The sequence below is a fragment of the Brumimicrobium oceani genome, assembly GCF_003143775.1.
Classification (GTDB): domain Bacteria; phylum Bacteroidota; class Bacteroidia; order Flavobacteriales_D; family Crocinitomicaceae; genus Brumimicrobium; species Brumimicrobium oceani.
Genome location: NZ_QFRJ01000001.1, coordinates 346,029 through 403,699 on the forward strand (window position 1 = coordinate 346,029; position 57,671 = coordinate 403,699).

General features: G+C 34.9%; 49 protein-coding genes (2 of these 49 cut by a window edge). 19 read left to right on the top strand and 30 right to left on the bottom strand.

Annotated elements, in window-relative coordinates:
- The 6 genes from DIT68_RS01535 to DIT68_RS01560 all read right to left on the bottom strand — a co-directional run.
- On the bottom strand, positions 1 to 988 hold the 5' portion of the coding sequence (locus DIT68_RS01535) for a glycosyltransferase (RefSeq protein ID WP_109358046.1). 56 nt of this gene lie to the left of the window's left edge; the window shows 988 of its 1,044 coding nt (coding positions 1–988); its start codon is at positions 986 to 988; the stop codon falls past the left edge of the window.
- A gap of 57 nt (positions 989 to 1,045) precedes the next feature.
- Entirely contained in the window at positions 1,046 to 2,152 is a 1,107-nt protein-coding gene (locus tag DIT68_RS01540) for a glycosyltransferase (protein WP_109358047.1), read from the bottom strand.
- A gap of 37 nt (positions 2,153 to 2,189) precedes the next feature.
- The gene (locus DIT68_RS01545; protein ID WP_109358048.1) at positions 2,190 to 3,188 is read right to left on the bottom strand and encodes an EpsG family protein; all 999 of its coding nucleotides are present in this window, start codon (positions 3,186 to 3,188) and stop codon (positions 2,190 to 2,192) included.
- A gap of 107 nt (positions 3,189 to 3,295) precedes the next feature.
- On the bottom strand, positions 3,296 to 4,219 hold the full coding sequence (locus tag DIT68_RS01550) for a glycosyltransferase family 2 protein (RefSeq protein WP_109358049.1): 924 nt from the start codon (positions 4,217 to 4,219) through the stop codon (positions 3,296 to 3,298).
- A 2-nt stretch (positions 4,220 to 4,221) separates the two neighbouring features.
- Positions 4,222 to 5,337: a polysaccharide pyruvyl transferase family protein gene (locus tag DIT68_RS01555; protein ID WP_109358050.1), complete on the bottom strand. Its 1,116-nt coding sequence runs from the start codon at positions 5,335 to 5,337 to the stop codon at positions 4,222 to 4,224.
- 4 nt (positions 5,338 to 5,341) lie between these two features.
- Positions 5,342 to 6,772, bottom strand: coding sequence for a lipopolysaccharide biosynthesis protein (locus DIT68_RS01560; RefSeq protein ID WP_109358051.1), 1,431 nt, complete (start codon positions 6,770 to 6,772; stop codon positions 5,342 to 5,344).
- 469 nt (positions 6,773 to 7,241) lie between these two features.
- On the opposite strand from DIT68_RS01560, the gene DIT68_RS01565 reads away from it, so the two are divergent.
- The gene (locus DIT68_RS01565) at positions 7,242 to 8,252 is read left to right on the top strand and encodes a Wzz/FepE/Etk N-terminal domain-containing protein (protein WP_109358052.1); all 1,011 of its coding nucleotides are present in this window, start codon (positions 7,242 to 7,244) and stop codon (positions 8,250 to 8,252) included.
- A gap of 183 nt (positions 8,253 to 8,435) precedes the next feature.
- Here DIT68_RS01565 and rfbA read toward each other — a convergent pair whose 3' ends face one another.
- The 3 genes from rfbA to trmD all read right to left on the bottom strand — a co-directional run bounded on the left by rfbA (position 8,436) and on the right by trmD (position 11,681).
- Positions 8,436 to 9,308, bottom strand: coding sequence for a glucose-1-phosphate thymidylyltransferase RfbA (gene rfbA / locus DIT68_RS01570; protein WP_109358053.1), 873 nt, complete (start codon positions 9,306 to 9,308; stop codon positions 8,436 to 8,438).
- 335 nt (positions 9,309 to 9,643) lie between these two features.
- The gene (locus tag DIT68_RS01575; protein ID WP_109358054.1) at positions 9,644 to 10,807 is read right to left on the bottom strand and encodes an MraY family glycosyltransferase; all 1,164 of its coding nucleotides are present in this window, start codon (positions 10,805 to 10,807) and stop codon (positions 9,644 to 9,646) included.
- A gap of 196 nt (positions 10,808 to 11,003) precedes the next feature.
- Positions 11,004 to 11,681: a tRNA (guanosine(37)-N1)-methyltransferase TrmD gene (gene trmD / locus DIT68_RS01580; RefSeq protein ID WP_109358055.1), complete on the bottom strand. Its 678-nt coding sequence runs from the start codon at positions 11,679 to 11,681 to the stop codon at positions 11,004 to 11,006.
- A 588-nt stretch (positions 11,682 to 12,269) separates the two neighbouring features.
- On the opposite strand from trmD, the gene DIT68_RS01585 reads away from it, so the two are divergent.
- The gene (locus tag DIT68_RS01585; RefSeq protein WP_146194089.1) at positions 12,270 to 13,160 is read left to right on the top strand and encodes a transglutaminase family protein; all 891 of its coding nucleotides are present in this window, start codon (positions 12,270 to 12,272) and stop codon (positions 13,158 to 13,160) included.
- A 90-nt stretch (positions 13,161 to 13,250) separates the two neighbouring features.
- Here DIT68_RS01585 and DIT68_RS01590 read toward each other — a convergent pair whose 3' ends face one another.
- From DIT68_RS01590 to DIT68_RS01605, 4 genes are all read right to left on the bottom strand, one after another.
- Entirely contained in the window at positions 13,251 to 14,546 is a 1,296-nt protein-coding gene (locus DIT68_RS01590; protein ID WP_109358057.1) for a paraquat-inducible protein A, read from the bottom strand.
- Between the two features lie 144 nt (positions 14,547 to 14,690).
- A complete protein-coding gene (locus tag DIT68_RS01595; RefSeq protein WP_109358058.1) occupies positions 14,691 to 15,503 on the bottom strand; it encodes a porin family protein in 813 nt (270 codons plus the stop codon).
- Between the two features lie 53 nt (positions 15,504 to 15,556).
- Positions 15,557 to 16,633 (bottom strand): hypothetical protein, encoded by a 1,077-nt coding sequence (locus DIT68_RS01600; RefSeq protein ID WP_109358059.1) that lies wholly within the window; start codon positions 16,631 to 16,633, stop codon positions 15,557 to 15,559.
- Entirely contained in the window at positions 16,633 to 17,112 is a 480-nt protein-coding gene (locus DIT68_RS01605) for an RNA polymerase sigma factor (protein ID WP_158276087.1), read from the bottom strand. The genes DIT68_RS01600 and DIT68_RS01605 overlap by 1 nt, the downstream gene beginning before the upstream one ends.
- A gap of 529 nt (positions 17,113 to 17,641) precedes the next feature.
- Between DIT68_RS01605 and DIT68_RS01610 the strand changes: the two genes are divergently transcribed.
- The gene (locus DIT68_RS01610) at positions 17,642 to 18,076 is read left to right on the top strand and encodes a hypothetical protein (RefSeq protein WP_109358061.1); all 435 of its coding nucleotides are present in this window, start codon (positions 17,642 to 17,644) and stop codon (positions 18,074 to 18,076) included.
- A 489-nt stretch (positions 18,077 to 18,565) separates the two neighbouring features.
- Here DIT68_RS01610 and DIT68_RS01615 read toward each other — a convergent pair whose 3' ends face one another.
- Positions 18,566 to 20,227 (bottom strand): SulP family inorganic anion transporter, encoded by a 1,662-nt coding sequence (locus DIT68_RS01615; protein ID WP_109358062.1) that lies wholly within the window; start codon positions 20,225 to 20,227, stop codon positions 18,566 to 18,568.
- 151 nt (positions 20,228 to 20,378) lie between these two features.
- Between DIT68_RS01615 and DIT68_RS01620 the strand changes: the two genes are divergently transcribed.
- Together DIT68_RS01620 and murQ are read left to right on the top strand one after the other, a co-directional pair.
- Positions 20,379 to 20,717 carry a DUF6150 family protein gene (locus tag DIT68_RS01620; RefSeq protein WP_109358063.1) on the top strand — a complete coding sequence of 113 codons (339 nt, stop codon included), beginning with the start codon at positions 20,379 to 20,381 and terminating at the stop codon, positions 20,715 to 20,717.
- A 48-nt stretch (positions 20,718 to 20,765) separates the two neighbouring features.
- Positions 20,766 to 21,578 (top strand): N-acetylmuramic acid 6-phosphate etherase, encoded by an 813-nt coding sequence (gene murQ / locus DIT68_RS01625; RefSeq protein ID WP_109358323.1) that lies wholly within the window; start codon positions 20,766 to 20,768, stop codon positions 21,576 to 21,578.
- Between the two features lie 443 nt (positions 21,579 to 22,021).
- Here the strand turns inward: murQ and DIT68_RS01635 are convergent, their stop codons facing one another.
- The 7 genes from DIT68_RS01635 to DIT68_RS01665 all read right to left on the bottom strand — a co-directional run bounded on the left by DIT68_RS01635 (position 22,022) and on the right by DIT68_RS01665 (position 29,625).
- Positions 22,022 to 23,071 carry a hypothetical protein gene (locus DIT68_RS01635; protein ID WP_109358065.1) on the bottom strand — a complete coding sequence of 350 codons (1,050 nt, stop codon included), beginning with the start codon at positions 23,069 to 23,071 and terminating at the stop codon, positions 22,022 to 22,024.
- A complete protein-coding gene (locus DIT68_RS01640; RefSeq protein WP_109358066.1) occupies positions 23,068 to 23,727 on the bottom strand; it encodes a DUF4159 domain-containing protein in 660 nt (219 codons plus the stop codon). Before DIT68_RS01640 ends, DIT68_RS01635 begins: the two co-directional genes overlap by 4 nt.
- A gap of 9 nt (positions 23,728 to 23,736) precedes the next feature.
- Entirely contained in the window at positions 23,737 to 24,465 is a 729-nt protein-coding gene (locus DIT68_RS01645) for a 16S rRNA (uracil(1498)-N(3))-methyltransferase (protein WP_109358067.1), read from the bottom strand.
- A 17-nt stretch (positions 24,466 to 24,482) separates the two neighbouring features.
- A complete protein-coding gene (holA, locus tag DIT68_RS01650; RefSeq protein ID WP_109358068.1) occupies positions 24,483 to 25,475 on the bottom strand; it encodes a DNA polymerase III subunit delta in 993 nt (330 codons plus the stop codon).
- Between the two features lie 242 nt (positions 25,476 to 25,717).
- Positions 25,718 to 27,106: a leucyl aminopeptidase family protein gene (locus DIT68_RS01655; RefSeq protein ID WP_109358069.1), complete on the bottom strand. Its 1,389-nt coding sequence runs from the start codon at positions 27,104 to 27,106 to the stop codon at positions 25,718 to 25,720.
- A gap of 99 nt (positions 27,107 to 27,205) precedes the next feature.
- Positions 27,206 to 27,997, bottom strand: coding sequence for a KilA-N domain-containing protein (locus DIT68_RS01660; RefSeq protein WP_109358070.1), 792 nt, complete (start codon positions 27,995 to 27,997; stop codon positions 27,206 to 27,208).
- Between the two features lie 548 nt (positions 27,998 to 28,545).
- Positions 28,546 to 29,625 (bottom strand): M42 family metallopeptidase, encoded by a 1,080-nt coding sequence (locus tag DIT68_RS01665; protein ID WP_109358071.1) that lies wholly within the window; start codon positions 29,623 to 29,625, stop codon positions 28,546 to 28,548.
- Between the two features lie 168 nt (positions 29,626 to 29,793).
- Between DIT68_RS01665 and DIT68_RS01670 the strand changes: the two genes are divergently transcribed.
- The 8 genes from DIT68_RS01670 to DIT68_RS01705 all read left to right on the top strand — a co-directional run bounded on the left by DIT68_RS01670 (position 29,794) and on the right by DIT68_RS01705 (position 37,013).
- Complete coding sequence (locus DIT68_RS01670) at positions 29,794 to 30,108, top strand: rhodanese-like domain-containing protein (RefSeq protein ID WP_109358072.1); 315 nt, start codon at positions 29,794 to 29,796, stop codon at positions 30,106 to 30,108.
- Positions 30,108 to 31,049 carry a DUF368 domain-containing protein gene (locus tag DIT68_RS01675; protein WP_233244134.1) on the top strand — a complete coding sequence of 314 codons (942 nt, stop codon included), beginning with the start codon at positions 30,108 to 30,110 and terminating at the stop codon, positions 31,047 to 31,049. Before DIT68_RS01670 ends, DIT68_RS01675 begins: the two co-directional genes overlap by 1 nt.
- A gap of 2 nt (positions 31,050 to 31,051) precedes the next feature.
- On the top strand, positions 31,052 to 31,804 hold the full coding sequence (locus DIT68_RS01680) for a shikimate dehydrogenase family protein (protein ID WP_233244135.1): 753 nt from the start codon (positions 31,052 to 31,054) through the stop codon (positions 31,802 to 31,804).
- Positions 31,805 to 31,892: 88 nt separating this feature from the next.
- A complete protein-coding gene (locus DIT68_RS01685) occupies positions 31,893 to 32,525 on the top strand; it encodes an AlbA family DNA-binding domain-containing protein (RefSeq protein WP_158276088.1) in 633 nt (210 codons plus the stop codon).
- A 212-nt stretch (positions 32,526 to 32,737) separates the two neighbouring features.
- A complete protein-coding gene (locus DIT68_RS01690; protein ID WP_146194090.1) occupies positions 32,738 to 35,143 on the top strand; it encodes a PEP/pyruvate-binding domain-containing protein in 2,406 nt (801 codons plus the stop codon).
- Entirely contained in the window at positions 35,144 to 35,755 is a 612-nt protein-coding gene (locus tag DIT68_RS01695; RefSeq protein WP_109358075.1) for a gamma-glutamyl-gamma-aminobutyrate hydrolase family protein, read from the top strand.
- Positions 35,752 to 36,501, top strand: a complete 750-nt coding sequence (locus tag DIT68_RS01700; protein WP_109358076.1) for a phosphocholine cytidylyltransferase family protein — start codon at positions 35,752 to 35,754, stop codon at positions 36,499 to 36,501. Before DIT68_RS01695 ends, DIT68_RS01700 begins: the two co-directional genes overlap by 4 nt.
- 11 nt (positions 36,502 to 36,512) lie before the next feature.
- A complete protein-coding gene (locus DIT68_RS01705; RefSeq protein ID WP_109358077.1) occupies positions 36,513 to 37,013 on the top strand; it encodes an NADPH-dependent FMN reductase in 501 nt (166 codons plus the stop codon).
- Positions 37,014 to 37,074: 61 nt separating this feature from the next.
- On the opposite strand, the gene DIT68_RS01710 is transcribed toward DIT68_RS01705, so the two are convergent.
- From DIT68_RS01710 to DIT68_RS01740, 7 genes are all read right to left on the bottom strand, one after another.
- Positions 37,075 to 37,977 (bottom strand): LicD family protein, encoded by a 903-nt coding sequence (locus tag DIT68_RS01710; protein ID WP_109358078.1) that lies wholly within the window; start codon positions 37,975 to 37,977, stop codon positions 37,075 to 37,077.
- 9 nt (positions 37,978 to 37,986) lie between these two features.
- Positions 37,987 to 38,709, bottom strand: coding sequence for an SGNH/GDSL hydrolase family protein (locus DIT68_RS01715; protein WP_109358079.1), 723 nt, complete (start codon positions 38,707 to 38,709; stop codon positions 37,987 to 37,989).
- An 8-nt stretch (positions 38,710 to 38,717) separates the two neighbouring features.
- The gene (locus tag DIT68_RS01720) at positions 38,718 to 40,202 is read right to left on the bottom strand and encodes an MATE family efflux transporter (protein WP_109358080.1); all 1,485 of its coding nucleotides are present in this window, start codon (positions 40,200 to 40,202) and stop codon (positions 38,718 to 38,720) included.
- 74 nt (positions 40,203 to 40,276) lie between these two features.
- Entirely contained in the window at positions 40,277 to 40,786 is a 510-nt protein-coding gene (locus tag DIT68_RS01725) for a GNAT family N-acetyltransferase (RefSeq protein WP_109358081.1), read from the bottom strand.
- Between the two features lie 158 nt (positions 40,787 to 40,944).
- Positions 40,945 to 43,341, bottom strand: coding sequence for a penicillin-binding protein 1C (gene pbpC / locus DIT68_RS01730; protein WP_146194091.1), 2,397 nt, complete (start codon positions 43,339 to 43,341; stop codon positions 40,945 to 40,947).
- An 8-nt stretch (positions 43,342 to 43,349) separates the two neighbouring features.
- Positions 43,350 to 48,932 carry an alpha-2-macroglobulin family protein gene (locus tag DIT68_RS01735; RefSeq protein WP_109358083.1) on the bottom strand — a complete coding sequence of 1,861 codons (5,583 nt, stop codon included), beginning with the start codon at positions 48,930 to 48,932 and terminating at the stop codon, positions 43,350 to 43,352.
- Between the two features lie 243 nt (positions 48,933 to 49,175).
- Positions 49,176 to 49,574 (bottom strand): GxxExxY protein, encoded by a 399-nt coding sequence (locus DIT68_RS01740; protein WP_109358084.1) that lies wholly within the window; start codon positions 49,572 to 49,574, stop codon positions 49,176 to 49,178.
- Between the two features lie 351 nt (positions 49,575 to 49,925).
- Between DIT68_RS01740 and DIT68_RS01745 the strand changes: the two genes are divergently transcribed.
- The 3 genes from DIT68_RS01745 (at position 49,926) to DIT68_RS01755 (ending at position 51,752) form a co-directional block, all read left to right on the top strand.
- On the top strand, positions 49,926 to 50,258 hold the full coding sequence (locus DIT68_RS01745; RefSeq protein WP_109358085.1) for a tRNA-binding protein: 333 nt from the start codon (positions 49,926 to 49,928) through the stop codon (positions 50,256 to 50,258).
- Positions 50,259 to 50,481: 223 nt separating this feature from the next.
- Positions 50,482 to 51,036: a hypothetical protein gene (locus tag DIT68_RS01750; protein WP_109358086.1), complete on the top strand. Its 555-nt coding sequence runs from the start codon at positions 50,482 to 50,484 to the stop codon at positions 51,034 to 51,036.
- Positions 51,033 to 51,752 carry a formyltransferase family protein gene (locus DIT68_RS01755; protein ID WP_109358087.1) on the top strand — a complete coding sequence of 240 codons (720 nt, stop codon included), beginning with the start codon at positions 51,033 to 51,035 and terminating at the stop codon, positions 51,750 to 51,752. Before DIT68_RS01750 ends, DIT68_RS01755 begins: the two co-directional genes overlap by 4 nt.
- A 36-nt stretch (positions 51,753 to 51,788) precedes the next feature.
- Here DIT68_RS01755 and DIT68_RS01760 read toward each other — a convergent pair whose 3' ends face one another.
- Positions 51,789 to 53,378, bottom strand: coding sequence for a peptide chain release factor 3 (locus DIT68_RS01760; protein WP_109358088.1), 1,590 nt, complete (start codon positions 53,376 to 53,378; stop codon positions 51,789 to 51,791).
- 86 nt (positions 53,379 to 53,464) lie between these two features.
- On the opposite strand from DIT68_RS01760, the gene DIT68_RS01765 reads away from it, so the two are divergent.
- The 3 genes from DIT68_RS01765 (at position 53,465) to DIT68_RS01780 (ending at position 56,453) form a co-directional block, all read left to right on the top strand.
- Positions 53,465 to 54,262: a murein L,D-transpeptidase catalytic domain family protein gene (locus DIT68_RS01765; RefSeq protein ID WP_158276089.1), complete on the top strand. Its 798-nt coding sequence runs from the start codon at positions 53,465 to 53,467 to the stop codon at positions 54,260 to 54,262.
- Positions 54,263 to 54,860: 598 nt separating this feature from the next.
- Positions 54,861 to 55,052: a cold-shock protein gene (locus tag DIT68_RS01770; RefSeq protein WP_107038051.1), complete on the top strand. Its 192-nt coding sequence runs from the start codon at positions 54,861 to 54,863 to the stop codon at positions 55,050 to 55,052.
- Between the two features lie 726 nt (positions 55,053 to 55,778).
- The gene (locus DIT68_RS01780) at positions 55,779 to 56,453 is read left to right on the top strand and encodes a response regulator transcription factor (RefSeq protein WP_109358091.1); all 675 of its coding nucleotides are present in this window, start codon (positions 55,779 to 55,781) and stop codon (positions 56,451 to 56,453) included.
- Between the two features lie 214 nt (positions 56,454 to 56,667).
- Here the strand turns inward: DIT68_RS01780 and DIT68_RS01785 are convergent, their stop codons facing one another.
- A protein-coding gene (locus tag DIT68_RS01785) for a UDP-N-acetylmuramate--L-alanine ligase (protein ID WP_109358092.1) crosses the window boundary here: on the bottom strand, positions 56,668 to 57,671 show its 3' portion. Its footprint extends 334 nt past the window's final position; only the last 1,004 of its 1,338 coding nucleotides appear in the window; its start codon lies off the right edge, out of view; it ends in the stop codon at positions 56,668 to 56,670.

Below are 57,671 nucleotides of genomic sequence, written 5' to 3' on the forward strand. Positions count from 1 at the left end.
ATTTATGTACAAGATTTTGAGTTCCTTCTTTGAGTTTCAATAGCTCGTTTTTATCTTGAACTAATTTAATTGTTTCGTTGATAAATTCATTTGAATCATTGAAAGTTACGATTTTACCTGATTTATTGTTTTCAATAAATTCATTAGCATATTTCCATTTGGTAGCAATAACAGGAACCTTGGAAATGTATGCATCTAAAATAGTCCCTGGAAAGCCTTCTGTATAAAACTGCGTTGGAAAAAGAAGTAAATCGTAATTTTGAAGTGTGTTATAAATATCTTCAGCTTGAAGAACACCATGATACTTTACAATCTGTGACTCAGAAAGTAGTGCATTGAACTCTTCTTCAAAAGGTAAATAAATCGGACCATAAACGTCTATCGTAAGCTTTGCTATTCCTTGTTTTTGAATTTCGTTCTCCAGTTCAAAGAGTGTTTTCACTCCTTTCAAAGGATGAATTCGCGCCATGAAAACTAATTTTATTTCACCAGATTTTTTTATTTCTGAAGGTTGAAAATCAGTAATTCTAAAATTATGAAGCTGATAAACTCTTTTTAGGCCAAATTTAGTTTTTAGCGTAGTGGATAATTCATCAAGTTCTGGATAAACAGCATCAATTTTTGAAAGCATCCAACGGTGTAAAGGTTTTCCATTTAGAAACTCCGTAAGCCATCCGCCAATTACTATGTAGTGAAGTTTTACATTGAATATCTTACTCAATATAAAGATAAACGGGAAAATGAATCTTAAGTTATTCTGTGCAGGCAAGTAATAAACAATGTCAGACTGTATTACACTTTGGAAAACTTTAAATATCCTCCACTTACTTCTCTGGAAACTCTGCGTATCAAAATAGTTAACTTGTTTGAATTCAGTAGGTTCTTTCGTTTTAAGTAAGTCAAGAATATTTCTCGTTTTAACGGTTTGACCATCGAGGTGATTGTTTTCAAAACCGAAATATCCTAAAACCAGTGCTTTATTGATCATTTTAAAAAATTGTTTTGACTTCTTGTTTCACTATATAATTGTCTGAATTTAGGCTTTTTATGAACATTTGCTTTCGTATAGTTTTGTGTGTTCAACCGCACATTGCTCAATAGAAAACTTACTAATGAATTCAGTAAACGCGTTTTCTTCGATTTTTCTTTTTGAATCAACTGACAATTCTAATGCTTCAATTATTTTGAGTTTTAGATTTTCTTTATCAAAATCTGTGGTGATTAGTCCATTAAATCCATCTTTAATCATGCTTTTTACTCCGCCTGCAGGAGTTGAAATGGCCAAACAATGAGTTGCAAAAGCTTCAATTAATGAAATGGGCATGCCTTCCCAAAGCGAGCTTAAACAAAAGAAATCTGCGGCAAACATATAATCTGTGGGGTTGTTCACCATTCCCAAAAAGTGGATGTGCTCCAAGTTTGCCAATTTTGTCATACGGTCATAATCTTTACCACTCGCTGGATTTCCAAGAACAATTAATTTGACTTTCGTTCCATTTTCATTGATCTCATTGATTGCTTCGATGAGCATCTTTTGATTTTTAGCTTCTTTAAAACTGCCAATATTTATAATTACAGGGATATTGTCTTTTGTCTCTATTTTTTTAACTAATTCATTAACCTCTGGGAATAAATTGCTTCTTTTGGGCTCAACTCTTCCGTTATAAATTAAATGAACTTTACTTCCATAGAGCATTAGGCTTTCCTGATGCACTTCGTCTGAAATACTAATTGGATTAACGATGCCGGATTTAAAGATTAGTTTTTTGATGGATAAATCCACTTTATTGATCGCCTCATTTACAGGCATACTGTGTAAAGTATGGAAGTATTTAGTCTTTCTGGAAATAAAATAGGATAAAAAGCAATAGTTAAAAGCATTTAGATGTGTGTGAACAATATCTGGCTTTAGTTTTTTTAGAAATTTATGAACTCTAAATATCAATGAAAAATCAAATCCTGGCTTCTTTTGAATGGTAACTATTTTGACTCCTTCGTTTATTTCAGATTCCAATATATTCTGATCTGCATCATCAAAAAATCGAATGATCGTTACCTTGTGACCGTCTAAATACAGTCTATTGGAAAGATCAATGGCAAATCTCTCTGCACCTCCAGTGGCGAAGTTTCTAATAATTTGAACAATTTCCATTTTATATTATTACAAGTACATCAATTTGTGTTGGCGCTTAGTTGAACAAGTTATTTGCGTAGGGTAAAATATCACCAGCACCAAAGGTTTTAAAGAAAATGGTGAAAGCATAGATAACTACTGCGGAAATTAGCAAAGCGTTATCGCCTTTTCGAGTTGTATATAGAAATAATGGGAGGTAGAGCACTTGAATAACTGCAAAATACATCATTAATCTACTTCCCATCGGAATTCTGACCAGCATATTAGAAAAAACAATGTAGAGAAAGAAGATTTTAAAGAAGGTTTCTCTTTTATCCGAAAAATAAAGAATAAACAGAAAAAAACCATTGAGCAATAGGAGGTACAAGGCATTCCCAGAAACATTCCCCAACTCTAATCTAGATAGATAACGAGAGTAGGAGGTAAGTTCGATTAAATTATAAAGTAAATCTGTCCCAAATAATCCGATTAAAGCCGAAACTACAATAGCGGAAACATACAAGACTATCTTATCAGGAATTAGATTGACAAAGACTAAGGGCAAAACAATCAATGCGGATGCGTGAAAAGAAGAGGCGAGTAATACAAAAGCTATAAAGGCTAACTTTATATTGTTTTTTAGAAAGTGAAAGCCCAATAAAACAAAGCTAATGGCCAAAATTTGTCGGGAAATATTGAACGAATAAAAGTAAAAGTACAGCGTGATGTAGAAAAATAGTGATAGCGCTGGATTGACAGAAGACTTTTTACATACATAATATACGGGAAGCATGGTGAGCAGAGTGACCAGTAATAAAAGCGTTTCAAAGCTACCATTAAACAGAATGACTAAATTGTTGATTGCTAACCAACCAGCCTCAACTGGCAAATATTCTCCACTTTGAATTACATCAAAATACATTTTATAATTAATGGTGTCGGTTCCAACTTCTATTGCTCGAAATCCGACAATAAAAACCAGAATAGCCACCAAGAAATGCAAAATTATTTCTCCATTCTTTTTTATCGCAGAGGACAACAAGACAAAGAGAGCAAAGATAAAGTAGAAAGTCATTAAATTTTTTTAAACAAGTTCTATCAATTTTTCAGGAAACCACAAGGCGATAGTTGATCACTTTTGCAGGTTTTATATAGAACTTTTGTAATGTTATAATTAGTGTTTTATACGGACCAAGCAACAAAGAAAAGCTTTTTGATTACTTTCTTCACTAAAATGGGAAGATTAATTGTGTTTTTAAATAAAAAAGTCTCCAAACGATTGAAGTTTCTATTAAAATCAGCAGACCATTTATTATTAACGCACCAAAAATTCAGAATATCTTTCTTGTTAATTTTATTCAGAACTTGGTAAAATGCTTTTTGTCTTTCTGAATTTAAAGATTTGAGTTGCTTTTCTAGTCTATCTTCCATGTTTATATTCTTACGAATATCATTAAAACTATTGTCGGAATTTGTAGTTAAAGATTGTCCTGTGGAATCGATAACATACTCCGATAAAATTTTGGAACTATAGAATGGAGATGGGAATTTGAAAGCTAATTTATACCAAAGTTCTCTATCTTCAGAGGTATTGTATCCCACCCTAAAAGTCATGTCTTCACCCGAGAAGCAGCTTTTGTGAACGGTAACAGCACTTGTTTGAATTTTCAGATTATTTTTCAAATCGAATAGCACATCCTTTAAAATATCTTGTTGCTCATAGGAGTTTGGCGTTCTATTTTCTTGATTTCTTACGGTATCAAAAGCATGAATAAGCCATTTTACCTGAGGATGTTTTTTTATTGCTTCATTTAATACCATTAACTTTTCTGGCAGCCAAATATCATCGCCGTCTAGGAAAGCAATCCAATCATTTTTGGCTTGGGCAATTCCCTTATTTCTAGCTGCAGAAACTCCTTGGTTTTCTTGGTTTATTAATCGAATCCGAGGATCTTTAATTCCTTCTACAACTTCAACGCTTTTGTCTGTAGATCCATCATTAACAATTACAATTTCAAAATCATCAAATGTTTGGTTTAATACGGATTGAATCGTAGCAGTTATGCTGGCTTCTTTGTTGTAAAGAGGAATGACTACTGAGAACATGATTATAAATTTATTTCAGTAAAGTTTAAAAGCGCTTGCTCTTTCATTTCGGAAATTCTACTGGGAACAACATAAGCCGCTTGATCATTGATTATTTCTAATATTTTGTTTGTTTTATCTTTCGTATCATATTCAGAATCATAAAGTCTGTAATCTTCATTATATCCAATGTTGAATAAAAAATCTGTACATTTTCTATGGTATTCATTGAGCATAAAAGGAGTGTTTGAAAAACAAGCAAACACAGCAGCATGGAGCCGTGTAGAAATCATGAAATCACAATTTGAAATAGATTTCCAGATGTTCTGGGTGTCTTTCGAATATTCAATAATTTCATAGCTTTTGGGATTAACTTTCTTAATTGTTTCTAAAGTAAGCTGATAATCTCCGATTTTGTGATGCCCGTTAATAATATAAAACTTGAAATGAACTGGCTGCGTTTCATCTATTGACTTTAACAATTCATTCGTTTTATTATTTCGTTTTATTTCATTTTTTATGTTCAAATCACCTTGTATTGATTCATGCGGGCAAACACTAACACCAATAGTTTTTACTTTGTTTTTTAGCTTAAATTCGGGAGAAAAGTTGTAAATGTTAGGTAATAATGCAGCTAAATCAAAGGCGTTAACTGGTTTGTATGGCAAACTTAAGCTTGAAACATAATCAAAGGAGGCTTTATCACGAACAGCTAAAAAGTCGATATTTTTTAAATAATCTTCGACATGCTTTTCATCTTCAATAGTTTTGAAAGGACCTATTGAAACACCAATTCCTCCAATTTTTAAGTTCTTTTTACTTAGTTTTCTTTGAATTGCTTTGTGTTTAACATTGCTTCTATCTAGTTTGTTGTGAATGGTAGAACCCCCTCCAGAAATTAAGTAATCACAATTTCTAACTAAAATACTGTCTTGTAAACGATATGTTTTAGGAATTGTTAGAGGGTATCCTTTTGAGGGAGTTAGGGTCGTTGGTAAATTGTCATCAACAGCCAAAAATCTATTGTTTTTTTTGTTCCACAACTTGTCTGCACCCCAAGAAGCAACCTCAACAAAGGCATCGTCTCCTGTGTTGCTGTTACCATAAAACCCTGTAAATAGTATATCTGTTTTAAACACTTTATTATCGAATTAAATTTTTGATAAGATAAATTATTTTTTTGTTGAACATAAACATAGCACCTAAATAAAGAGCAGAATATGCAAGTCCAATTAGTAAAATCATGAGGAAATTACTTTCAACTATATTTCCCAGGTAATGATGTAGAAAATAGCAAATTATACCCGCAAACACGCCGATAAGCAAAACACTTGAAGCATCATTGATCTGTTCTTTAATCGAATAGTTAATTAATCTACCACTAAAAAACATATTAATCGCAGTAAAGAAATAGGATATCACTGTTAAAGAAACAACAAGCGCCATAATTCCGAATGGTAAAGCAACGGCAATAACGATAATACCAATTATTTTTTTAACCACCTCAAGCCGCAAAAACAAATCACTTCTCCCTTTCACTTTTAATAAATTCAAGTTATAGGCTCCAATGGGTCTAACGATAGATGCAAAAGCCAAAATCTGGAAATAAGGAACTGCAGGTAACCATTTTTCACCAAATACAAATACAAAGAATTCTGTTCCAACAAGGATTAAAACGAGCATTATAGGAGTAACAACAAACAATGCCAATTGCATAGTAGAACGATATGCCGATTTCAATTGAATATCACTTGTGATATTGGAGAATAAGGGGTAAGTCACTTTCCCCATTACCGTGGAAATTTGTTCTACGGGGAAAAGCCGCATGGTTTCCGCTTGGTTAAAAAAACCAACCGATGCTGGAGAGAAGAATTTACCAATAACTATTCTATACGCATTATTATAAATGGTGTCCAACAATCCCGATAAAGTTAATTTGTACCCAAAATTTAAATGATATTTAAACCGACGTTTATTAAACACGAAGGAAGGTCGCCATTTAATAAAAATCCAATTTTGAATGGTGAAAATGATGGCTTGACTTAAGCTCAGCCAAACTAAACTCCAGACTCCAAATCCCGTGAAGGCCATGCTTACTCCAACAATTCCTCCAACAATCGTAGATGGCACTTGCAACTTCATTTGAGTTTTGAAGTTCATTTCCTTGGTCAATTTTGCTGTGTGCACGGCTACAAAAGATCGAATTACGAATGTAAGGGCATAGACACGAAGAATGTTTTTAAGAATTTCTTGATCATAAAAAGAAGCTATTGCCGGGGCAGCAAGAAAAATGATCGCATAAATTCCCACACTGACCATCAAGTTAGTGAGGAATACGGTAGAGTAATCTAATTGATCTGGGTTTTTAGTCCGAATCAATGAGCTGGTCATTCCTCCATCCATTAGTGTTTGACCGATAGATACGAAGACTGTAAGCATGGCAACGAGACCAAAAACCTCTGGCATTAAAAGACGAGCAAGTATTATTTGCACGCCAAAATTAATAATCTGCATGCTAAACTGTTGGGTAAAGGTCCAGATTACCCCGCTTACTGCTTGTTTTTTTAAACTCATTTACTAATTACTGCTATTGTACCCTTAAATTATAAATGTGTTCTGCATTTTTTTGTTGAAGAGACTTGTTATGATCAGCAAAAAAAGAAGTTTTAAACATTACTAATTTGGTCTTGCTTAAGCTGGTATTCATTCGGGTTAATACGGCTTCGCCCTTGTTAGTCCCATCAAATTAATGCGATTAACTTATCTTGAAGCCAAAGAAAATGAATACGTGCGAATATAAATAAATTAGTGACAGTATCCATTATATGTATTGGAGCAATTTGGCATTTTTAGAGGAGTTTTTAGCCCTTGAAATGGCTTCAAATAGGATAGAAATATATCCTGATAACCCAAGTTTAAAAATGTTTTTAGGATTTTTAAATCGCTAGAAATGTGCTCGTTCTTAATAGTGATTTAAAACTGAAAAGTAGAAAACCTTATAAATATTGATTATTATTGCACTACTAACGTCAATTTTGTTTAAATGAAAATCAATTCCAAAACATTCAACGCTAAAAACGAATTTGACTTATTCTACACTATAGTTAAAAACTGGAAACCAATTTTGATTTTTAGTTTAGCCTTTTCTTTAGTTGGGATTGGCTACGTTTTCATCATTCCAAAAACCTATACTTCCTCAACAGCATTTTCAATTTCTTTGGATAAAACAATTGAGACAGCCTATGGAAATTATCCTTTAAAAACTCAAAACCCTTCTCACTACTTATCCTTATTTGATTCAAGGGGTTTTAAAGATGATGTATCCAAAAGTTTTAAAAAATCAGAACTTGGAGAATTTCGCTTTAAAATTATTAAGGAAAGATTGGATTTACCTCCAAACAGAAAACACCTCATATTTCCTAGCAAGTTTAAACTGCGGGTAATTGGAACAAATAAAACACAATTAAATAGTATTAGCGATACGGCTATTTCTTCCTTTTTAGCGATTACCGACAAGAAGCTAGGAGAAGACATGTATCACTACTATTTTTCGACTTTACAGCAGGAGGTGGAGAAGCTCCAGTTTAATATTCAAACCAAAAATAGCTTTATTGAAAGTTTAAATATCGACACTTCTAATAGAGGAGAATTGAGTTCTGAAAGCTTAACTAGCTTAGATTCTTTGAAAACTAGATTACTGGATGGTGCTCAAATGAACAATAATACGTTATTGATTTCCTCAATGTTATTAAATGAAGGGAAAGGAGCAAAGAATTATTTGGATGCTGTGTTAACAGTGGAGCAGGTAGAATTAAAAAAACTACAAAATGAATTGAAGAATAAAAAACTTCTTCTCGATAAGCTAAATGATCAAGAAAAAAAACTGCATGGTGTCTTTGACAAACCTTTTAGTAACAGTTTTATTTCGCTTTCAGTTGCTGAATTACAGGAAGACAAATGGCTTTCTAATAGTATCAAACAGATTCTAATATTCTTTTTGGCTGGTTTCTTTATCGGAAGTGTGGTTGTTTCCTTTAGAATTTACTACAAGTAAGCTTAGACACGCTATTGTGTTTCTTCTTAAACATCACCGTTTTTTCGTGAGAAAGCTTTCTAGCTCATGGGAGTGAAAAGCTGTTAACAGTAATTATGGAAACCCTGTTAAAACAATTCTATCTCCAATAATTTCAGCGATTTAAACCAATGATTAAAGTTTTTAATCACACGAGAACATCCATTAATTCGCCAGTACTTCTTTGATGTAATCGTAATAATTTCCTTTCATTTCACCAATTTCCGTCAATATTGTTTCAGATTTTATCCATCCCATTCTAAATGCGATTTCCTCCAAGCAAGCGATCTTTAATCCTGTTCTTTTTTCAATCACCTTTACAAACTCTGTTGCTTCAGTTAGTGCTTCATGTGTTCCTGTATCTAGCCAAGCAAAACCTCTGCTTAATATTTGTAGTTTTAGCTGCTCTTTTTCTAAATAGTTTTGATTGACAGAAGTGATTTCTAATTCGCCACGGTTGGATGGCTTGGTTTGCTTAGCCACTTCTATAACTGAGTTAGGGTAGAAGTAGAGCCCTACCACCGCATAATTTGATTTTGGATTTTCTGGTTTTTCCTCGATGCTTACAACATTTCGCTTAGCGTCAAATTCTGCAACACCATACCTTTCCGGATCATTCACATAATTCCCGAATATGACCGCTTTATTCTCCGATGCAACAGTGTCAACAGCATCTTTTAAAATGTTTTGTAACCCTACACCATGAAATATATTGTCTCCTAAAATCAAACAGACATCATCATTCCCTATAAATTCTTCTCCAATAATAAAGGCTTGTGCAAGTCCATCTGGAGTGGGTTGTTCTTTGTAAGACAATTCTATTCCAAAACGACTTCCATCTCCAAGGAGTTTCTCAAAATTGGGTAAATCGTGTGGTGTTGAAATGATAAGAATTTCTTTGATTCCAGCGAGCATGAGCACCGACAAAGGATAATAAATCATTGGTTTGTCGTATATCGGCAACAATTGTTTGCTGACAGCATGTGTTAGTGGGTGAAGTCTCGTTCCAGATCCTCCTGCTAAAATAATTCCTTTCATAGGTATATAGTTTGTTTGGTTTTACTAGGTAAAATACCCAGAGATTCGATCAATTTATAAATATCTTTAGTTCTTTTCTTTAGAAACCGATTAGATGCGAATATACACAAAATAGGCGCATATGCAATGAAACATCTAAACCTTAATTCCGAATGCTGATTACCTAAGGAAAGGTCGAAATGTGTGTCAGATAAGCGAAGCACAGTGTTTAGCAGATGAGACCATGGCATCGGTTATGATGAGTATGAGAAAACGTGAATTCCCTTAGGTTGTGAGAGTATGAGCGGAGAATAGGAATTTGCATTTGAATTTAAAGTAAAACACAAAGCGAGCAGTTAGGCCCCTGACCTCCGTCTTTCTGCTGCTTTTTGCTTTTTCATATTCCGTACTTTAACTTTTAAGAACCAACTGGATTTGTTGATTATGAAAAAGAATAAAGATAACAAAATTAAAAGACATATAAATAGTGTGAGCAGCAACCAATTGCTTGTGGTTACAGCAAGAAATGAAATTAAGATAATGACCAAAAAGTTGGAAACACCTAAAACAAAACTGGCTCTTCTATGAGATATTTTAAATTTATCTATGATAATGTGATGAATGTGAGACCGGTCTGGTTTGAACGGGTTTTTCTTTTTTACAATACGAACAAGGAAAACACGAACGGTATCAAAGAAAGGGATAATTAAAATAGCCCCTGTAACGATCGGTAAATTTTCGCCTCTAATTGGCAGTCTTGCGATGTCTTTAGGATCAAGAGCTAGGAATGAAATCGCCATGACTCCCAGCATAAATCCAAGGATCATGGAGCCTGTATCCCCCATAAATATCTTTTGAGTAGACGAAAGGTTGAATCTGAGATAAGCCATTAAAGTACCTATCATTACAACGCTTACAGAAAATAAGAAAATATGGTTAATCACATAAAAAGCCATTCCGAAAGCAGCGAACATGATAATAGATACGGATGCTGCCAAACCATCAATTCCATCAATTAAGTTTAGAGCGTTGATCACTGCAACCAAAATAAATACCGCAATTGCACCAGCCAATATTGGGTTCAAATCTTCAATCCCCATAAAACCATACAGCGTGTTAATTGATTTACCGTAGTGGTAAACAAAAAGGACAGCGGCAAGCGTTTGCGCCATGAGTTTGGAAAGGGGAGCAATGACTAAAATATCATCTTTTAAACCCACAATAAAAAGAATGGTTAAACCAGGAAGGAGGGAGATAATTATATTGCTTGGGTCATAAACGTCCTTTACTACATCAACCCCAAAATATTCGGTGGATGCAATAAAATAAAAGGAAAGCATGAGCACAACAAAAAATGCAATTCCACCTAAGTTTGGAGTTGGTACTTCATGCGAGGAGCGATTATCTGGTTCCGCTGCCAAGTTTTTACTCAACATTAACGTACGAATTTTGGGCGTAAGGTAGTTACAAACGATAAAGGAAAATATAAAAAGAAGTGCTGTATAAATAAAAAAGTTCATTTTAGTCTCTTTAAAAACTGAATAGTTAGGTCATTACTTGGTTAGTTTCTATAGTATGTAATACTAAATCATCCTTCATCAGTACATTTACAATTTAAGTTCTTACAAAAGTACTATAAACTAATTTAATAATGTATTTAAATCTATGCTTTTATGATAATATTCAGTAACAAAACTTGTTTTGAACAATTCTAATTTAGGAATCTAGTAAATCTGGTCTGCGTTCTTTTGTTCTTCTGTAGGCTTCTTGCTCTCTGTATTCTTCAATTTTCTTGAAATTACCTGATAATAAAACCTCAGGAACTTTATGTCCTTTGTAGTCTGCTGGGCGAGTATAAATAGGAGGAGAAAGCAAATTGTCCTGAAAACTATCTGTTAATGCCGAGGTTTCGTCGTTTAAAACTCCGGGTAATAATCGAATAATGCTGTCTGCAACAACAGCGGCTGCAAGTTCACCTCCTGAAAGTACATAGGAACCAATTGATATTTCCTTTGTGATAAATAATTCACGAATTCGTTCATCCACTCCCTTATAGTGGCCACACAGTAAAATAATATTTTTAACCCTGCTCAATTGGTTGGCTGCTGATTGCTCAAAAAGCTCACCATCAGGTGTCATGTAAATTATTTCATCGTATTCTCGCTGCGATTGTAGTTCTTCTATGCACGCCGCAATGGGCTGAATGGACATTACCATTCCTGCACCACCGCCATATTGATAATCATCTACGTTTCTGTGTTTATCTGTAGAGTAATCACGAATATTATGGATATGAACCTCGGCTAAGCCTTTGTCTTTAGCGCGTTGAAGAATGGAATGACTAAAAGGGCCTTCTAATAATTCGGGAACAACAGTTAAAATATCAATTCTCATGGTGCGAAATTACGAATTTTAACCAATTACGAATTATCAATTGTGTACAATTAATTCCTTATAGCATTTGCCCTAGATGAAGTTAATTAAGAATTTCTAAGGTTAACATGTACCTAAAAACTTACAAGAGGTAAATTGACTTTAAGGGAGGATTATTAAATAGTTTGGATAAATAAACTTGGTCTCCTTATCAATTCTTAAAATGCCTATCCGATACTCTACCAGTAAATATATCTAACCCAACAATAATGTGATTCAGCGGTGAACTGACAGGATCCTTCGCAAATTTCTATTTCCAACCGGTTGAAAAAAGAAATTGGCTTCGGGATGACGTGAAGCTAGGTTCCCCTCTCACTTGCTTACCAGCGCCCACAACTGTCATCCTGACCAGAGATGAAAATCTTAATTTTCCTCTCTGGAAGGATCTGGCCTAGTTAAAGAGAGTGCTTTTTATTGTAGCATATTAAATAGCTGGTAAAGTTCCCGATAAGCATTATTCGTAATTATTTATTGTGTATTAACATTTGGCTTTTTATAACAAGTTAACCTTTTAAAAAATGAAGAGGATTTCTGCTATATATTTGCCATGTGATAACAAAAACCTCTATACATGCCTTGATAAAATTGATGGACGACCCCGATCCAATGGTTGTTCAGCATGCGCGGGAAAAGCTCGTGGAGTATGGAGAGAATATTATACCTGATTTAGAGGTATTGGAGGAAGATTGCTTTATTGATCCCAATCAGTTAGATAATATCACTCGTGTTTTAGAACTGCTCCGGTTTCAACGTGTGAAACATGCTTTATCCACTTGGCTCAAATCTGACGAAAAAAATTTAATGCAGGCAGTTTACGTGATTTGTAGCTATCAATTTCCTGATTTAACCATACAAGACTTTACTGCTCAATTTCAAAGTTTAAGACATCAGTGCTGGATGGAGATTAATTCTCGTCAAACAAGTTTTGAAAAGGTTGAAGCCTTAAATAAAATATTCTTCGATGAATTTGATTTTGTTCGCGTGAATGAGCTGCCACATTCTCCTTTTGAGATTTTTGTAAATTCTGTCATGGAAACTAAAGAGGGAACAGATATTTCATTGGGTTTAATTTATAGTTTGGTAGCACAATCCCTAGACATTCCGATTTATGGAGTAACTACGATGAATAATCGTGCACCATTTGTTTTGGCCTATATGGACAAAGATAATTTGCTTCCAATTTTAGATTGGGGAATTGACAATAATGGAGTCCTTTTTTATATTGGGGTAGGCACAAAAGGTCTAATTGTTGACCCAAAACAGTTAAGAGAGATATACCTTTCAGAGGGTTTGCCACAAAGCAGAGCACAATTCGAACCTTCACCAAATACTTTGATCATTAAGAAATATCTAAAAGATATTAAAAGGAGCTACTCTAATCAAGCGCAGTTCAGGTATAAATTGAAAGATATTGAGGAGCTGTTGGAACTTTTTAGGTGATGATTAACAGATAGTTCAGTACAATAATTTCCATCCTTTTTTATCATGAATAACTCTTACAAAAATTCTCTATTCTAAAATACGATTCTCTTAAACCGCTCGTTTCTTCTGTTTATTCACAATACTCTTCAAAATTGCAGCCAAAATTAAACCGTACAGCACATATGTGATAAATAAAATATAACCAGGTTGTAGAGAAGTATTGTTGGTAGCAATGCTGTTCATGCTGTCAGATTCAACATTCAGATATTCCATTTGATCTTCCAAAATTCCATTAAATCCAACATAAGCCATAAAGATAGCAACAACCATTACATCTGCCATCGACCATTTTCCAGATTTAAAAGCCAGCCAATAAATTACTTTGTTTGTCTGCCAGGTTCGTTTACCAAACAGATAAACTTGTGTAGACAATAATTTTGCAATGGGAAGAATTACACTAAAAGCCAAGACTAAAGCGCCAACAAGAATTGAATCTATTTTACCGGTTTTTAGCAAAATACTAACCAGTTGAAGTATGCTTTTACTTTGATAGAAAATTACTTGATCTTTAAAAATGACATGTTCTCCTAAAAGCACGAAATCTAATGAGTTTATTCTTGCATCAATCTCAATCATAGCGCTGGTTAAACCCACACTTAAAACAATTAAGGCCAGCAGTACAGAGACGAAAAATAGTGATTTTTGAAGTTCAATATATTTAAAAACAAAGAACCAAAGAAGTAGAAAAAGGGCTACAATTCCTAATATCCAAAATGTTTCTCGGTAATTTTTGATTTCTAATTCTTTGGCTTGAGTAAGAAGAATTGTATTGATATCTTCGTCAAGTGAGATGTTGTATTTGCCATGAATATTTTTAATCTCCAGGGAATCTTGCAAGTCGTATGTATCGTCGGCAAATTCAGTGAGTTTACTAATCGCCAAGGTTTTCATCCTCTCTTTATTCTTTTCCTTCATCACTTCGTCGATAATTCTTCGACTAAATTGTGGAGCACCCGCTTTTATTTCCTCCGAATTGACAAAAGTGTTAACAGCCCATTTACGAATGGTTTTCTTAAATCCTTCATCATCCGCTTGGATAGTTCGATCCGCTTGATCTACCAAACTGCGAATCATTTCAGTGAGCTGCAAGTGCAGCAAGCTGTCTTGACTTTTAGTTAATTCAAAGTTACCAATTTGATTTTCAATAATATTTATCAACGTTCCTTTCCAAGCGGTAACAGACAACATTCCCTTATTGATGTAGTTGAGTGTACTAAAGTCATCCTTTATTTCAGATCGTTTTATGGAGTCATGATACACGCCATAAGCGAAATACATTGCTAAAGCGAGTAAAGGAGTAGTGACCAAAAAAAGTAATAATTTACGCGTTTTAGATTGAGACATTTTATCTGAATATTTACATAAATATAGTGTTTTAACTAGAAATAGAATTCTTAATTAAAAAAAGTAAATAATTTTCTCGACATCCTAAAATAAAAAATGGCGTCCATACAGAACACCATTTCAGAATTATTAAAATTGTTTTGATTAGAAATTAAAGCTCAAACCTAAGGAAAAAGGCTTGTTGTCTGGACCTTTATTGGATTCAAAAAGGCTATTTAAACCATAGTTTGCAAACATTGTAAAATCACCCACACCAACTCGCACACTGGCGTCGATGATAAAAGGATTTAAATGATAATGTCCTCTTTCAATGTCTTTTCTTTTCTGGTCTTGTGAGACATATTTTTGTTTTAAACGGGAGCCAATTCTGTAATTTATAATTGCTCCAGCGGATAAAAAGAAACTTTTATCGGGATTTTTTCCAGGCATAAATGTGAAGTAAAGTGGAACAGAAATGTAGGATGCGTTGAGGTAATTCTTGTCAAATGTTTTTAAACTATCCATTGAATTGAAAATAGTGGTATCGTTGTATGATAGTGTTGAATTTGTGGATTTGAACGCATATCTGTTGAATCTAAAACCCAAGCCTGTGAAAAACCTAAAATGCTCAGTTCCTAATGCGGTGTTAAACTCAAATAAATTCATATTGATCATGAAGCTTTTGGCATAATCGAGTTCCAAATAAACGTTGGCCGGATCATTGTTAATATCAAAGGCATCAGAGGTAAAAAATCCATTTACACCGAATTCTAATCCTCTCCAATGATTTACGTCCCATTTCTCTTCTTCTAAATCGTCTTCAAGCACGATTGTTGTGTCGCTTTCGGAGTCATTGTCAGAGGTAATCGTAATCACTTTTCCCTTAAAGGAAATAGTAGTGGTTTCTTCTTCTTCTTTTTGTCCGAAGGCAAAAGTAGCCAGTGACAGAGCCAAAATAAAAGTAATTGTATATTTCATAATTTATTGTTTTTTACAGGACGCTTAACTATTTGAAATGTTACAGCTGAAGTTTATTTTTTTGTTTTTCTTTCAATTTTAAAGGCACCCAATTGAAAAATGGTTGTTTTGGTTTCTGGTTTATCTTCTATTGTGATAATTGGTTTCTTATTTTTATTAATCTCAGAGAAAGTATTGTTTATCATTGCGGTTATATTAGCTTTTCCCTCCTCGTTAATTACTTGTTTGCGACGTAGAAAATCGTTTGTTATTTCGGCGAGAGTCTGAATTTTATTAGTAGAACTGATCTGTTTTTCTAAATTGTTGTCTTGTTCAGTTTTTAAACCCGAAGCAAGGGATGTCATTGCTTCAGAGATATCGTTATCTTTGATTCCGGCATTTAATTTTAGATTGTCCTTTTTTTCTGTTTTAGTTACTTTTATTTTGGTTTCACGCTGACCTTTGATTGACTTTGTGGGTTTGTCTGCCATCTGTAATCGATTTTCTATACTCTTTTTGTTTTTGTTTTGAAAATCAGTGCTTTGTGTTGTTTTTAATCGTTTTTTAATCGTTTTATTTTCGTTTTTAATCTTTTTAGATAGTAGTTTGTCTATATCTAATTCTTGTGTTTCACTCATTTCGTATCTAGACTCTACTCCCTCAAAAGGAAAAGTAAGGAACAACGATACTAGGATGGAGGCGGCTGCAAATAGACCAATCCAACGCTTAATTGGCAAGGACATCGAAGAATTTGGAATACTGTTTAATTGCTCTTTATTCGGATATAAAATAGTTTCTTCGGGTAACTTGGCTTTAGTAAACTGGGTGAATTTTTGTTGGAGTGAAGGATGCTCTGCTAAAAATACATCAACTAAACTCTTTTCTTTATTTGAAAGGTCGCCTTCGCAGTAAGCTACAAAAAAGAACTCATAATTTTTGGTGTTAATTTCATCAAAATCGATGGCAGCTTTATCAAATTGAATGGCTGGTTCTTTAATTGAAATATCATCGGTTAAAGTTAAAGCTTCTTCTTCATCGAACTGCGGATTATTTTTTAAAAAATTAGAAAGCATTAATTTTTGGTGATCAGAAAGAGTTCCTTCCCAAAGGTCTAGCAAATACGCTTCATAATTTTCCTTATTGATTTCCATTAAATTACTTTTTCTAAACTACCAATGTATTTCTGTAACTGTTTTCTTGCCCGATAAATATAGACTTTTACCTGTGATGGACTCAGTTCTAAAATTTCTCCAATCTCATTATAGCTGTAGCCCTCATAATCGCGCAAAAGAAGGGCTGATTTTTGAATAGGTGCTAAGCTGGATAAAGCCAAATTTAACACTGTTTTCAAATCACAGCTTTCAGGCAGAAAGGAAGCTTCTTTATGATATTCTTCCAACGAAACTACTTTGTTCCGCTTTTTGTCATCTAAAAACTGATTAAAGACGGTTCTAAATAAATAAGATTTCACTTTTTCGGCTTGAATGTTATCTTTTTTAATCCACACCTTTTCGAAAGCGCTCTGAACTAAATCTTGCGCCAATGATTCACTTTTAGTGAGTTTTACGGCAAAACGATAAAGTCCATCACTGAAACAATTGACTGCGCTATGGTATTCTTTTTTATTCAATCTGATAGTAAGACGGCTGAGTCTAAAGAAAGTTACAGGATGAATAGCGAATTTATATTTCCGTATTCCATTCCACTTAAAGTTAGCACTAATTTCAATTGAAGACCTATGAGCTTAGTTTATTATGATTTATCGAAGATTTGTTCTGAACAACAAAGGAGGTTCCTCATCCAATTATATATAACATCATTCATTTTGAAAGAAATAAACGACTGAGGAGTTCTCAGGCTTCCGACTGAAACTCTTTTTGATTATCGTTAAATATTAATTTGGCAACAAGGTTTTAATTTTGAGCTAGTAATTTCCATCATACAGAACTGGTATAATAGCGAGCAACCATTAGGCATTAGTAGTGCATCCCTTTGCTTCTAGGAATAGACCGATAAGATTTTGAAAGGCACATGGATAGCTGGAATTCGTCAAATGATCATCAAACTGAAGATTATTCAATATATATTAGAAGTACTACAAGTTTTGTAGAATCATTTTTTCATTATAAATTAGGAGAATAATCTAAAAACAAATCTTTATGAAAGGCGCTAACATCTTTTTAATTGGCATCTCCACAATTTTAACTTTTTCTTTGTTTACTTCTTGTAAAAAGAATGATCGATTTGATAATTACGAACAGTTAACAAACAAGGAATGGAATATTACCGAAGTTCAGAATGAGCAAGGAAATTCTATAATTTCAGAATGCGAAAAGGACGATATTATTCTTTTCGGTGAAGACGCTTTCACCTTAAATGAAGGAAACAATGTTTGCGATGAGGGATTAATTTTTAAATCGGGGAAATGGGAATTTAAAGATGATGGAAATGGATTGAAAATCAAGAAAGTAATGAAGTCAAACAGCGGGATGGTCAATGCAAGGTTAGTTGAGCGTTTTGAAATTCTTAAACTAAGCGATGTAGAATTGGTTTTAAAAAGCGAAGAGGAGGACAAGATTTTTTATTATGAGTAGGAGGGGAACCAATTTAACATTTCTAATTGAAGATAGTGTTAGATTCATTTAGCTATAGTAAAACAGGCGTTGGAATGTCTAAATCTAGTTATTTAGCGAGAAAAAGTAATAATCAATGATTAAATTTAAATGCCTATCTGATACTTTACCAGTAAATATGTCTAGCTCAACAATAATGTGATGCAGCGGTAAACTGACAAGATTCTTCGCATATTTCTTTTTCCTTCTCACTTGCCTCCCAGCACCCACAACTGTCACCCAGACCAGAATTGAAAATTAAGATTTTCAACTCTGGAAGGATACGACCTAGTTAAAGAGAGTGCTTTTTATTGTAGCATATCAAATAGCTGGTAAAGTTCCTGAAAAGCATTTAAATTTATAACTACTATGTTCTTAAAATGGAGCAGCTACAAGAATTTAAATATCATGGAAGAACCGCGTTAAACTGCTTGTCCGACAACTGGAGGATTAATAATTAAGCCTTAATCATTACAACTTATACTCCGAAAGTGGTTTAGGAAAATCTTCTGGATTCGCAGCTAAATGATACCTCGGATCGTCAATGTCATTTACAATTACCTCTTGGAACTTTGGACTTGCTTTGTACATGAGTTGTTTACAATCCTGACTCAAATGTTTCAGTTTAATGGTTTTTCCTTCGGCTTCGTATTTTTCTACAATATTGTGGATCGCTTCCAATGCAGAGTGGTCGCTGACACGAGATTCAACGAAATCAATTTCTACGTTTTCTGGGTCGTTTTTAGGATCAAACTTTTCGTTGAACGCTTGAATAGAGCCAAAGAAAAGTGGTCCCCAAATTTCGTAAACTTTTGTTCCGTCTTCCTTAATGCGTTTTCGTGCTCGAATTCTAACTGCGTTTTGCCAAGCGAATGAAAGTGCAGAAATGATAACTCCAACGAATACCGCTATGGCTAAATCAAAGATTACAGTAACCGCGGAAACGATGATTAAAACAACGGCGTCAGACATTGGAATCTTTTTCAAAATTCTGAAACTTGACCAAGCAAATGTTTGAATTACCATCATAAACATTACACCTACAAGAGCAGCAATTGGAACTTGTTCAATCAATTTATCTGTAAATAAAATGAATGTCAATAAAGTTAGGGCCATCATGATTCCAGACAAACGTCCACGTCCACCTGCGTTGATGTTAATTACTGTTTGACCAATCATTCCGCAACCACCCGTTCCTCCGAAAAGTCCCGACATGATGTTTCCTGTTCCTTGAGCGATACATTCCTTATCCCCATTTCCTCTGGTATCTGTAAGTTCGTCCACAAGATTCATGGTCATTAAAGACTCTATTAACCCAACAGAAGCTGCTAAAAATGCATAAGGAAGAATAAAGTTTAGGGTGTCTAAATTGATGGGTAAATTCTGCCATAATTCTACACTTGGTGTTGGTAATTCTCCTTTTAATCCTGTTCCACCACCTTCAATAATGTATGATCCAACAGTAGAAACGTCTAAATCAATTCCAATTGCGAGCAAAGTTGTAACTAAAATTGCTGTTAAAGCAGCAGGAATTTTCGTGGTAATTTTCGGGAGTAGCCAAATAATTCCCATGGTGAGCAGCACTAAACCAATCATAATGTAAAGTTCTGTACCGTGCATAAATGTACTCACGTATTCTTTAACTCCATTTTCTCCTACGATCATTTCTTTGTGAGAAAACATCTTTACCTGCGCCCAAAAAATGACAATGGCCAAACCATTCACGAATCCCATCATTACAGGATGCGGAATTAATCTAACGAAACGCCCCAATTTAAAAACACCTGCTAATATTTGAATAACTCCCATTAAAATAACACAGGCCATGAGATAAAAGAATCCCATATTTTCGACGGGTTGGTCGAACAGCATTCCTTTTTCATGTCCGTCCGCAATCATAGTAACAAAGATGACCGCTACAGCTCCTGCTGCACCAGAAATTAATCCAGGTCTACCTCCAAAAATAGCAGCGATTAACCCTACAATAAAAGCACCTGAAAGTGCCATTAATGGATCAATTTGAGCAACAAAAGCAAAAGCAACCACTTCAGGAATCATTGCTAATGAAACAGTCACACCACTGATCACATCGTTTTTTGGATTAGTTGTAAATCTTTGGATAAATTTATTCATTGCATTATTTTTAAAGGGTGCAAAAATAGTATTTTTATTCTGGAATAAAGAAGGAGTTTATTTTGTTTGCTGTAATTCTTAGATTAAACTAATTATTGATACTTCAATGGGGACTTTTTAATTAATTTAGAGCTGTAAACTTCGATATGCTATGATTTTAAAATACTTTCTTTCCTTTCTCTTTCTTATTTGGATTTCACTTTTATTTGGACAAAAAATTCATGCTTCGGATTACAAAAGTGCTGCAGATCTAACCGCTTTTGTTGTTGATTATAAAAGTCAAGCCGATTTATTGGTGTATCGCGTTGAGTACGAAAGTCAAGCGGGAGAAAATGATGGTAGATGGTATTTTGTTGATTATCAAAGTCAGTCCGATAAAAGTGTGTTTTTTGTTGAATACCAAAGTCAGGCAGATATTAAAATTTACTTTGTCGACTACGAAAGTCAAGCCGGTTGGATAACAACCAATAAAAAGCAATTTCTAGAATAAGAAACTTTTAATTAGCCATTGACAAAACAAATTATAAAAAAGAAACGCGTGAATAAAATTACAGAACAATCCAGCAATTACGATAAACTTGAAGAATTATCACCTAAAGAAGTTTTAACGGCTATGAATAAAGAGGATCAATTGGTTCCTTTGGCGGTTGAAAAAATAATTCCAGAAATTTCAGCTTTTGTTGAAGAAGCCTTAATACGCATGAAAAAAGGCGGAAGATTGTTTTATTTGGGTGCTGGAACCAGTGGTAGACTTGGGATTTTAGATGCTTCTGAATGTCCGCCAACTTTTGGAGTAGAGCAAGGGTTAGTCGTTGGGTTAATTGCTGGTGGAGATGATGCGATAAGAATTGCGGTAGAAAACGCTGAAGACAATAGAGAATTAGGTTGGGAAGAACTATTGAAATATGATATACAGCCCAATGATATTGTAGTAGGAATTGCGGCTTCTGGAACAACTCCTTACGTTTTAGGAGCCTTAGAAAAAGCCAATTCCGCAGGAAATTTAACCGCCGGAATTACCTGTAACCCTGATAGTCCGCTGAGTGAAACTGCCCAACATGCTTTAGTAGCGGTTGTTGGTCCAGAATTCGTAACGGGAAGCACACGCTTAAAATCTGGAACTGCGCAAAAATTAATTCTCAACATGATTTCAACGAGTTTAATGATTGGATTAGGCAAGGTACAAGGAAACAAAATGGTAGATATGCAGCTCAGCAATGCCAAGTTGGTAATTAGAGGCTCAAAAATGGTGGCAGAACAATGCGGAATTGAGTTTGAAGAAGCGAAGAAGCTACTGTTGGAATATGGTTCTGTAAGGAAGGCAGTGATTGGGTTTAGAGGAAAAGAGTAGAAGAAGACGAGGAATGCATAGCGATAGAATTACGCGGAGATTTCGCATAGGTGCAAAGATTCGCAGAGGTACATAGTTTTGAAGAGATGAACCGATTGTTTGTTAATATAAATTTGATTTTGTGAAATGATGAACGTTTTTGGTTGAAATGGCGTCCGATTTTTGTTTGAAGAGGCGCACGGCCGTGCGCCTCTTCAAACAAAAACCGTTTCAAACAAAAACCGTTTCAAACAAAAACCGTTTCAAACAAAAACCGTTTCAAACAAAAACCGTTTCAAACAAAAACCGTTTCAAACAAAAACCGTTTCAAACAAAAACCGTGATTCCTTTTACGTCAATTAATAAAACCAATGTCATGTTCATCTACTTGGATTTCAATGAGGATAGTCTTACGTGATGTTTACCAAAATCATTAAGAATCCTTTGTGGATTTATTTAGACTATTATTTTTTTGTTTTCATGAAGAACAAAACAAAAACTAGTGCTAATCCTAAGATAATCATGATTAGAATTGAATTGTCTATCCATGGTAAGTAATCTTTTTGTCCTTTCTTTTTGGGTGGAGCGGTATAATCAGCTGGTGTTACGAGGTTATTGCTATCAATACTTTCGTTGAGTTCAGTATTCATGCGGTATCGATTATTTATAATTTTCCCAAATTTGTTTTTAAAACTAATTGAAATGTAATTGTATTCACTCATTTCTTTGGCTACTTTATTGTATTTTTCAATTACCAATTTGTCTGTTACATAGTAATGACGGGATCCTGCATAGTAAAAAAGGGCGTTGGTCAAATAGAAATAGTCTCTCTGGAAATCTCCCATTTCCTCAAATGCTTGCGAAAGCACATAGTCTTTTTCGTCGTGTAGCACGGTGAAATGCCTAAAAGCAGAATCTATGGCAAAAGCTATTTCCACCAATTTATTCTTGTTTGGTGATTTTTTTGGATTCATTTTTTCTAACGCTGCGTTTTCCAAAATTGGAAATATGAGCGTGGAATCAGGAATGTATGTTTTCCGTTTATATGCAATGTAGGCATTGTTCAAGTCTAAAACGGCCTGTTTTATACTGTAAACGGAAGTTGGATCGTCAGGAATATTCTTTTCATTGAATTTTTTGAGCATTTCGTACCGCTCCAAAGATTGAAGGGTAGTCCTGTATAGCATTTGCGCATGAGGTTCCTGAATGGTATCAATATTGACTCTAGAAAAAATGCTTAAGGCCATTTCAAACTCTTCTAAGTGAACGTTTTCATAAGCATAAAATAAACTGTCTTGTGCGGTCCACTTAGATGTTGGAATAGTGTTTACTTCCGCAATCCTACTTTTCATATATTTTGGAGGAGCCGGTTGACGATGATATTTCAGCACTTTAAATAAGTAGGTGTTTTCTTGGCTTGGAGGCTTACTATAATCAATTACCTGACCTATTAAAGAATCTGAGTTCATTAAAATTACGACAGCGCAAAGCAAATATTTTATTAAATTTTTCATTCTAAACCTCCGTTTATTAGTGCAAATTGTAAAATGTTAAGTCCCATTTTAAGTGCCTTTTCATGATTTTCTTGGGTATCGTTGTGCACTGTGATGTCCTCCCAGCCATCTCCTAAATCTGTTTCGTAAGTGTAAAGCAAAACCAACCTTCCTTCAATTAAAATTCCAAAAGCTTGAGCACGTTGGTTGTCATGCTCGTGAATTTTAGGCAATCCATTAAACTTATATTTTTGATCGAAAATTGGATGGTCGTATGGAAGTTCAACTAGTTTTAAGTTGGGAAATAACTTCTCAATTTCTGGGCGAATGTATTGATCCATTCCATAATTATCATCGATATGCAGAAATCCTCCTCCAATTAAATAGTTCCTTAAATTCTCTCTTTCGGAATTAGAAAATACAACGTTTCCATGTCCTGTCATGTGAACGAAAGGATAGGTAAATAGTAGGGGAGAACCCGCATCGACGTAAGGAACATCTGGGTTAATATTGGCGTTTAACTGTTGATTGGCAAATTTTACAAGATTAGGAACCGCCGTTGGATTCGCATAATAATCTCCGCCGCCATTGTATTTGAGTACCGCCAATTGATAACTTCCTTGCCCGAAAACAATATTCGAAATGAAAAATGAAAAGATGATCAATAATAATCTCATAATTTTGTTCTAGCGTTCTTCAAAAAATAGTTTAACATTCATACAGGCATAAACTCCTGCGGTTTCTGTACGTAATCGGGTTTTTCCTAAAGTTACGGCTTGAAATCCATTTTCTAGGGCTTTTTTAACTTCATTTAAGGTAAAATCTCCTTCGGGGCCAATCAAAATTGGCGTCTTTTTTTCTATCCAACGGTTGGATTCTTTTTCTAACTGTTTTTGAATTGAAGTATTGCGCTCTTCTTCTTCATAACAATGCGCGATTAATCCATTTGGATTTTGTTTGATAAATTCTTCAATGGAAATCAGCTCATTTAACTTTGGAATAAATAAGCGCTTTGACTGTTTCATTGCCGAAACAAGAATTTTCTGAAAACGTTCAAGTTTAATTTTCTTTCGTTCGGCATTTTTGCATAAAATCGGGGTGATTTCATGAATACCTAATTCTGTAGCTTTTTCTAAAAACCATTCAAATCTGTCGTTGTTCTTGGTTGGAGCTATTGCAATATGAATATGATGCTCATCTGGTGTTGCTTTATGAAAATCAATTTTCTTCACCACAACAGCTTTTGGAGCGCTATCAATAATTTCTCCTGTAAAAACAACTCCAGTTCCGTTTACAATCTCCATTTGGTCTCCAGCCATCATTCTCAAAACTTTCGCAGCGTGCTTTGATTCGTCTGGAGGTAAAGTGATTTTTTCCTGGTTTAAAGAGGCTATGTCAATGTAAAATCTTCTCATTTCTCTATCTTAATATTTTAGTGCATTAAAAGATAAACGAGCTCTCTTAATAAATCAGCATCAGACCCCGGACCACGGTCAATTCCCTTACTTTTTAAATCGTATTCTTGAAGAGTTGCAATGTTTTTTGCAATCTTTTTTGGATTGTAAATTTTCTTGGCTTGTAAAACTTCTTTAGCCGCTGGATAACTCATTTTTAAGGCTGACATTAAACCATTGATGTCTTGCGCATTCGAAAAATGAGCTTTCATTAATCGTTCATGAAACCCAAATAAAAGCGGAATTAATTGCGTTATATGGGCAGCTTTCGGATTTTGTTCAAAATAATTAATGATTTTATTGGCTTTTAAAATGTCGCGAGAAGCCAAGGCATTTGTTAATTCAAAAGCATTATAATCCTTCGAAATTCCAATATTTTCTTCGATGTGAACTTCGCTAATTTGAGTTCCTTTTTCAAGAACAATCATTAGTTTTTCAAGCTCTTTCGCTATTTTCCCTAAATCAGCTCCTAAAAACTCCACCAAAAGCATTGTCGCTTTTTGATTAATGGAATAGCCTTTGCTTTTCAAATAGGTGATGATCCATCCATCTACCTGATTTTCATAAAGCTTTTTACTTTCGAAAATCACACCGTTTTTTTTGATGGATTTGAAGAATTTCTTTCGGGAATCGGCTTTCTTATGTTTGTGCGCAAGAATTAAAACCGTAGTTGGTGAAGGATTATCGAAATAGGATTCCATAACACCCCAGCTTTTTACATCTTGAGCTTCTTTTACAATCACCAATTGACGTTCAGCCATCATTGGAAATTGCTTTACCTGCTCTTGTAAGCGCCCCATGTCTGCATCTTTTCCATACAAAACGGTCATGTTGAAATCACGTTCGCTTTCATCTAAAATGTATTGGGTAGCCGCTTCCGTAATTTGGTCAATATAAAAAGATTCATCACCATGTAGTAAATACACAGGACTAGGTGTCTTTTCTTTAAACTGTTTTATAATTTCTTTCACGTTTTTCTAAATCAATAAGGGCTTAAAATAACACAAATTTTACAAGTCAACATTCGTTTTTCCTGCAAAATTTGTGTTTGGATATTTCTTTCTTTTGAATGCACTGCCTTCGACGCCTTCACCCTGTGTCTTTGACAAGCTCAATCATCGAAGAGTAATCTGTTGCATGAGCCTGTCGAAGGCAACAGCAATTATCAATTAAAATAACGCAGTATTTGGCGTTTTCTTGCAAAGAAAAAGAATTAATAATTTTCTAAGAAATTATTCAACAACCTCACGCCAGTTCCTGTTCCACCAGTGCCTTTATAATTATCCGTTGAGCCTAAAAATGCTGGACCAGCGATATCTAAGTGAACATAAGGTGATTTTACAAAATGCTCCAAAAATTTACCTGCGGTGATCATTCCTGCGTATTTTCCACCCAGATTTTTTAAGTCGGCAATGGAAGATTTCACTTCTTCCGCATAGTCATCCCAGAATGGGAATTGCGCTAATCTTTCATGGACATTGTAACCAGATTTGATCAAATCATCGATTACTTCCTGTTTTGCGTTCCCCATTACGCAGGCTGCTTTTTGTCCTATCGCTGCAACAGCTGCACCAGTTAAAGTCGCTGCATCTATTACTAATTCTGGATTTAACTCATTAGAATACGCTAAAGCATCCGCTAAAATCATTCTTCCTTCGGCATCGGTGTTTAGTACTTCAACCGTTGTTCCGTCATACATTTTTATGACATCACCAGGAACATAAGCATTTCCACTTGGACGATTATCAGTTGCTGGAATGAGTGCAATAATGTGTAAATCTAATTCGTTCATCGCCGCTGCGTAAATCGTTCCTGCCATACAAGCAGCTCCTCCCATGTCACTTTTCATCAAGTCCATTGAACCCGCTGTTGGTTTTAAACTCATTCCTCCAGTATCATAAACAACACCTTTTCCAACCAAAACGATTGGTTTTTTGTTCTTAGGATTTTTAGGTTTGTATTCAACAATCGTAAAAGTTGGTTCATCAACAGATCCTAAATTCACAGCCAACAATCCACCCATTTTTAACTCCTCAATTTTCTTTTTATCGAAAACCGTAACTTTTAAATTGTCAACATGTTCAAAAGATTGAATTTCTTTGGCCAATTGTGGAGCAGTTAAATAGGAGAGTGGCTCATTCACCATATCTCTTGACCAATAAACGGCTTTTGTGGTATTGTTTAAACGAGAAATAGCTTTTTCGTCAAAGGTATTGAGTAAAGAAATATCTTTTAATTGATAACGTTTCTTCTCTGCATCTTTAAAATATTTCAAAAACTGATAATTTGACAATGCCAGACCTTCCGCAAGAGCTAAAGTTTCAGCACCTTCACCAGAAATAAAAATTTCTTCAGCAGATTTCGCTAAAGTCTTACGTATTTCATATCCCGCAACACGCATTTTCTCTAATTCATCATTCTTTTTCACGAAGAATATAAACTGCTCGCCAAGTTTAATATAATCTGTTTTATCATCAGAAGAAAGGAACTTTTCTGCTTGTTCAGCTACGATGTCAGGAAGATTTTCAATTGACTTAAATTCTGTATCTAAAACAATAGCGATATGTCCGTTTTTAGAGTATGATTTTGATTGTTTTATCATCTTTTTTTTGTTTGAATTTTCAGTTTCAAAATTAAGAACTTTCGGGAATTAAATCAATTAAAAATAGGAAAGACCATGACTGAGGTTGATTACGTAGTTTCACTCAAGTAAATTCGATACATCTTTATTTTCCAGTAGGGATTTCATTTGCATTATGGCTACTTGATTAAGTTGGATCAATCTATCTTTTTGAGATAATTTTTGTTCAATCAGAAGCGCGTTGATACTTTCCATGTTACTTAAAACCACCAGTTGTTCAATATTGGCCTCATCCCTCATATTCCCATCCTTATTTGGGTTTTCTTTTTTCCACTCTTTTGCAGTTTTACCAAATAATGTAACATTCAATAAATCGGCTTCACTCGCGTAGGCAAAATTAATTTGAGTTTTTGTAATTAAACTTGGGATAATATTATCACGAATTGCATCTGTATGAATTTTATAATTGATTTTAGATAGTGTTCTTTGGAAGTTCCATTTGAGATTAAGTTTGTTGTTTTCCTCTTCTTTTAATCGTTGAAATTCTTTGATGAGGAATAGTTTAAATACAGGGTTTATTGCAGAACCAAATTCAAAGGCAATATCCTTATGTGCAAATGTCCCCCCGTATTTTCCTTTTTTGGTGTAAATACCGATTGCATTTGTTGACTCAACCCATTTAGAAGGACTCAAAACAAAACTATGCAAGCCCGCTTCCGTTTTAAAGTGGTCGAATTCGACCACTTTAAAATCCGGGTTATATAATTGCTCCCATGTACCAAGGAATTCTAAAGTATTCCTTGTTCTTATCCAGTTTTTTATAATGTCTGCTGCTCTGGCTTCTCCTTCTATAGTGTCTGGTCGGAAACAGACGAATTTTATAAAATAAATTATTTTTGATGAGAGCTGGATTTATTTTTATGAGTTGATGCTTAAGCATCAGGTGATTAAAAATAAAGGGAGCTATCGCAAAAAGAAATATTTTAAATTTTGATGTGTTTCCGTCTAGCCACTATTCAGCATTTGCCATATCGGTAATACAGATGTAATCTGATTCGGCGGAACTTGATATTTTTATAATCGTTCCATTCACATTTATAGTTTTATTTTTCGTTATGATTTAAGTGGTTTTTGATTTTAATAAGTGGATATTCTAAATTAAGATACTTCATTAGTTTGCTTTAATCCAACTTTTTGAAACTTTATTCTAAATTTTCATTTACCTCCAAATACCTGCATGGAACCACATCAAAACAAAAAAAACCGCCTAGAATTGTACTTCTAAACGGTCTTTTTTTAAAATTATAAGTCTCATTTTTGAATTATACAGCTCAAAATCAAGACGCCTTTTTATTCGAATCTAAGGACTTGACTTTTGTCAATACGTTGCCCTGAGCATGTCGATGAGACTGATTTCAAAACAAAAGTGCAAGGTCGATATTGAGCCTTACAACCAAAAACTACGTGAAATATCTAAAATCTTGAGCGTCTTCGATTTTTTTAATTGAAGCTAATATCAAATTAATGGTGTTTTCCACGTCTTCTTCATGCGTCATTTCTACAGTTGTGTGCATATAACGAATCGGTAAAGAAATTAGCGCAGAAGGCACACCTTCATTACTGTAAGCAAAAGCATCCGTATCTGTTCCAGTTGCGCGGGAAGCTGCTTGACGTTGGAATGGGATTTTTTCACTGTCGGCAGCGTTAATGATTAATTTCAATAAATTGTTTTGTACTGCAGGACCATAGGTTAAAACTGGACCCAATCCACCTTTAAAATCTCCATGCTCTTTTTTGTCAATAAGCGGCGTTCCTGTATCGTGACAAACATCAGTAATTATGGCAACATCTGGCTTGATTTTCTGAGCAATCATTTGAGCACCTCTTAATCCAATTTCTTCTTGAACGGAGTTCACGATATACAAACCAAAAGGAAGTTCTGTCTTTGATTCTTTCAGCATTCTCGCTACTTGAGCAATCATAAATCCACCAATTCTGTTGTCTAAAGCCCTTCCAACATAGCGATTGTTGTTTAAAATCATGAATTCATCCTCGAAAGTCACTACGCAGCCCACGTGAACACCCAATTTTTCAACTTCTTCTTTTGTGCTGCAACCGCAATCTAAAGTGATGTTTTTTAAACTTGGTTTTGGATCTTTTTCATGACGGGTGTGAATTGCCGGCCAACCAAAAACAGCTTTTACAGTTCCTTTATCTGTGTGAATATTTACACGTTTTGAAGGTGCAATCATATGATCTGAACCACCATTTCTGCGCACATAAATAAATCCGTCATCTGTGATATAATGCACAAACCAAGCAATTTCATCTGCATGTGCTTCAATGACCACTTTGTATTTAGCTTCAGGATTAATAATCCCCACAACACTTCCGTAGTTGTCCACCATATAATCGTCAATGTAAGGTTTTATATATTCCAACCACATTTTCTGACCAGGGGATTCAAAGCCTGTTGGGGAGGCATTGTTTAAGTATTTTTCTAAAAACTTTTTACTTTCTTCCGTTATTGCTTTACTCATTTTTTTAAATTTTTCTAAAGATAAAAATTCAATTATAATTTATCAATTGAGAATTGAAACATGTTCCTTAATCTTGACCCAAAAACTCAGAAATTGATCCATTCGTAATTGTATTCTACATTCGTAATTAGTTTTTGTTAAATTTGCCGAGAATTTATTTTGAAACCGATGAAAGAAATTACAGTTCAAGAATTAGCTGCGGCTTTACAGAAAGAAAAAACATTTGTATTGTTGGATGTTCGTGAAAACTACGAATTCAAAATTGGTCATATTGCATGTAAACATATTCCAATGGGAGAAATTCCTACTCGTGCTAAAGAATTGGATTGTGAAAAGGAAACGATTGTAATTTGTAGATCGGGTAAGCGTGCAGCTGCTGTGGCGAACTTTTTAAATACAAATCATGGTTTTAAAAACATCGGAATTGTGATTGGTGGAGTAGAGGCTTACGCAAATGAAATTGATCAATCAATAGAAGTATAATGGAAAAACAACCTAGATCAATATCCCAATTATCTGGGATTACCTTGCGCGGAATGGCCATGGGTGCTGCAGATGTTATTCCTGGAGTTTCTGGAGGGACAATCGCTTTTATTACTGGGATTTACGAAGAACTTATAGGAAGCATTAGTAACATTAATATTGCTGCTTTTAAAAAGCTTAAAAATGAAGGAGTATCTGCTTTTTGGAAGCATGTGAACGGTAACTTTTTTGTCGCTTTACTTTTAGGAATAGCCATCAGTGTCTTGTCCTTGGCAAGGGTCGTGACGTATTTGTTGGTTGAATATCCTGTTCTATTATGGGCATTTTTCTTCGGTTTAATCGTTGCTAGTGCACAGTTGATATTAAAAACCGTTACTAAATGGGATATTAAAACAGTTCTCGGACTTACCGTAGGAACGGCAATTGCAGCTTATATTTCTACCGTTCATGTCACTGCAAGCGGAGGTGAATCTTGGTACATTGTTTTAAGTGGAGCTATTGCGATTTGTGCTATGATTTTACCTGGAATTAGCGGGTCTTTTATTCTTGTTCTCTTAGGTTCTTATGCTCTTGTAATTGAAGGATTAAAAAATTTAGATTTCACAATAATCGGATTGTTTTGTTTGGGATGTCTTATCGGGATTTTATCTTTTAGTAGATTGCTAAAGTATTTATTCGAGAACTTTAAAAACCTTGTCTTAGCTATTCTTTCTGGTTTTTTAATTGGTTCTCTTTTAAAGATTTGGCCTTGGAAAAACGCAATTGGTGATGCGCCTATTGTTGTGCATTCTGATGGAAAAGAAGACTGGATGATGGCGAATGTACTGCCAGGTAACTTTGTAGGAGAACCTCAAGTATTATATGTTGTTCTTTTGGCGCTTTTCGGATATTTATTGGTTTACATAATGGATAAGTTCGGAAATAAATCTAAAAAAGCGTAGCTATGAGTCAGCAAGGGATTAGAAAATTTGGATTGTTGGGTGAAACGCTCGGACATTCTTTCTCTAAAAGTCATTTTGAGGAAAAGTTTAAGGCGGAAGAAATAAACGCAAGTTTCGAAAATATAGAGCTTCCTGATGCTGAAGCAGTAGAGAAGTGGTTGAAAGCTGCACCAACTGAATTTACTGGTGTTAGTGTAACTATTCCTTACAAAGAAACTGTAATTCCATTTTTAGACGAATTGTCGCCAGAAGCCAAAGCTATAGGAGCTGTAAATTGCATTCATTTTAAAGATGGAAAATCAATTGGCCACAACACAGATGCCTTTGGTTTTGGTCAGTCCATTAAACCTTTCCTAAGAAATATTCACGAACGTGCTTTATTACTCGGAACAGGAGGAGCTTCAAAAGCGGTTGCTTATACATTAGAAAACTTAGGAATAACAGTTGCACATTTATCAAGAACTCCAAAGGAAGATCAAATGATTTTTGGATATGATCAAGCCAATGATTTAATGGTGAAATCTTTTCCGATGATTGTGAATTGTACACCTTTAGGAACTTCGCCAAATGTTGAGGAAATGCCTGCCTTTCCAATAGAATTGGTCGGAGAAGACCACTTTGTCGTAGATTTAATCTATAATCCATCAGAAACTTTATTCTTGAAATTGGCAAGAGAAAGTGGAGCGGATACTTTAAATGGTCTTTCTATGCTCAAACAACAGGCAGTAAAGGCTTGGGGGATTTGGAATAGTTAGCTATCTTTGAATTTGGGGTTTATTCTGATGTAATTCATCAATGATTTACCTCATAATAAGGCCTTGTTTAATTATTAAACTTCAATCTGTGAATATTCTAAAATCATATATCCGCGAAGGCGAACATCAAACACAAGATTTCAAATTTCGTGTAGATGATGCCAAAAAAATAGCAAGAACTTTAGCTGCATTTGCCAATACAGATGGTGGAAGATTATTGATTGGTGTAAAAGACAATGGTAAAGTTGTTGGTGTAAATCCAGAAGAAGAATTTCATGTAATTCAAGGAGCAGCAGCAATGTATTGTAAGCCAGAATTAGAGGTGAAAACTCAAATCATGCAAGATGATCATAAGTTGGTTTTAGAAGTTAGTGTGGATGAAGTAGAGAACAAACCAATTAAAGCCTTAGATGAAAATGGAGTATGGAAAACTTACGTTAGAAGAGAAGACCATACTTTGTTGGCCAATAAAATATTGATTGGTGTTTGGAAGAAAATGCGTACCAAAACTTCAACTCCGCAAATATTTGATGAAGATGAGCAACTCATTTTGAATACCATTGAAGAGGCAAAGGAAATTACTTTAAGTAAACTTTACAGAGCAACAAAACTACGTAAAGCTTTTGTAGATAAGCTCTTGATTCTTTTCATTACTTGGGGAGTGGTTGAAATGAATATCACCCCTGGAGGTACTTATTTTTCTGTTAGGGAGAGGGTTTAGAGTGGTTACAGTTTTTTACAGCTTTTTTTGAATAAAATCGGCAGAAATCAGTCAAAGGACTTTTTTTGGTCTTAGAAGCTTATGAAAGCACTAAATACAAGTTCCAAGAATGTCAATTTTCTATAATATATACTTACTTTTTATTAACTTTGAAAATAGAGAGTTAAAATGTCCAATTAAAGGGCTTTTTTATCAATGCTAAATATAGAAAATTGGACAAATCAGTTATGCTAGACAAGAAAACCAAAGAATATTTGCTTACGGGAACAAAGGCAGAAACGCTTGAGTTTTTAGAGAATATTGAATATAATGTGCCTTCTGTTTTTTACTTTACAGTGAAGGAATGGAAAGAGAATAAGTTGGACTTGATAGAGAAAGTCTTGGCTAAGTATGAGGGTAACTTGCTAGCAATTCGAAGCAGCACAAAAGCTGAAGATACCGCAGATTCTTCTATGGCGGGTGCATTTGAAAGTATTCTAAATGTTAAATTAAATGCTGAAAGTATTGACAAAGCGGTGGAGAAGGTAATCGCCTCTTTTGATGAAGATCAAACCAATCAAATTTTGGTGCAACCCATGGTGACCAATGTGGCGATGAGTGGTGTGATTATGACACAAGTACTCGATGACGGTTCGCCCTACTACGTTGTTAATTATGATGATAAAACTGGATTAACTGACACTGTTACAAGCGGAGCAACGGTAAATAAAACAGTTTATATTTATTATGGAGTAGACAGAAATGACTTTGACTCTCCTTTTTTACTGTTGGTTTTAGATCTAATTGAAGCTTTAAAACTTACCTTTCCGAATATTCCATTAGATATTGAATTTGCGATCAATAAATCTATGGAAATGAGTCTTTTGCAGGTGCGAAAAATTACTACAGTTAACACCTGGAAAATGCATATTACGGACCAGGTTTCTGACCGAATGCTTTACCTTAAGGAATACGTGGGGCAATTAATGCAAAATCGTCCACATTTATACGGACAAAAAACATTACTTGGCTTTATGCCAGATTGGAATCCTGCCGAAATGATAGGAGTGGTTCCTCACCCTTTGGCAATGTCACTTTATCGGGAATTGATTACGAAACGTGTCTGGAGTGTTGCCCGTGAAAAAATGGGCTACCGTAAAATGCCAAATGTTGAACTGATGATTTCCTTATTTGGTCGAGCTTATATTGATGTGAGAAACAGTATCAATTCTTTCTTACCAGAGGGTTTGCCGAGTGCTATTTCGGAGAAAATGGTAAATGCTTATATCGAGCGGTTGAATAAATTTCCCTTTTTACATGATAAAATTGAATTTGAAGTAGTTCATACCGCCTATGATTTTGATTTCGAGAAGAATTTTCAGGAGAGATATCCTGATGTGCTTTCGAGAGAAGAATTCTTGAATTATAAAGGTTTACTCAGAAATCTGACCATTAAAGCTATTGACGATAAGTATGAAAGTAGCTTGAACGTTGCTATTCGTGATATTGAAATCCTAAAATCAATTCAAAAGGTTAAATACCTACAGGACGGAAATTCATTTTCTATCGCAGACCAAATTAATACACAAATTGATGAATGTAAAAACTATGGAACATTACCATTTTCAATTATAGCGAGACATGGTTTTATTGCCGAAGGGATTTTACGTTCAGCAGTCAGTAATAAAGGGATTTCAGAAGAAAGAGTAAAGGAATTTAAAAGCAGTTTTAATACAGTTGCAGGAGAATTGAGTGAAGATTTTCAGCGGGTATTAAAAAATGAACTCAGTAAGGATGAATACCTTTCGAAATATGGACATTTGCGTCCAGGGAGTTATGATATTCTCTCTCCAAACTATGCCAATAGGGAGGATTTGTTTGAGGGAATTCCAAGAAAAAATCAACACAGCATAAAACCTTTTAAATTAAGTAAAGAGGAAACTTCAAAGATTAATATTCTACTTGGTGAACATGGTTTTGATAACATCAAGGCAGAGGATCTTTTTAAATATGCCAAGAAAGCTATAATCGGAAGGGAATATGCTAAGTTTATCTTTACAAAACATCTTTCTGAAATATTAGAAAATATGGCGGAATGGGGTAAAATAGAAGGATTTACCCGAGATCAATTGGCAATGCTATCTATTGAAGATGTTTTGAGCGTGTTGATTGCGCCATTGACAGATGATACTAAGTCTTATTACGAGAGAAAAATAGATAAAGCCGAGAATAATTTCTCTGTGGCTTCGTCATTCAAATTGAGTTACCTTATTCGCTCTGTACGAGATGTTCATATCGTGCCTATGCAGCGAAGTGAAGCTAATTTTATCGGTAATAGAAGAATAGAAGCAGAGGTGGTTGAATTAACGCCTTACACCAAAGAAATTCCGCTTTTAGAGAACAAAATCATCTGTATTGAAGGTGCCGACCCAGGATATGATTGGATTTTTACAAGAAATATTGGTGGATTGATTACAAAATATGGTGGAGCGAATTCTCACATGGCCATTAGGAGTGCAGAATTGAATATTCCTGCTGCGATTGGTTGTGGTGAACAACCTTACAATAGAATTGTGGCTGCTCAAAAATGCTTGCTCGATTGTCAACGTAAGAATTTAGAACCAATAGAACTTTCATAAATGATTCGATTTGGAATTACAATGCGAATAACTGAAGCAAATGGCTACGAAGAACAACGTGAGTCAATTGCTAGTGATTGGTGTGAATATATGATGAAAGCCTTTCCAAAAGCACAGTTCGTTTTTATTCCAAATCTTGAATATTCAGTTAAACAATATATTCAAGAGCTTGATGTTAATGTTTTGATAATTAGCGGGGGCGATGATTTAGGTTTGTATCCTAGGAGAGACAGGTCAGAAATTTTTGCTTTGGAGTACGCGTTAGAAAACCACATTCCAGTTATTGGAGTTTGTAGAGGGCTTCAACTTATTCATTCCTATTTTGGAGGCCAAATAATTGAAGGCAATGCTGAATTTGTAAAGGATCACCGAGCATCAAAACATGAAATTGATTTTAAAGGTGAATCAAAAATTGTGAACTCCTATCATACCAATGAGATCGTGGAAGAAAGTATTTCCGCTCAATTTGAGATTATTGCAAGGTGTAAAGCAGATAATTCAGTTGAAGCCATTCAAAATGAATCTATTTTAGCGATGATGTGGCATCCTGAACGTGATTTGGTATTCGTAGATTGGAATAAAGAACTAATAGAAAATTTTATAAATACATGAAAACAAGAGCGTTAATTTTAGCAGCAGGAAGAGGGTCGAGAATGGGAGCAGAAACTGCTTCTAAACCAAAGTGTTTTACTTTGTTGCAAGGTAAAAGGCTTTTAGATTGGCAGTTAGAGGCTATACGAAATGCGGGAATTGAGAATATTTCAATTGTTACCGGTTATAAATCAGAACTTTTTGATGAAGGTCTACCTACTTTTCATAATCCGAGGTGGAACGAAACAAATATGGTAGGTTCATTATTTTATGCAGATGATTTCGAGGGAAACACTCTCATTTCCTATTCAGATATCGTTTATAAAAGTGAGCATATTGTAAAGTTAAACCAAGCGGAAGCCGACATTACCATAACCGCTGATAGCAAGTGGGAAAGCTTATGGAATCTTAGGTTTGAAGACCCTTTGGATGACGCAGAAACTTTTAAGAGTGATGAAAATAATCAACTCACTGAAATCGGTCAGAAAACGGATGATATTTCTAATATTGAAGCTCAATATATGGGATTGATTAAATTAACAGCAAAGGGTTGGAGAAAAATCAAAGAGGTGTATGAAAGCTTAGATCAAAAACAAAAAGATAAAATGGACATGACAAGTTTGCTCAATTTGTTAATTGACAGAGGAATCAGCGTTAATGTTGTCTTTATTGATGGTGGTTGGTGCGAATCTGACGCTTACTCTGATGTTTTGGCTTATGAAAAGGAGATTAAAACCAACAGTAATTGGGAGCATTATTGGAGATAAATACTTAAAACATGAATATTCTAGCTATTTCTGGATCTGCTAGCAAACAAAGCAGTAATTATCATCTTTTAAAAGCGATTCAAACACTGTTTAAAGACGACTTCATTATGGAAGTCTATGATTCCCTTCAAGACTTTCCATTGTTTACTCCAAATCTCTTAAAAGAAGGTGTTCCAGAAAATATCCAGGAGTTTAAAGCGAAAGTAGTGAATGCTGATTTGGTGCTGATTTCAACTCCTGAATACACCCATAACATTCCGGCTGTATTGAAAAACATGATCGAGTGGTGTACTCATTCTGGTGAGTTTTCAAATAAAAAAGTAATTCCCATTACATTTACTCCTCACGAACCTCGGGGAGAGTTTGCTATGCAGTCTTTGTTATTTTCACTAAATGCTTTGGATGCAAATACGATTGTTCAAGTTCCGCTTTATAAAACAGAGGTCACAATTAAGGAAGAGTTAATCCTTTTGTCAGATGACACACAAACACTTTTAAAAGAGGTTTTTTAATTAAATTAATTCTTTAGTTTAGGTGTGTTTATTGTTTGTTTTTTAAGTTTTTACACTTCTTTTATAGATGAGCTTTATTCAGCTTTTTTATTTTTGATGCCAATGAAAAACTTCCTTTTACAGCCTTCATAGCATACAATGTCCACATTAGTTTTTTACTCATTGATTTACTAAATACCGATTTACTCAGTTTTTTAGCAAATGGTTCTCTTTGATTCACTGGTGGAGGGTTGATGTAGTCTTTACCATATAAATTTGTCAAATAAACCTCTAAATCATTTGGTCCGAAAAAGGGGTAAGTTTCAAAATCAATTTCTTTCACTGGAAATAAATGATCATAATGCATGTGCTTTACTTCTTTTGTAGCAATCATGTCGTTATAAGTCGTAACGAAAACATGGTCTTTCTCGACTTTATTCAGGCTATCGACATATTCTATGTAGTCCTTCATGAATCTTTCACGCTTGAAAAGGAAACTACCTTCATAAAGATACTTCTGAATCATATCTCTATCTTTTACGAGCAACTCCTTTTTTTTATCAAACATAAATGCCAACAAATTTAGATAGTCTCTATCTTTTTGTAATGCCTCAGGTGTGTTGGGGAGTGATTTGACCTTTATTAAATCAATTTTCACAGGATAAAGGTTATCTCTTACAATTCGTGTATCTGCTAAATATTCAGAATAATGTGGGAAAGGTCGGTTTTCATTGTATAAAATGAAATGAGGATGATTAGGAACAAGCTCTTCTCTTAGCACTTTAAGCATTCTGTGGTAATCATCAATTAAAAAGCACAAATCTAAATCGTCGTCCCACTCAATAAAACCTTTATTTCTAACTGCTCCTAAAACCGTCCCGGTGCTAATCCAATAGGGTATATTGTGTTTACGGCATAATTGGTCAACATCTTTCGCCATTTCAAGCAAAGCCATTTGTGTTTCTCTAAGGTATTTGAACTCCATGAATATCTTTTATTTGAGTAGTTTTTGATTGTGTATTATGTCCAGCAACCTTTCCGAAACTTCTTTGTTTCCTGATTCCGAAAAATGAACGCCGTCAGGATAGTGTTCTTCGGACTTTAAGTCATCCAAATTGACGTAAATTGCCTCTTTTTCTTTGCAAATTGAGGCGATGATGGAATTGTATTTATTGTAATTCTTTTGGGTTCCGGGTATCATTTTTTCAACTCTGTCGTTGGCTTGATTAATTCCTAAGCAAATGATCTTTCCGTTGGTATTGTGTTGAATCGAGTAAAGCAATTTGGTGTACTCCTGTTTAAAAACTTTGGTTGATGTCCAAGCGCGCTTTCCTCTTAATTTTACCAGAAATCTCATGTTGGGTTTAATCGCATAAAGGTGGAATGCTTTCAGTGCTTTAACGAGCAAACTCCGCTTATTTGAGAACAGGAAGTCAGCAAACCATCTGGGGATTTCTCTTGTCGCCGCGTCAGAACTTCCAATATTTATGATGTATAAATCACCATAATTATTGATTATTTCAGGATAAACCTTGTGTAAATCATACATTGTAGCCCTCGTGAATGCAAGGTTTTTCACTTGAATGATTCCGTCTTGCTTTTCTTTATTGAGCTTTTCCTCAATAATTTGGCCGTAATTTTTACTCGTCAAACTGTTGTGCGGTCTATTGCGCAAAGCAACGGAATTCCCCACAATTACAATCTTCTGAATCTTCATTTTACGCCTTATTTTAGAATTTTAGCTTTGTATTTATCGATAAATCTATTAATTTCTATTGATAAATGTAGCTTGTAAACAACAAAAATAAACAATATTATAAATCCTCCTGAAATCAAGACAGAAAGTAGGATTGATTTAAAAATTGATGGTAGAAATAGAGGCATAAAAATCGCAACCAATAAGAAAAGTGTGATGATGAGTAGAGGCCAAGTGAATGGATGCATTTTGTACTTAATAGCAACAAAAATTGTTTTTAGTAAGTTGAACAAAAGCATGGATATCGCGGTAGATAGAGCAGCTCCAACAATGTCGAAGGAATTAATGAAGTAGTAGTTCATAATCACGTTGGATATTGCCAATATGAAAATAAATAAGGTGTTTACTCGGAAATATTTGGAGTAAGAAATGATGGAAAAGTTTACACTCGTAACCATATCTATGATTTTTGTTAATGCCAGCAACAGAAAAACTGTTTTGTACATTACCAAGTCTTCGCCGTTGGTCATTACCACAAAAAAGGTTTCAATATTCAACCAAATCAATGAGAAGAGCAAAATTCCAACAACGTATAAATTAGCGGATGAAGTTTTGTAGAGCTTCTGAATTTCATCCATTCTATTTTCGTCGAAGGCCTTTGATATCATGGGACCAGTAATTTGAAAAACGGCTTTTGTTGGTATTTCAATAACTACAGAAAGAAAAAGGAAAATACTGTAATAACCTACTTTCGTTGCCGAGAGAAGCAAACCAATCATCACCACATCAATTTTATAAACCAAGATATTCCCAACATGATTCATGGCTCCGTAAAGCATGTATTGAATCATTTCAAAGTGTTTCTTCCGCTTAACTCGTCTTAAAACGCCTGTTTTAAAATCTAAACCGTTTAAAGATTTTAAATAAAACATTAGTCCCAAGGCAATGATAATGTGGTAAACAACAAGGATCCAGCCTGCAATATTATAGTTGATTAGGGAAAAATAACTCAATAAGATTATTCCAGGAACTATAATTTTTAAACTGAAGTTGGAAATAATATCGGGATAAACAATTCTGCCAAAATTAAAGCTGTGTGCCCGTAACACTGCGATGAAAACCATCAAAACGCCTAATGGAAAAATGATAAATAAATTGTCGTTGATTTTCCCTACATCAAATCCTCCCAGTGCGAGCATTGCGGAAAAAGGCGCTTTAAACAGGTATAAAATAGCAGAAATAAATACGATGTTTATTGTGCTGTAAATGAAGAGTAAGGATATAAAACCTTTGGTTTTTGTGCTTTCAAAGTAAGGGAAGTACTTATTGACCAAAGCATGACTCCCTAGTGAAAAGAAAGCGCTCAGCAATATAGCAGTAGACAAACTAAACTGAATTTCTCCATAGAGTTCCCAGTCTAGCGGATAGATAAACATGGTACTCAGTCCACCGATGATGATGCCCAAGTAGTTTACTATAGAGTTTTTTAAACTTTGTCTTTGTACGATTCCCACTATTTTGTCAATATTTTAATCAACCGTCACAAAAATATGAATATTGCAGACTATTTGAAGTATTATTTAATGATTCAGCCTTCTAATTTATCATAATCATGTCTTTCCAAAAGCATATTCAATCTTGTCCAATCTTTACCATTTACATTCATTTGGTCCGTATGTTCATGAATTATTCTAAATCCCACTTTTTCATAGCATTTAATTGCTGCTTTATTCCAAGAAAAAACATTGAGGTCAGCGGCTTTAACCTTTGAATCTGAGAAAAGTAAATCAAGCATTTTTCTAACAATTTGCTCTCCAATTCCTTTTCCTCTTAATTCTTCGGATCCAATTAATATTCTTGATAATCTATTTTGTCCATTCATGAAATTTAATTCGCAATGACCTATGGTTTCATTTGTTGAATTTAAAACGACTTTCATTGGCTTTCTATCCGTCATCTGAATGTATTTCATCAAACTTTCATTCGTTACCGGATAAGGAATAAGCGGACCAGCAAATTGAAATAATTCCTCTTCGCTGTGAATCCAACTTTTAAAAGTTTCAAAATCACTTTCGGTAAATGGTTTTAATTCTATCATTTTCTATTAATTATTAATTCGAACATCAGAAAAAATACACCTTTTAAATAAAAGCAATGATTCTCGACAATACTGGACGGTTTCAAACCATCCCTACATTATATCTTCGAATTATTGTTCATTTTTGAATCATTGAATTTTTGAATGCACAAGGTGCTCTAATCCCCTAAAATCGTAAACAAAATTTTCTTTTGATTCCCCATTTCGTCGAGTACCGTTAACAAATGCTGACCTTCTTCTGGAATATATTTTATACTGTGATTTCCCTTTGTTTCACCTAAAAACTGATTGTCCACATGCCAAAATAAAGTAGCTGAATTGTCGGGGTGAGAAGCTTCGAAGATAATTCCTTTTGAAACTCCATCTAAATCTACCGTTCCAATCATTTTACTGTTGTGGTCTGGGTAAATTATCGAGAATGTTTTGTCTTCTGATAGATTTTCGCAATCGGGATGAAATGGCGGAATAGATTTGTAATTCGGATGTGAATTCTTGTAGAAATAAGCTTGCAATGGCGGTAAAACAAACTGAGAAACTGTTTTCACCCTTAAATCTTGCGTACAGCCTTGGTGGTAACGAAATTTCTCTTTTTCATCGGTTAAGAAAACTTCATGGAAATTACAAGAAGGTCCGCGCAACGCCATTTGGTGAACTTGAACCGTGTCTATCTTCGTACAATTTAGTGTATTCCTGTGTCCACTTTCTTTGCAAATACTCATTTCCACCAATTCATCATAAGGTGGAATAAACCAGCTTCTTTTGGAAGATAAATGCGAGAAAACATCAAACATAATTGGTCCTGCAGCAGTTGTTCCGATAATTCCCGGTCGACCTTCTCCAGTGGCGTTCCCTACCCAAACCGCCACAACATAATCAGGTGTGCAGCCAATTGCCCAAGCATCTCTGTTTCCATAGCTCGTTCCAGTTTTCCATGCTATTTTTTTAGAAGAAGAATATTGTTCCCAAGAAGCCTCCATGTGCGGACGATTTACACTCAACAAAGCTTGAAATGTTTCATAAACTGCACCCGCATCAATCTTCGAAGTCGTCCTTGTCTTCATCACTCCGCTCTCATTCTCACTCTGTCTGCCCAACTCCCTCTGAAGTTTTTTCTCAGAGAAAACCACCGCATCATCCCAAGTTGTAGAACTGTACTTATTCTCCGCATTGTAAAAATTCAATGTTTTTGCCATTCCAGCATAAGTATTTGCGACATCCCAAAGTGAAGATTCAGCACCTCCTAGAATTAGAGATAAACCATAATGTTGCGCACTTTTTGAAACATGGGTTTGACTAATTGATCGTAATTTATGTAAGAATTTATCAATTCCATATTGTTGCAATAAATAAACTGCAGGAACATTCAGCGATTTCGATAAAGCTTCGCCCGCCTTTACAGCTCCTTCATTCTTTTCATTATAATTTTGGGGCGAAAAATGGTCGAAACTCATAGGAACATCAGGAATCAATTGGTCGTTGTGAATCATTCCTTCTTGTGTCATAGCGGCAAATAGAAATGGCTTCAAAATACTTCCTGAACTTCTAGGCGAACGCACAATATCTACATATTTCTGATGTTTGTTCTCAGTAGCTGAATTCCCAATATAGCTTAGAACTTCATTGGTTTTAAGGTCAATTACGATCAGTGCCGCATTATGAATGTAATTGTGGTTTAAATGTTTTTGGTGTCGTGCTAAAATCTCTGTTAATTGTTCTTGTTTTTTATCGTTAAGCGTTGTCGTAATTCGTTGACCCTTTTTACCCGAAGAAATAGCATTGTCCAAGAGGTGAGGAGCGAGCGAAGGTAAAGTTTTTGGTGCTCCAATTAATGGTTCTTCCATGGATAACTCTAAAGTAATGGCATCAATTTTTTCATGTTCAAAAAGCGTAGTGAGTACTTTATTCCGTTTCTCTAAAAGTATTGCTCTGTTTTTTCCTGGGTGAACTAATCCTGGAGCGTTAGGCAAAACAGCTAAAGTTGCGGCTTGTGACCAAGACAAATCATGTGGTGGCAAACCATAATATCGCCAAGAAGCCGCTTCTAAACCCACAACATTTCCTCCAAATGGCGCATGTGAAGCATAAATGGTCAGCAATTGTTCTTTACTGTATTTTGTTTCCATGCGAAAAGCCCAAATGGCTTCGACAAATTTATTGTAGAACGTTCTATCAGAATTTCGGGCCATTCGCGCAATTTGCATCGTAATTGTACTTCCACCGCTGACAATTCTTTTGGCTTTGATATTGCTCATCGTTGCTCTCCCGATTGCCCTAAAACTTACTCCTGTATGTGCATAAAAGTCATGGTCTTCAAAAGCGATAATGGCTTCATTGAATTTCACCGGTGTACTGTCCATTTCTGGAAAACGCCATTGACCATCTTCGGCAATTCTGGCATTCATTAATCTGCCGTCTTTACTTAAAAGAATAGTGGAAGTGGGACTGTCAAATAATGGAGTTGGTAAGCAGCCCAGAAAGTAAACTACAAATGCGAAAATTGCAAAGTAAGTTAACTTTCTAGGCGCAAAGTAAAAACGATATTTACCAATTTTCAAACGCACAATTATCTTCCTCCTGGCGAAACAACTTTAACGCGTTTTCCTTTCTTCAAGGCAGAAATCGTAGCGTCATACATGGCTTCAATATGCACTGCTGGCATGTAATATTCTCCAACATAAGCCGCATGAAGATTGATTTTTATCGTCTTGCTTTTGTTCTTTCCTAAATCGAAATAAGTGTAAACCCTATCATCACGAATGTCTTGATAATTGAAGAGATTTCCTTCGTTTCCAGAGTAATTCATATCCATACGTTGATTGTGAATTTCCCAACCACTTGGGAAAATCTGAGACAAAGCCAATTCTTTGTAATTTCCGCGTATTCCAGGATTAGAAACGGTTACTTCGACAGAGAAATCTGTTCCTTGTTCAATATTCTCTACATCTATCACTTCATTCGCTGCATTACGATAAACGACATCCATGTAAATATTGTCCGATTTTGAAACTTCATTTCCTGCTAATGGAATTCCAGTTGCAATTAGGCGTGCAAAAAGATGAGCTTCTCCATTGTTTTTAATTTCAATTTCAGCCGATTTTTGTGTTCCATTTACTTTTAAATCAATCAATTCTATGGCTTTGGAACTCGTTACATTTACTGTTTTACCATTGTAAACATAAGCGGCCTTCATTCCGTTTTTTGGCTTATTGTTTTCTGTGAATAGCGCAATTGCCATTAAAGAGTAAGCGGTAGTTTGCGTGCTCATCCATCTGTCTCTACTTAATTCTTGAGAAAGTTCTTTCACTAAATTAGCAGCTTTAGATTTTTCTCCCATTAAAGTCAAAGTTTCAATAATCATCGCTTGATCTCTGTCGTTATTTCCAAAAGTATAAGCCAATTCTGTGTAAGGATTAACTTTTGTCGATTTATTCCTCACAATTTCCTTAGCTACTTCACTTTTTCCAGCAATTTGATAAGCTGCAGCCAACCTCCAAGCCGCTTGAATAGATAAGTCACTCTGTGTTCTTAATTTATTCATCGCGCTTAAAACAGGTTCTCCAGCAAATGCTAAAGTATATAAACGATAAGCTTGTGGTAAATCAGAATTGCGGTAATTATTGTGGTTTCTCGGATTCCATTTCTTAGCTTGATCTTTCTGATAATTGATCCATTTTTCTTTTAATCCATAAGGTAAAGCATAGCCTTTTTTCTCTGCTTCTAAAATGAAATGCCCAGCATAAGTTGTTCCCCAATCACTCGAAGCTCCGCTGCCTTGCCAAAAAGAGAATCCTCCGTCATTCAGTTGATGTTTCTGAATTTTGTTGATGACCGCACGGACATTATTATCAATTCGAGACTTTGTTTTTGCATCAATTTCCATTAATGAAGCTAAATACAATTGTGGAAAAGCTCCAGAGGTTTTTTGTTCCAAACATCCATGCGGATAACGAATCAAATACCCCAAGCGTTTCTCTAAATTAATAGGAGGGATGCTCGATAATTCCAATTTCGCAGAATTACTATTGTCCATTCCAGGCAATTTAAGAGTACTTGTCCAAGAAGAATTTCCATCTATTGTTCCTTCATTATAAACCGTTACTGGCAGATTAGGTTGACGCACTTCGAGGTCAATCACATGCGTAGATTTCTCATTTCCGCTAGTGGCAATAACTTCCACTTGCGCAGCACCCGTAATTGTTCCTACTTCCAAATCAAAATAAGCCACTTGATCACCTACATTATCGAAAGTGATTTGCTTTTGTGGCGAACCCATAACTTTCACCAAGCTTTTGGTTTTGACTTGCAGCGTTACATTTTTCACTTTTTTGTCCATTGCGAAAATGTTAATCGGCAATGCCACTTTTTCCTTCGGGCCTAGAACACGAGGTAATGTAGCCAAAACCATCAAAGGTTTCTTCACAGGAGTAGTTTTTTCCGCACTTCCATAGGCGCCTTCATGACCTGCAATAACCATCGTTCGCACTGAACCAATATAGTTGGGAACATTAATTTTGTGGGTAGCGGTTCTTCCTTTATGGAGTTTAAATGGCCCAATAAAACGCACCATAGGTTTAAATCGAATTGGACTATCATCTCCCGGATTAATGTTTTGATCTCCACCAATGGTCAGAATATTCTCCACTTTAGCTCCATAAGCACCAATTACATGGTCGAATAAATCCCAAGTTTGAACTCCCAAAGCCTCTCTTGCATAGAAATGATTCCATGGATTTGGAGTTTTAAACCTGGTTAAATCCAACAATCCTTCATCTACAACGGCAATGGTGTAGGTCATTTCCCGTTTTGTTTTCTCAGAAACCTGAATGGTAAATGAAGTTTCAGGAACCAATTCATCAGGCATTTTGATTTGAGGTTCAAGAATGGTCTGAGGATCTTTCACCATAATTGGCACTACTCCATACATTCGAATAGGTGCATCGTTGGTTGTTTTGTCATGTTTTTGAAGAAATGTTATATGAACATAGCAATTGGGCGCTAGATCTTTGGTAATTGCTAAATCAAAGGAAGTTTCGCTGGCTATGGTCTCCATCCAAAAAGCATCGATAACTTTTTTACCGTTTTCAATACTAATTAAAGCCCTACCGTATGGAGCGGAAGGAAAGCTGATTTTCGCTTTTTCACCTGTAGCATACTCCTCCTTATCCGCAGAAAAAACTAACATATTGGCTCCATCGGGTGTTTCTCTTCCTGCTCTTGACATCCAGTGGGGCCAGTCAAAATAAGTCATTGTTCCTGTGGAATGTCCGCTGTTTTTATCTGTGACTTTAATAAAATAGCGTCCCCAATCGTATTTTTCAATTTTTGTAGATGTTTTTCCATCACCGCTGGCATTGGTGGTAATGGTTTGACTAGAAATAGGAATGACATTGTTTCTGTTAATGTAACTAGCCACATTGTTCGCGCCGCTTTGCCACCACCAACTCCACTCAATTCTGTAGACTTCAACCTCAAGCTTACGGTTTCCCTTTCTAAATCCATTTTTATCTATTGAGACTATTTGAAAGTTGTAAGTTGTGTCTGTTTGTAAAGCACCAAATTTGTTTATTTCTGGTGTTTGTATTCCAACAAAATGATCGTAAGGTGCATAATTTACCGCAATTTGATCTGTGCTGAAATCTCCACCGCGTTCAAAAGCCCTTGTTTTGAAAATCGCTTTTAACATTCCGGGAGCTTGTTCTTGTACTTCTATTTTTTGACTGAAGGAAAGCTCACCATCACTGTTTAGTTTTTGTTCTAAGAATTTTTCCTCTGACGGATAAAAGGATTTACTTGGGTCATCAAAATTATAATTTTTGAATGCCTTGAAACTTGTAGCTGTTGGAACGAACTTTAAGGAGATATCAGTTTTTAGTTCTTTAGCCGGAGCACCGTGCAACCATTTCACTGCCAAATTACCTTTCACATAAGGATTTGAAGCACTAATCATTTCATCATTGAGCTTCAAGTTAATTTTTAGTCTGTTGGGTTTAATCGTTTCAACCTTGATGGTTTTATAGAAAGTTGCTCCACCGACTTGTACTTTCGCATTCCAATTTCCTGTTGGAGCGCCGGGATCTGTGGGAGTGGTGAAATTATAAAATCCGCTCAATCCTTCTTTTTGAACTTCACGTTTAACGAGTTGGCCTCGAGCGTTGTGTAACTCAAAAATAACAGGGTGATCCTCAGGAATCATTTTGTCTTTATCTTCTAGGATAAAATTTAAGAAAAGTGTATCTCCTGGACGCCAAACACCACGTTCTCCATAAATAAAGCCTTTGATTCCTTCTTGAATTGTAGCTCCGTCAATGTCGAATGTGCTTAATGGCAATGCGTTTCCATTTCCTAAACGCAAATATCCTTTTTGCATATCGTGTTCAACTATAATGAAAAAAGGAGTTGCTTTAAGGGCCTTGGTTCTTGCCATACCATTCTTGTCTGTTATTAGCTCCGATATTAACTGCTGTTGATAATCAAAAACCTTTACACTGGCTCCTTGAATGTGCAACGCGCTCACAATATTGGTCGCCGTAATTAACGTTTCACCGTTTGTCCCTGTTTTTGCAATAATTCCAATATCCGATGCAAATATGTTTTTTACTACATTTCTATTGCGATAAAATGAGTGAGAACAAGGATTATCTTCTAATCGATAATCATAACCTTCAAAATAATTGTAATCGTAGTAGTCATGACTCCAATCATTGATGTAATCCCATTTTTCATTTTCTGCAAAATCTTTTTCATCCCAATCACTTTCGTCCCTTTGAATATCCTCATTTAAAGAACCATCGCAAGGATAAACAGAATGGTGTTTTCTAAATCCAATTTCTACCCTGTAAATGGCGCCTTGCTCCACTTTAATGTATTCAGACAAATCTAAATTGAAACGGTTCCATTTTCCGAGATCTAAAGGCTTTTCTTTTGTGAGATAAACAGTTTTTTTCCGAATAACACGGCCCACGCGTTTCAATTCGTCATTTCCGTTATAATCGTTGCTTTGGAAAAATTGAGATATATTATTATCGAAAATTTTGATAATTCGAATGTCTACTGCTTTAATATTCACAGCTTCAAAAGGAAGCATCATGTTGTTTGAGGATGGCAATATGCTCCCTTTTCCAACTAATCTCACCGCTGGTTTTATGGCTTTAAAATCAATGGAAATGTTCTTTGTTTCACCAAATTTATATGCTTTAGCGTTTTGAATGGATTGATTAAGTATTAAGGTTTGCGTTCCTTCAAGTCTTTTGCCTGGATAAACCCTTAATTCGTTAGTGGAAATGGCGGTTTTAACATTGTCCAATCCTCTGATTTCTAACAGTCCATTTAAATTTTGATTGTTGAGTAGTGGGTCAGAAAAGCGTACTAAAACATATTGTTCCGGATATTGAACCACCGTTGTTCCCGTTACCTTAAAGTCTCCCATGGCAGGAATTTCATGCTTGATTTCGTATTCTGCTTTACCACCCTCGTTTAGTGTGTTCCAAACCACCTTAACTTCCCCAGCGGATTTTCTTCTTTGAATACTGTCCACCACCAAATTGTACAGTCTATTGTTTCCTTGTTTTACCCATTTCGCCTTTTTAGATTCTCCATTGACTGAAACCTTAATATTTTTATTGAGCAATTCTGAAGAAATAAGGTCAGCCGTAATCGCTGTTCCTAAAAACTGATACCATTCCATACTTTCGTTCGAATAACTTTTTAGCCCATCGACTTCAAAATTTATGGCTTGTTTGATTATGCTGAAGGGAAATTTGAATGTTTTTAATTCAGTAGGAACATCTTGAATTCTTCCTAAATCAAATTCCACCCAGTAATTTTCTCCTGACTTGAAGTTTTCATCTGGGATAAATTGAATTGTATATTGGTCTTTCCAAACAGTTTTTCCATTGATCGCTGGAGAAATGCGAATGTAATCTTCTTTAATTTCTTGATTAGGCGATACTTCTTTCGGGTAGGGATGAGTCAATTTAATTTTGATCGGACCAGCTGCCGAAATTACACCAGAAGTAAAAGAACTGATGTGTTTTTGAAATTCAGGATTGATTTGAAAATCTTCTGGATGTTCGTCACTACAACTTGAGAGTATGAAGCTTAATGTGAGTAGAAGTAGAAAACTGCGTAGAATGAAGTGCGAAATCATATTGAGAATTTAATTTGAAAATGTCCTAAACTGTATGAAATTAAAGAGAAAATTGATGGTAGAGCTAGAATCGCAGGTGGAATTTATCAACAAAAATTTATGCTTTGTTGATAAGCGTGTGTTTGCTTAAAAGTTTGCGCCGTATTGGCACGCGGATAACGCTGATCTCCGACCGCTGATTAAAGCGGATTTTTTTGAATTTGTTTGTGTTTCCAAACTCTATATTTTAGTATCTATTCTACTTTATTCTAAACTCGATTCTAACTTTTTTTTAATAGTAAAAATTTTTCTCTTAAACTCTGGTTTTACACCGAAATTCAATAATAGACTAACCTCAATTTCGGTGGGTTTTAAGTAATTTAAGAGTTGAAATTCAAATTCCTTTACAATTACTTCTGCCGCTTTTAATTCTAGTATTATTACTTCATCTATTATTAAATCAGCGTAATACACTCCGACTTGAGTGTTCTTATAATAAACTTTAATTTGTTTTTGCGCTTCGACATAAATGCCTCTGTTTTTTAATTCAAGATATAGCGTATTTTGATATACATTTTCAAGGAATCCGTGTCCAAGTTCATTGTAAACATCATATAAAGTTTTAATTATTTGATTGGTTAAGTTTTTATGCTTTAAGTACATATTTCGTTTGATTTAGATTTTGTGGTCTTACTACTATACACTAAATGTTGAGTTAACTCAAAATTTTGCAAATAAATTTTAATATATGTAGTGTTCCAAATCATTTTTATGATTTCTTCAAAGTCACGCTGGGATGATAAGCTAAAATAGCATGCGGTTGAGGCTAATTTGTCTCTGATTATTTGAGTTTCCAATTTATCGCAGATAAATAAAAAAAATCCGCTTTAAATCCGCGCTGCTTGCAGTTGCGTCATCCGCGTGCCATTACAGCGCCTCATTGAGTTTAACCAAAGCATATATTCCCAAAACTTATCTATAAATTAGCAGCATTGGAAATTACAATAATGAATTATGAAGATAGATTGGAAAGACTTCGAGAAAATTGAAATGCGTATAGGAACTATCCTCACTGCTGAAAATTTTGAAGAAGCAAGAAACCCAGCTTACAAAATGACTATTGATTTTGGGGAATTTGGAATACGTAAAACTTCTGCTCAAATTACAAAGCTGTATAATCCCGAAGAACTCATTGGGAAACAAATTGTGGCGGTGATGAATTTTCCACCTAAACAAATCGCCAACATCATGAGCGAATGTCTGGTTTTAGGTGGAGTAGAAGGTGAGGGGAAGGTCATTTTATTACAACCGGAACAAGGCGTGAAGAATGGGACGAAAGTGGGATAAAGCTTTCTGCCAGGAGATCAAAAAAGTAGCTGCCAGTTATTGTAATAGTATTTCTTTTTAATTTCAGCTTTAGTTTTAGAAAAGTTGTATATTTCCGAACTCTGGTTAGCAGGCGAATTTTTAATGATTTCAAATGATATGCTGGAGTAATATATAGAATTACAACTCAACTTATTTTAAGCGATTGGAGCAAAAAGTACAATGGTTTTAAATTAGTGAAAAAATGAAGGAAAACAATATGCACTACAAATATTTAAGCTACAGTTCACCTAAAGAAAAAATAGACTATTCCTACTCCGAATTTAAAGGAGAGCTTTTTATGGATGCTTGGAAAAATTCTCGAGCGCTTTCTAAGGTTGAAAAAGAACAACAAAATATTACTTTTTCATACTCAGAGGAAGAAAATACTAAAGCTTTGCTTACGAATTGGTTGGTAGAATTTCAAAATTCAGAATTTAAGGACTTTCAAAAATTAAAGTTGCTTTTAAAGAGATTTGAGGTAACACGGAAGATATACGAAACGTATGATGAGAACTTTAGACCTTTGAACAAAAACACAAAATTTACTGAGAATACATTATACTTACTTTTTTCTTTCGTTTTGGTGAATGCTTATAAAGAAACAAAAAAGTTATATTACTTGAATAGTTTATTGAAAGTGAACGATATTCTTATCAGTAATGAAAAGGATTTGACAGAAAACGACATCAGCCTATTAAATTTGTGCGTAGCAGAGGAATTAAGGTTTATTGATAACCTAAGAAATACATTGAAATGAAAATATTACTACTGGCAGGAAATACTTTAAGAGCAAAAGCTTATGCACAATCTTTGGCTCATGCAAATTTTGAAGGACTTGAGGTGAAAGGATTACTCTTTGGAGATTTTAATAAATCTTCTGCAATTCCTCATTTAAATGTTGAAACTGAAAATTACTTTACAAATCACAACATTTTTATTCCAAACTATGAAAACTCACTCGAACAGACTTTTGAGGATAATCATTGGAGCTTTTCTAAAGTAGCAAACAGAGACGTAAACTCAGAGGAGGTATTGGCGGAAATTGACCGATTAGATTGTGACTTGGTTGTTTTTGCAGGTTATGGTGGACAATTATTAAAGAGTCCACACTTTACTGCTGCTAGACAATATCTTCACATGCATCCAGGAAAATTACCTTTGGAGCGAGGAAGTACAACCATCTATTACAGTGTTTTGAATCAACGAAAATGTACTGTAACAGCATTCTTTATGACCCCAGAAATTGATAATGGCAAGAACATCCTATACAAGGAATACGAAGTTTTTGGCAAAAATGTGGATGTTGATAATTGGTTTGATAATGTTGTACGAGCGGACTGTTTTGTAAGCGCACTCGGCATGCTTTTATCTGGAAAAGCAACACCAGAAACTCCCGAAGGAATTTCTGATGAGTATTATGTAATTCATCCTGTTTTAAAGCATTGCGCCCTGCTTTCGTTAAGGGAGAGTTAGTATTCTTATATTCTATGAACCTTGTTCTTTAGTTGATTATTTCACTTTAAATTCACTCGTCTTATGGAAAGTAATTTCTGGATAATCTCTCTCCGCCATTTCTAATAAGAAAGAAGTTTCGGCCAAGAAAACATAGTTGTCGTCTTTGTCTTTAGCAATACTTCCCACTTTGGCACGCATGAACTTTTCAATTTCTGCAGGTTTGTCTGAGGTAATCCAACAAGCTTTGTGATAATTCATAGGAGTGAAGGAGCATTTTGCACCATATTCATGCAGCAAACGATATAAAATAACCTCAAACTGAAGTTGCCCCACAGTACCAATAACTTTTCTACTTCCAGGTTCTTGAATAAACATTTGAGCCACTCCTTCGTCCATCAATTGACGAATTCCTTTGTCTAGTTGTTTAGATTTCATTGGATCATCATTCCTTAATTCTTGGAAGAACTCTGGCGAGAACGATGGAATACCCACAAAATTGAAATCTTTTCCTTCTGTAAGCGTATCACCAATTTTAAAATTGCTAGAGTCATACAATCCAATTACATCTCCAGGAAATGCCTCGTCGACAATACTTTTGTCTTGAGCCATAAAAGAGGTAGGATTTGGAAATTTCATTTTCTTACCGTTTCTAATGTGCTTGTAAAATGTGTTTCTTTCAAATTTTCCTGAAACAATGCGTAAGAATGCAATTCTATCTCTATGGTTTGGATCCAAATTGGCGTGAATTTTAAATACGAATCCTGAGAATTTTGAGTGATCAGGTTCTATAAATCCAGCATCTGTATCTCTTCCGCGAGGGGAAGGAGAAATTTCAACAAAAGCTTCTAATAATTCACGAACACCGAAGTTGTTTACCGCACTTCCAAAGAAAACAGGTGCAATTTTTCCACTTAGATAGTCTTCTCTGTTGAAAGGCTCATAAACTCCATCCACAAGATCAACTTCTTCACGTAATTCTTTAGCAGCTTTCTCACCAATTATTTCATCCAGTTCAGGGTCGCTTAAATCATTGAACTTAACTAATTCCTCGCTAATTCCCGTTTTATTGGCATTGAATAAACTCAATTCGTTTTGATACATATTATAAACCCCTTTGAAATCGTCTCCCATTCCAATAGGCCATGCAAGCGGACGAACGCCAATGTCCAGTTTTTGTTCAATTTCATCTAAAACATCAAAGGCATCTTTCCCGTAACGGTCCATTTTGTTGATAAACACAATAACCGGAGTGTTACGCATACGGCAAACCTCCATTAGTTTTTCTGTTTGACTCTCCACACCACTGGCATTGTCAATTACCAAAATTACACTATCCACAGCGGTTAATGTACGGTAAGTGTCTTCAGCGAAGTCTTTGTGACCAGGAGTGTCCAGAATATTTATGTGTTTTTCTCTATAGTCGAAAGCCATAACAGAAGTTGCAACAGAAATCCCACGTTGCTTCTCAATTTCCATAAAATCGGAAGTCGCAGTTTTTTTAATTTTGTTGCTTTTTACCGCTCCAGCAGTTTGAATGGCACCACCAAAAAGCAATAGTTTTTCAGTCAGCGTAGTCTTTCCAGCATCAGGGTGAGCAATAATTCCAAACGTGCGTCTTTTTTCTATTTCTTTTTGATTCGTCATAAATATCGGGACATTAGTCGAATACATGATTTTTGTATTCAAATTCGTGCGCAAATGTAATGACAATTTATTATTTTTGCTCCGCTATGCTAAATAAAAAACCCCTTCAAAGCATTACATTATTGTCTGTAATCGTAATGTTATTCGGCTTTACAATAGAAAATGAGACTTTAGAAACAAGTCAAATCATGCTAGTACATGAATTGTCTGAAGAAGACGAAAAACGAAATGAAAAAGCGAATATTGAAAGCTCTTGGGAGCAACATGTTTATTCCAACTATGAGTGTTTAGGTGATTCAACCTTATCATATGAAGCATTTTACAATGGCTTGAAAGGCTATTATTCCTTATTGGAAAAAGGTGTTTTAAAACAAGAAGGCGTTTTAACGATTGTAGATTTTACGCAACATTCCTCACAAGAAAGGATGTACATAATTGATGTAGAATCATTTCAGTTGATTAAAAAATCACTTTGTTCGCACGGTAAAAACACTGGGATTGCAATGGCTACAAAATTTTCTAATACGAATGGCAGCTTGCAGAGTAGTTTAGGTTTCTTTTTAACAGCGGAAACTTACTCTGGAAAATTTGATTACGCCATGCGTTTGGATGGTTTAGAAAATTCTAATTCTAGGGCCCGAGAACGTGGTATTGTAGTTCATGGAGCTAATTACGCAACTCCAGAATTTCTAGCGCGGAATGGGGGAGTGTTGGGTAGAAGTTATGGTTGTCCTGCTCTGCCAAAAGATGAAGCAACAGAACTCATTGATGTTATTAAAGAGGGTACTTGTTTCTTTATTTATGCGGATAATTTGAACTATTTGGAAAGCTCTGCGGTGATAAAAGCCCATCAATTTGAAAGTTTCTCTTCTGAGGTTTTATAAGGTATGGAAATTTGAACTTACTGATAAGACCTGTATCTCTGAGGGTGTTCTTTTTTTTCTAGATTTTTTAAAGTTTATTAGGGTTACTGTTTATAGTCGCAGATTGAAACAGCCAATTAACTTTACTTTCAAGTTCGTGCCTTTGTGTTGATAATCAGTGTGCTACGTCCTTATTGTGAACTGTAATAAATCAAAACAGACCCTTCGGAAAATAAAATTATTAGGGAAGGATCTCTTCTAATCTTCTTATTATCAAAGCTTCTCACAATAAAAGGTAAATAGATTTAAGCGAAGTTATTTATTGCGATTTAAATGGATAACCATAAAGTTTATTTAAGCATGTTTGAACCTTTGTTTGCAATAAGTTTAAGACAGAAAAACTAAGCTTGATAAGAACGCATAGCCATTTTCATTAAAATTATAAAATTATTTAAATTCAAAATTTGAGGTCTCGTGTGAGTGATACCCTTGTTTTGAGTCCGGTGAGACAGCTGTCAATTTGTTAAATTATTGATTTGTTTCGAATTAAAATTTGCTTTCTCTTGCATAGTCGGAAGTGAAGAAGTATATTTGCACTTTATATTTTAATTATTTTATTATGCCACAAGGAACAGTTAAGTTTTTTAACACAGAGAAAGGATTCGGTTTTATCGTACCGGAAGATGGAAATGACGTATTCGTTCACGCGAACGGATTGATCGACGAGATTCGTGAAGACGATAAAGTTGAGTTCGACATCGAAGAGGGAAGAAAAGGATTAAACGCAGTTAACGTAAAAGTTATCGGTTAATTATAATTTGCTTTAAGTACTCTAAAGGGCTATCATTTATTTGATAGCCCTTTATTTTTTGCCCATAAATTTTTTTTATCATTTGTTTGTTAGTCTTTACAATTACCTGCTAAAAAAGAAGGGTAAAGGATCTTGAATAGTTAGCCTAGTTTAGGAATAGCGCTTATCATTGATTCATTCAATTTTGATTATCTCAAATCACCGTTATTGTCGACTCGAAACATAATTTTAAATGCTTGTCGGGAACTTTACCAGCAGTTCAATAAATTACAATAGAAAACGGTTTTCTCTTAAATTTGACAAGATCCTTCCATTGTTGAAAATCATAATTTTCAACAATGATCAGGATGACAGTTGTGGAAATTGGTGGGGCAAAGGAGAGGGAAAAAACAAAAGCGCTCTGGCGCTTTTGTTTTTTCCCTCTCCTTTGAAATATGCCCCTAGCCTAATGTCATCCTGAAGAAAATTTTTTTTCGATTTGTTGAAAATAGAAATTTGCGAAGGATTTTGTCGGTTTATCGCTTAATCACATCATTGATTAGATGTTTTTATTGGTAAAGTATCGGATAGGCATTTTATTTATCATTTTGTAAAAGAGCTGAGTTCATGGTTGTCATTTTTTTTTAAATTGTCCATAAATATGTATCGTTTGATACAGTTTGACCTTTTCTATTTTTTTATTTAAAATGATTCTAATTAAGAAAATAAAAGTTCTATCTTTGCTTCATGAAAGTAATCATAGCAGATAGTAATGATATTGTTCGCGTAGGTTTACGCGCCATTCTTGCGTCCGACCATTCGGTTGATGTCGTAGGTGAAGCTATTTCGAGCGAGGAATTACTAGAAATGATGAAACTCAATGATGTTGATGTAATATTGTTGGATTATACAGCGCCGGGTTACACTATTGATGTAATTCCTAAGATTTTAAATATCAACAAAAGACTTAAAATTGTTGCCATTACTCCAGAGCAAAGCCCATCCGTAATTTTAGATGCTTTGAAATCAGGTGTGATGAGTTACATCAAGAAAGACTGCGATATTCCTGAGATTTTGGCATCGGTAAGAGAGACCGCTGATGGAAATAAATTTTTCTGTGGACAGATTTTAGATTCTATTCGTCGTTCTTCTATAGATGTTGAGCATTTAGAAAATGGAAACTTCTCTTGTGAGCCCGTTCTACTTTCTGAAAGAGAGTTAGAGATTATAAAATATATTGCGGAGGGAAATACAAATGCACAAATCGCAGATCTTTTGTGTTTGAGTCCCCACACTATTACAACACACAGAAAAAACATTATGGCAAAACTGGGTACAAAGAATACAGCCGGTATTGTGATGTATGCGGTGAAATCGAACTTGGTAAGCCCAAATAAATTCTTGTTCACAAGAGAAAATTAGATCATTCGAGCTGTATATTTGAGGTAAACCAATTCAAATCAATATGCTCGCTCTATCTTCAATTTACAATCTTCAATTACAACTGTAAATAAGGAAAAGACTACCCACAAATAGAAATTTATTTGAGCCTTTTCCTCGTTTCTTTGCTAATCATGATTTGTTGCCCTCCGAAGATCCTTTAAAAAAGACATTAAAATGTGCAGAAGGTGAGGTATTATAGACTATTGTAGTCTACCCCATCAAAATTTCCTGAACTCATCATAAGAAGTACCATTGCTTCATTACTTTCATTTTCAATAAAATCGAGTACTTTTTGTGTTTCAGTTTCCACCACCACGTTCTTACCGAAGGCATCGAAAACATCATCTTTGCTTATTGGATCCAGTTTTTTGTGTTCAACAACCTTAGGACTAAAGTAAACTAGGGCTTTATCTGCCATTTTCATTGCATCCTTGTATTGAGGTAAAAAATCTTTCTTCAAAGAAGAAAATGTATGAAGCTCCATACACGCAACTAATTTTCTATCAGGATATTGTTCTTTTACCGCTGAAGTAGTTGCTTTTAATTTGCTTGGAGAATGCGCAAAGTCTTTGTAAACAATTCTGTCAGCGGATTCACGAATTTTCTCTAATCTTTTTCCTGCACCGGTAAAATCTTTCATCGCATTTAAAAATTCCGTAGGGGAAATTCCAAGCGCTTCCACAACATTCATCGCACCGCATAAATTTTGCAAATTATGAGCTCCAAAAATCTTTAATGGGAATTTATTATTTTCATAAAAGTAGCTTGTTCCCTCAGTATTTACCTCATATCTCGGGGTAGAATAAGGTACGGTTTTTAATCGTCCAGCTTGTTTGCTAGCCACTGTTTTAGTGTCAAAATCTTCTTCATTGTAAACTAAAACACCTTCATCTTCAATCACGTTGCAGAAAATGTTAAATTGCTCTACGTAATTGTCATAAGTTGGAAACACATTGATGTGATCCCAAGCTATTCCGCTAATCAGTGCCACATGAGGTTTGTATAAATGAAATTTTGGTCTTCTGTCCAATGGTGAACTTAAATATTCATCCCCTTCGAGAATGATCACATCGTTTTCTTCCGTTAGCTTCACCATGCAATCATAGCCTTCTAATTGTGCACCCACCATATAGTCTACAGGGAAGTCTAGTACCTGCAAGGCATGTAAGATCATTGATGTGATGGTGGTTTTACCAT

Bases quoted from the DNA above. Each gene is read 5' to 3' on its own strand.
- DIT68_RS01540 (WP_109358047.1), bottom strand. From the start codon at position 2,152: ATGGAAATTGTTCAAATTATTAGAAACTTCGCCACTGGAGGTGCAGAG.
- DIT68_RS01545 (WP_109358048.1), bottom strand. From the start codon at position 3,188: ATGACTTTCTACTTTATCTTTGCTCTCTTTGTCTTGTTGTCCTCTGCG.
- DIT68_RS01550 (WP_109358049.1), bottom strand. From the start codon at position 4,219: ATGTTCTCAGTAGTCATTCCTCTTTACAACAAAGAAGCCAGCATAACT.
- DIT68_RS01560 (WP_109358051.1), bottom strand. From the start codon at position 6,772: ATGAGTTTAAAAAAACAAGCAGTAAGCGGGGTAATCTGGACCTTTACC.
- DIT68_RS01565 (WP_109358052.1), top strand. From the start codon at position 7,242: ATGAAAATCAATTCCAAAACATTCAACGCTAAAAACGAATTTGACTTA.
- rfbA (WP_109358053.1), bottom strand. From the start codon at position 9,308: ATGAAAGGAATTATTTTAGCAGGAGGATCTGGAACGAGACTTCACCCA.
- DIT68_RS01575 (WP_109358054.1), bottom strand. From the start codon at position 10,807: ATGAACTTTTTTATTTATACAGCACTTCTTTTTATATTTTCCTTTATC.
- trmD (WP_109358055.1), bottom strand. From the start codon at position 11,681: ATGAGAATTGATATTTTAACTGTTGTTCCCGAATTATTAGAAGGCCCT.
- DIT68_RS01590 (WP_109358057.1), bottom strand. From the start codon at position 14,546: ATGTCTCAATCTAAAACGCGTAAATTATTACTTTTTTTGGTCACTACT.
- DIT68_RS01595 (WP_109358058.1), bottom strand. From the start codon at position 15,503: ATGAAATATACAATTACTTTTATTTTGGCTCTGTCACTGGCTACTTTT.
- DIT68_RS01600 (WP_109358059.1), bottom strand. From the start codon at position 16,633: ATGGAAATCAATAAGGAAAATTATGAAGCGTATTTGCTAGACCTTTGG.
- DIT68_RS01610 (WP_109358061.1), top strand. From the start codon at position 17,642: ATGAAAGGCGCTAACATCTTTTTAATTGGCATCTCCACAATTTTAACT.
- DIT68_RS01615 (WP_109358062.1), bottom strand. From the start codon at position 20,227: ATGAATAAATTTATCCAAAGATTTACAACTAATCCAAAAAACGATGTG.
- DIT68_RS01620 (WP_109358063.1), top strand. From the start codon at position 20,379: ATGATTTTAAAATACTTTCTTTCCTTTCTCTTTCTTATTTGGATTTCA.
- DIT68_RS01635 (WP_109358065.1), bottom strand. From the start codon at position 23,071: ATGAAAAATTTAATAAAATATTTGCTTTGCGCTGTCGTAATTTTAATG.
- DIT68_RS01640 (WP_109358066.1), bottom strand. From the start codon at position 23,727: ATGAGATTATTATTGATCATCTTTTCATTTTTCATTTCGAATATTGTT.
- DIT68_RS01645 (WP_109358067.1), bottom strand. From the start codon at position 24,465: ATGAGAAGATTTTACATTGACATAGCCTCTTTAAACCAGGAAAAAATC.
- DIT68_RS01655 (WP_109358069.1), bottom strand. From the start codon at position 27,106: ATGATAAAACAATCAAAATCATACTCTAAAAACGGACATATCGCTATT.
- DIT68_RS01665 (WP_109358071.1), bottom strand. From the start codon at position 29,625: ATGAGTAAAGCAATAACGGAAGAAAGTAAAAAGTTTTTAGAAAAATAC.
- DIT68_RS01670 (WP_109358072.1), top strand. From the start codon at position 29,794: ATGAAAGAAATTACAGTTCAAGAATTAGCTGCGGCTTTACAGAAAGAA.
- DIT68_RS01675 (WP_233244134.1), top strand. From the start codon at position 30,108: ATGGAAAAACAACCTAGATCAATATCCCAATTATCTGGGATTACCTTG.
- DIT68_RS01680 (WP_233244135.1), top strand. From the start codon at position 31,052: ATGAGTCAGCAAGGGATTAGAAAATTTGGATTGTTGGGTGAAACGCTC.
- DIT68_RS01695 (WP_109358075.1), top strand. From the start codon at position 35,144: ATGATTCGATTTGGAATTACAATGCGAATAACTGAAGCAAATGGCTAC.
- DIT68_RS01700 (WP_109358076.1), top strand. From the start codon at position 35,752: ATGAAAACAAGAGCGTTAATTTTAGCAGCAGGAAGAGGGTCGAGAATG.
- DIT68_RS01705 (WP_109358077.1), top strand. From the start codon at position 36,513: ATGAATATTCTAGCTATTTCTGGATCTGCTAGCAAACAAAGCAGTAAT.
- DIT68_RS01710 (WP_109358078.1), bottom strand. From the start codon at position 37,977: ATGGAGTTCAAATACCTTAGAGAAACACAAATGGCTTTGCTTGAAATG.
- DIT68_RS01715 (WP_109358079.1), bottom strand. From the start codon at position 38,709: ATGAAGATTCAGAAGATTGTAATTGTGGGGAATTCCGTTGCTTTGCGC.
- DIT68_RS01725 (WP_109358081.1), bottom strand. From the start codon at position 40,786: ATGATAGAATTAAAACCATTTACCGAAAGTGATTTTGAAACTTTTAAA.
- DIT68_RS01735 (WP_109358083.1), bottom strand. From the start codon at position 48,932: ATGATTTCGCACTTCATTCTACGCAGTTTTCTACTTCTACTCACATTA.
- DIT68_RS01740 (WP_109358084.1), bottom strand. From the start codon at position 49,574: ATGTACTTAAAGCATAAAAACTTAACCAATCAAATAATTAAAACTTTA.
- DIT68_RS01745 (WP_109358085.1), top strand. From the start codon at position 49,926: ATGAAGATAGATTGGAAAGACTTCGAGAAAATTGAAATGCGTATAGGA.
- DIT68_RS01750 (WP_109358086.1), top strand. From the start codon at position 50,482: ATGAAGGAAAACAATATGCACTACAAATATTTAAGCTACAGTTCACCT.
- DIT68_RS01755 (WP_109358087.1), top strand. From the start codon at position 51,033: ATGAAAATATTACTACTGGCAGGAAATACTTTAAGAGCAAAAGCTTAT.
- DIT68_RS01760 (WP_109358088.1), bottom strand. From the start codon at position 53,378: ATGACGAATCAAAAAGAAATAGAAAAAAGACGCACGTTTGGAATTATT.
- DIT68_RS01765 (WP_158276089.1), top strand. From the start codon at position 53,465: ATGCTAAATAAAAAACCCCTTCAAAGCATTACATTATTGTCTGTAATC.
- DIT68_RS01770 (WP_107038051.1), top strand. From the start codon at position 54,861: ATGCCACAAGGAACAGTTAAGTTTTTTAACACAGAGAAAGGATTCGGT.
- DIT68_RS01780 (WP_109358091.1), top strand. From the start codon at position 55,779: ATGAAAGTAATCATAGCAGATAGTAATGATATTGTTCGCGTAGGTTTA.